Source organism: Aliihoeflea aestuarii, assembly GCF_024105665.1.
Classification (GTDB): Bacteria; Pseudomonadota; Alphaproteobacteria; order Rhizobiales; family Rhizobiaceae; genus Aliihoeflea; species Aliihoeflea aestuarii.
In genome coordinates, this window is sequence record NZ_JAAAMK010000006.1 from 167738 (window position 1) to 215306 (window position 47569).

At 63.1% G+C, this 47569-nt stretch carries 48 protein-coding genes (1 of these 48 only partly in view); 28 read left to right on the forward strand and 20 right to left on the reverse strand.

The genetic code is table 11. The features are described from left to right. Positions 1 to 541 carry the end of a class I SAM-dependent RNA methyltransferase gene (locus GTW25_RS13820; protein WP_252912722.1) on the forward strand. 704 nt of this gene lie to the left of the window's left edge, so only the last 541 of its 1245 coding nucleotides appear in the window; the start codon falls outside the window, past its left edge; it ends in the stop codon at positions 539 to 541. 218 nt (positions 542 to 759) lie between these two features. Here GTW25_RS13820 and GTW25_RS13825 read toward each other — a convergent pair whose 3' ends face one another. Next, positions 760 to 1467: an NAD-dependent deacylase gene (locus GTW25_RS13825; RefSeq protein ID WP_252912723.1), complete on the reverse strand. Its 708-nt coding sequence runs from the start codon at positions 1465 to 1467 to the stop codon at positions 760 to 762. A gap of 74 nt (positions 1468 to 1541) precedes the next feature. Between GTW25_RS13825 and GTW25_RS13830 the strand changes: the two genes are divergently transcribed. Then, positions 1542 to 1907: an antitoxin Xre/MbcA/ParS toxin-binding domain-containing protein gene (locus GTW25_RS13830; RefSeq protein WP_252912724.1), complete on the forward strand. Its 366-nt coding sequence runs from the start codon at positions 1542 to 1544 to the stop codon at positions 1905 to 1907. Continuing rightward, positions 1900 to 2406, forward strand: coding sequence for an RES family NAD+ phosphorylase (locus GTW25_RS13835; protein WP_252912725.1), 507 nt, complete (start codon positions 1900 to 1902; stop codon positions 2404 to 2406). Before GTW25_RS13830 ends, GTW25_RS13835 begins: the two co-directional genes overlap by 8 nt. Before the next feature lies 1 nt (position 2407). Here GTW25_RS13835 and tldD read toward each other — a convergent pair whose 3' ends face one another. Continuing rightward, positions 2408 to 3823 carry a metalloprotease TldD gene (gene tldD / locus GTW25_RS13840; protein WP_252912726.1) on the reverse strand — a complete coding sequence of 472 codons (1416 nt, stop codon included), beginning with the start codon at positions 3821 to 3823 and terminating at the stop codon, positions 2408 to 2410. A 62-nt stretch (positions 3824 to 3885) separates the two neighbouring features. Next, positions 3886 to 4254: a winged helix-turn-helix transcriptional regulator gene (locus tag GTW25_RS13845; RefSeq protein ID WP_252912727.1), complete on the reverse strand. Its 369-nt coding sequence runs from the start codon at positions 4252 to 4254 to the stop codon at positions 3886 to 3888. Between the two features lie 104 nt (positions 4255 to 4358). Between GTW25_RS13845 and GTW25_RS13850 the strand changes: the two genes are divergently transcribed. Then, complete coding sequence (locus GTW25_RS13850; protein ID WP_252912728.1) at positions 4359 to 5201, forward strand: SDR family oxidoreductase; 843 nt, start codon at positions 4359 to 4361, stop codon at positions 5199 to 5201. A gap of 50 nt (positions 5202 to 5251) precedes the next feature. Here the strand turns inward: GTW25_RS13850 and GTW25_RS13855 are convergent, their stop codons facing one another. Beyond that, positions 5252 to 5719 (reverse strand): invasion associated locus B family protein, encoded by a 468-nt coding sequence (locus tag GTW25_RS13855; RefSeq protein ID WP_252912771.1) that lies wholly within the window; start codon positions 5717 to 5719, stop codon positions 5252 to 5254. Positions 5720 to 6093: 374 nt separating this feature from the next. On the opposite strand from GTW25_RS13855, the gene coxB reads away from it, so the two are divergent. The 11 genes from coxB (at position 6094) to rnhA (ending at position 15199) form a co-directional block, all read left to right on the forward strand. Continuing rightward, positions 6094 to 6972 carry a cytochrome c oxidase subunit II gene (coxB, locus tag GTW25_RS13860; RefSeq protein WP_252912729.1) on the forward strand — a complete coding sequence of 293 codons (879 nt, stop codon included), beginning with the start codon at positions 6094 to 6096 and terminating at the stop codon, positions 6970 to 6972. Positions 6973 to 7010: 38 nt separating this feature from the next. Continuing rightward, the gene (ctaD, locus tag GTW25_RS13865) at positions 7011 to 8660 is read left to right on the forward strand and encodes a cytochrome c oxidase subunit I (protein ID WP_252912730.1); all 1650 of its coding nucleotides are present in this window, start codon (positions 7011 to 7013) and stop codon (positions 8658 to 8660) included. Positions 8661 to 8738: 78 nt separating this feature from the next. Then, a complete protein-coding gene (locus tag GTW25_RS13870; protein ID WP_252912731.1) occupies positions 8739 to 9677 on the forward strand; it encodes a heme o synthase in 939 nt (312 codons plus the stop codon). Between the two features lie 2 nt (positions 9678 to 9679). Next, positions 9680 to 9835: a cytochrome c oxidase system small membrane protein gene (locus tag GTW25_RS13875; RefSeq protein ID WP_252912732.1), complete on the forward strand. Its 156-nt coding sequence runs from the start codon at positions 9680 to 9682 to the stop codon at positions 9833 to 9835. Between the two features lie 10 nt (positions 9836 to 9845). Beyond that, positions 9846 to 10475 (forward strand): cytochrome c oxidase assembly protein, encoded by a 630-nt coding sequence (locus GTW25_RS13880; RefSeq protein ID WP_252912733.1) that lies wholly within the window; start codon positions 9846 to 9848, stop codon positions 10473 to 10475. Position 10476: 1 nt separating this feature from the next. Beyond that, on the forward strand, positions 10477 to 11355 hold the full coding sequence (locus tag GTW25_RS13885) for a cytochrome c oxidase subunit 3 (protein ID WP_252912734.1): 879 nt from the start codon (positions 10477 to 10479) through the stop codon (positions 11353 to 11355). A gap of 155 nt (positions 11356 to 11510) precedes the next feature. Continuing rightward, complete coding sequence (locus tag GTW25_RS13890; RefSeq protein WP_252912735.1) at positions 11511 to 11897, forward strand: DUF983 domain-containing protein; 387 nt, start codon at positions 11511 to 11513, stop codon at positions 11895 to 11897. After that, positions 11894 to 12646 carry an SURF1 family protein gene (locus GTW25_RS13895; RefSeq protein ID WP_290128039.1) on the forward strand — a complete coding sequence of 251 codons (753 nt, stop codon included), beginning with the start codon at positions 11894 to 11896 and terminating at the stop codon, positions 12644 to 12646. Before GTW25_RS13890 ends, GTW25_RS13895 begins: the two co-directional genes overlap by 4 nt. Positions 12647 to 12714: 68 nt before the next feature. Beyond that, a complete protein-coding gene (ispH, locus tag GTW25_RS13900; protein WP_252912736.1) occupies positions 12715 to 13719 on the forward strand; it encodes a 4-hydroxy-3-methylbut-2-enyl diphosphate reductase in 1005 nt (334 codons plus the stop codon). After that, positions 13719 to 14681, forward strand: coding sequence for a homoserine kinase (locus GTW25_RS13905; RefSeq protein WP_252912737.1), 963 nt, complete (start codon positions 13719 to 13721; stop codon positions 14679 to 14681). Before ispH ends, GTW25_RS13905 begins: the two co-directional genes overlap by 1 nt. Beyond that, complete coding sequence (gene rnhA / locus GTW25_RS13910) at positions 14678 to 15199, forward strand: ribonuclease HI (RefSeq protein WP_252912738.1); 522 nt, start codon at positions 14678 to 14680, stop codon at positions 15197 to 15199. The genes GTW25_RS13905 and rnhA overlap by 4 nt, the downstream gene beginning before the upstream one ends. A gap of 12 nt (positions 15200 to 15211) precedes the next feature. On the opposite strand, the gene GTW25_RS13915 is transcribed toward rnhA, so the two are convergent. After that, positions 15212 to 15697 carry a peroxiredoxin gene (locus tag GTW25_RS13915; protein ID WP_252912739.1) on the reverse strand — a complete coding sequence of 162 codons (486 nt, stop codon included), beginning with the start codon at positions 15695 to 15697 and terminating at the stop codon, positions 15212 to 15214. A 59-nt stretch (positions 15698 to 15756) separates the two neighbouring features. Further along, positions 15757 to 16539, reverse strand: coding sequence for a protein-disulfide reductase DsbD domain-containing protein (locus tag GTW25_RS13920; RefSeq protein ID WP_252912740.1), 783 nt, complete (start codon positions 16537 to 16539; stop codon positions 15757 to 15759). Between the two features lie 135 nt (positions 16540 to 16674). Between GTW25_RS13920 and GTW25_RS13925 the strand changes: the two genes are divergently transcribed. Then, positions 16675 to 17283, forward strand: coding sequence for a YqgE/AlgH family protein (locus GTW25_RS13925; protein WP_252912741.1), 609 nt, complete (start codon positions 16675 to 16677; stop codon positions 17281 to 17283). Between the two features lie 244 nt (positions 17284 to 17527). Here the strand turns inward: GTW25_RS13925 and GTW25_RS13930 are convergent, their stop codons facing one another. The 4 genes from GTW25_RS13930 to thrC all read right to left on the reverse strand — a co-directional run bounded on the left by GTW25_RS13930 (position 17528) and on the right by thrC (position 23815). Next, positions 17528 to 20407 carry an EAL domain-containing protein gene (locus tag GTW25_RS13930; protein ID WP_372493174.1) on the reverse strand — a complete coding sequence of 960 codons (2880 nt, stop codon included), beginning with the start codon at positions 20405 to 20407 and terminating at the stop codon, positions 17528 to 17530. Continuing rightward, a complete protein-coding gene (locus GTW25_RS13935) occupies positions 20395 to 21006 on the reverse strand; it encodes a GNAT family N-acetyltransferase (protein ID WP_252912742.1) in 612 nt (203 codons plus the stop codon). Before GTW25_RS13935 ends, GTW25_RS13930 begins: the two co-directional genes overlap by 13 nt. 7 nt (positions 21007 to 21013) lie before the next feature. Continuing rightward, a complete protein-coding gene (locus GTW25_RS13940; RefSeq protein WP_252912743.1) occupies positions 21014 to 22306 on the reverse strand; it encodes a M16 family metallopeptidase in 1293 nt (430 codons plus the stop codon). 93 nt (positions 22307 to 22399) lie between these two features. Further along, positions 22400 to 23815 (reverse strand): threonine synthase, encoded by a 1416-nt coding sequence (thrC, locus tag GTW25_RS13945; RefSeq protein WP_252912744.1) that lies wholly within the window; start codon positions 23813 to 23815, stop codon positions 22400 to 22402. Between the two features lie 216 nt (positions 23816 to 24031). Between thrC and GTW25_RS13950 the strand changes: the two genes are divergently transcribed. After that, on the forward strand, positions 24032 to 24577 hold the full coding sequence (locus tag GTW25_RS13950; RefSeq protein WP_252912745.1) for a hypothetical protein: 546 nt from the start codon (positions 24032 to 24034) through the stop codon (positions 24575 to 24577). Between the two features lie 91 nt (positions 24578 to 24668). Here GTW25_RS13950 and GTW25_RS13955 read toward each other — a convergent pair whose 3' ends face one another. After that, a complete protein-coding gene (locus GTW25_RS13955; RefSeq protein ID WP_252912746.1) occupies positions 24669 to 24959 on the reverse strand; it encodes a GIY-YIG nuclease family protein in 291 nt (96 codons plus the stop codon). A gap of 177 nt (positions 24960 to 25136) precedes the next feature. Continuing rightward, positions 25137 to 25823 carry an HAD family hydrolase gene (locus GTW25_RS13960; RefSeq protein ID WP_252912747.1) on the reverse strand — a complete coding sequence of 229 codons (687 nt, stop codon included), beginning with the start codon at positions 25821 to 25823 and terminating at the stop codon, positions 25137 to 25139. A 147-nt stretch (positions 25824 to 25970) separates the two neighbouring features. Between GTW25_RS13960 and GTW25_RS13965 the strand changes: the two genes are divergently transcribed. Further along, positions 25971 to 27104 carry a site-specific DNA-methyltransferase gene (locus tag GTW25_RS13965; RefSeq protein ID WP_252912748.1) on the forward strand — a complete coding sequence of 378 codons (1134 nt, stop codon included), beginning with the start codon at positions 25971 to 25973 and terminating at the stop codon, positions 27102 to 27104. A 197-nt stretch (positions 27105 to 27301) separates the two neighbouring features. On the opposite strand, the gene GTW25_RS13970 is transcribed toward GTW25_RS13965, so the two are convergent. Beyond that, positions 27302 to 27910 carry an HAD family hydrolase gene (locus GTW25_RS13970; protein ID WP_252912749.1) on the reverse strand — a complete coding sequence of 203 codons (609 nt, stop codon included), beginning with the start codon at positions 27908 to 27910 and terminating at the stop codon, positions 27302 to 27304. Beyond that, complete coding sequence (mutY, locus tag GTW25_RS13975) at positions 27907 to 29034, reverse strand: A/G-specific adenine glycosylase (RefSeq protein WP_252912750.1); 1128 nt, start codon at positions 29032 to 29034, stop codon at positions 27907 to 27909. The genes GTW25_RS13970 and mutY overlap by 4 nt, the downstream gene beginning before the upstream one ends. A 50-nt stretch (positions 29035 to 29084) precedes the next feature. Between mutY and GTW25_RS13980 the strand changes: the two genes are divergently transcribed. The 4 genes from GTW25_RS13980 to GTW25_RS13995 all read left to right on the forward strand — a co-directional run bounded on the left by GTW25_RS13980 (position 29085) and on the right by GTW25_RS13995 (position 34373). Next, on the forward strand, positions 29085 to 29597 hold the full coding sequence (locus GTW25_RS13980) for a DUF721 domain-containing protein (RefSeq protein ID WP_252912751.1): 513 nt from the start codon (positions 29085 to 29087) through the stop codon (positions 29595 to 29597). 135 nt (positions 29598 to 29732) lie between these two features. Then, the gene (locus GTW25_RS13985; RefSeq protein ID WP_252912752.1) at positions 29733 to 30437 is read left to right on the forward strand and encodes a DsbA family protein; all 705 of its coding nucleotides are present in this window, start codon (positions 29733 to 29735) and stop codon (positions 30435 to 30437) included. A gap of 76 nt (positions 30438 to 30513) precedes the next feature. Beyond that, positions 30514 to 33975, forward strand: coding sequence for a chromosome segregation SMC family protein (locus tag GTW25_RS13990; protein WP_252912753.1), 3462 nt, complete (start codon positions 30514 to 30516; stop codon positions 33973 to 33975). After that, on the forward strand, positions 33972 to 34373 hold the full coding sequence (locus GTW25_RS13995) for a hypothetical protein (RefSeq protein WP_252912754.1): 402 nt from the start codon (positions 33972 to 33974) through the stop codon (positions 34371 to 34373). Before GTW25_RS13990 ends, GTW25_RS13995 begins: the two co-directional genes overlap by 4 nt. On the opposite strand, the gene GTW25_RS14000 is transcribed toward GTW25_RS13995, so the two are convergent. After that, positions 34367 to 34711: a GFA family protein gene (locus tag GTW25_RS14000; RefSeq protein WP_252912755.1), complete on the reverse strand. Its 345-nt coding sequence runs from the start codon at positions 34709 to 34711 to the stop codon at positions 34367 to 34369. The two genes, GTW25_RS13995 and GTW25_RS14000, sit on opposite strands and share 7 nt — an antisense overlap. A gap of 12 nt (positions 34712 to 34723) precedes the next feature. Next, positions 34724 to 35065 (reverse strand): VOC family protein, encoded by a 342-nt coding sequence (locus GTW25_RS14005; protein WP_252912756.1) that lies wholly within the window; start codon positions 35063 to 35065, stop codon positions 34724 to 34726. Between the two features lie 181 nt (positions 35066 to 35246). Between GTW25_RS14005 and ppdK the strand changes: the two genes are divergently transcribed. The 3 genes from ppdK to GTW25_RS14020 are packed head-to-tail and all read left to right on the forward strand — an operon-like array spanning position 35247 to position 38840. Further along, complete coding sequence (ppdK, locus tag GTW25_RS14010) at positions 35247 to 37910, forward strand: pyruvate, phosphate dikinase (protein ID WP_252912757.1); 2664 nt, start codon at positions 35247 to 35249, stop codon at positions 37908 to 37910. Between the two features lie 58 nt (positions 37911 to 37968). Continuing rightward, complete coding sequence (locus tag GTW25_RS14015; RefSeq protein ID WP_252912758.1) at positions 37969 to 38409, forward strand: DUF1801 domain-containing protein; 441 nt, start codon at positions 37969 to 37971, stop codon at positions 38407 to 38409. 14 nt (positions 38410 to 38423) lie between these two features. After that, positions 38424 to 38840, forward strand: coding sequence for a DUF1801 domain-containing protein (locus GTW25_RS14020; protein WP_252912759.1), 417 nt, complete (start codon positions 38424 to 38426; stop codon positions 38838 to 38840). A gap of 60 nt (positions 38841 to 38900) precedes the next feature. Here GTW25_RS14020 and GTW25_RS14025 read toward each other — a convergent pair whose 3' ends face one another. After that, positions 38901 to 40481 (reverse strand): alkaline phosphatase, encoded by a 1581-nt coding sequence (locus GTW25_RS14025; protein ID WP_252912760.1) that lies wholly within the window; start codon positions 40479 to 40481, stop codon positions 38901 to 38903. Positions 40482 to 40601: 120 nt separating this feature from the next. Here GTW25_RS14025 and GTW25_RS14030 point away from each other — a divergent pair, with 120 nt between their 5' ends. Further along, the gene (locus tag GTW25_RS14030; protein WP_252912761.1) at positions 40602 to 40994 is read left to right on the forward strand and encodes a GFA family protein; all 393 of its coding nucleotides are present in this window, start codon (positions 40602 to 40604) and stop codon (positions 40992 to 40994) included. On the opposite strand, the gene GTW25_RS14035 is transcribed toward GTW25_RS14030, so the two are convergent. The 3 genes from GTW25_RS14035 to GTW25_RS14045 form a co-directional block, all read right to left on the reverse strand. Next, positions 40991 to 42613 carry an ABC-F family ATP-binding cassette domain-containing protein gene (locus GTW25_RS14035; protein WP_252912762.1) on the reverse strand — a complete coding sequence of 541 codons (1623 nt, stop codon included), beginning with the start codon at positions 42611 to 42613 and terminating at the stop codon, positions 40991 to 40993. The two genes, GTW25_RS14030 and GTW25_RS14035, sit on opposite strands and share 4 nt — an antisense overlap. Before the next feature lie 269 nt (positions 42614 to 42882). After that, complete coding sequence (locus GTW25_RS14040) at positions 42883 to 44280, reverse strand: aminotransferase (protein WP_252912763.1); 1398 nt, start codon at positions 44278 to 44280, stop codon at positions 42883 to 42885. A 99-nt stretch (positions 44281 to 44379) separates the two neighbouring features. After that, entirely contained in the window at positions 44380 to 44742 is a 363-nt protein-coding gene (locus tag GTW25_RS14045) for a hypothetical protein (protein ID WP_252912764.1), read from the reverse strand. A gap of 171 nt (positions 44743 to 44913) precedes the next feature. Here GTW25_RS14045 and GTW25_RS14050 point away from each other — a divergent pair, with 171 nt between their 5' ends. Both GTW25_RS14050 and GTW25_RS14055 read left to right on the forward strand, forming a co-directional pair. After that, entirely contained in the window at positions 44914 to 46542 is a 1629-nt protein-coding gene (locus GTW25_RS14050; RefSeq protein WP_252912765.1) for a fatty-acid--CoA ligase, read from the forward strand. Between the two features lie 80 nt (positions 46543 to 46622). Beyond that, positions 46623 to 47411, forward strand: coding sequence for a DUF1499 domain-containing protein (locus GTW25_RS14055; RefSeq protein ID WP_252912766.1), 789 nt, complete (start codon positions 46623 to 46625; stop codon positions 47409 to 47411). The last annotated feature ends 158 nt before the right edge of the window (positions 47412 to 47569 follow it).

A 47569-nucleotide genomic window follows, 5' to 3' on the forward strand; every position in this document is an offset into this window, starting at 1 on the left:
GGTCGATCTTCCACCCGGCGCTTTCGTTCAGGCCGTTGCCTCCGCCGAAGAGGCGATGGCCGATCTCGTCGCCGGCCATCTGCGCCGCGCGAAAAACGTTACCGATCTTTTCTGCGGCTGGGGCACCTTCGCGCTGCGACTGGCCAAGCGCAGTCAGGTCCACGCGGTGGAGGCCCACCAGCCCGCGCTCGACGCGCTCGACCGCGCGTTTCGCTTTGGCGAGGGGCTGAAGCGCGTGACGACGGAACGGCGCGATCTGTTCCGCCGTCCCGTGACGTTCAAGGAACTCGACGCCAGATTCGACGGGCTCGTCTTCGACCCGCCCCGCGCCGGGGCCGAGGATCAGGCAACGCAGATCGCCCGCTCGAACGTGCCCTATGTGGCGGCCGTCTCCTGCAATCCGGTCACGCTCGCGCGCGACCTCGAAATCCTGATTGCAGGCGGCTACACGCTCAAATCCGTCACGCCGGTCGACCAGTTTCTCTGGTCGGCGCATGTCGAAGCCGTCGCGCTCCTGGAAAAGCCGAGGAAGCGGCGCTGAACGGGCCGTTTGCGCCGGCCCATTCCTTGCCGAGCAGACGACTGGAAGTTTAGTGGCATGGACCCCTGTGACGAGCACAGGGGTGACGGGATAGATGGTTTTTGCCAATCGGCGACGCTGGCGACTTCCATCAACCGTTCCGCCGTCACCCCTGTGCTCGTCACAGGGGTCCATGCCTCGCAATCGCCGTCACGCCGATGGTGCAATGCTGCCCGGCGTCAGCCACCCAGTATCCGCTCGACAAACACCGGCACGATCTCCGTCGCTTTTCCGTAATGCGCTTCGGCGAAATGGCTGCGCCCTTCGGACGGTTCGAGGTTAAGCTCCACCGTATGCGCGCCGGCGAACTTCGCTTCCTCCACGAAACCGGCGGCCGGATAGACATTGCCGCTGGTGCCGATCGAGACGAACAGGTCGCACAGCGCGATCGCGGCCGAAATGCGCTCCATCTGGTAGGGCATCTCGCCGAACCAGACCACGTCGGGGCGCAGATGGCCGGTGCTGCCGCACGCCCCGCAGATGGAGAACGCGTCCATGTCTTCCCTCCAGCCATGGCGCGTGCCGCAGCGGACGCACAACGCGCGCGCGAGTTCGCCGTGCATATGGACAAGTCGCTGCGATCCGGCGCGCTCGTGCAAATCGTCGATGTTCTGGGTGACGAACAGGACATTGCCTGAAAATTCCCGCTCCAGCTTTGCAAGCGCGATATGCGCCGCATTCGGCTGGATTCCTTTCAGCCCCTGCCGGCGCTGATTGTAAAAATCATGGACAAGGCTTGGATTGCGCGCGAAGCCTTCTGGCGTCGCAACATCCCGATAATCCACCTTCGCCCAGATGCCGCCTTCGTCCCGGAACGTGTCCACGCCCGATTCGGCGGAAATTCCGGCGCCGGTCAAGATCACGATTCGGGACGGCTTGTCGGTCATTGGCTTGAAACGATCCTCAAGTGAGCTTAAATTGAGCGTACAATGATCATATCATGCGCAATTGGAGTTATTTCATGGTTACGCTCGATGCATTCGCTGCGCACTACGGAAGCGACGACACGCCGTTTCTATCCGCCCGCCGCGTTTCCGAAAAGCTCGGCGTGACGATGAGCGAGCTTGCCGGTCTCATCGGGGTCGCGCGCAACACGCTCGCCGCCTCGAAGGGCGCGCGCAAGGTTGATGCGGCACTCAGCCCGCTTGTGCGCATTCTCGCCATGGCGGCCGAGATGTCGGGCAGCGAGGCACGGGCCGCGGTCTGGTTCAAGCACCAGCCTATTCCCGGCTGGTCGGGCAAGACGGCCTACGATCTCGTTCATGACGGCAAGGCCGACAAGGTGCTTGCCTATCTGGAATCGGTGCGCGCCGGCATCTATGCCTGACGGCACGATAGAGCTCTGGCGCGCCTTCGTGCCGCGCTGGTCGTATCTGCCGCTGTCGGGCGAGGGGGCGGCGCGCTTCGGCGGGCGCTGGAATCCGGTCGGCACGCCGGCCATCTACGCGGCACGCGAACTGTCGACCGCATGGGCCGAGTACAATCAGGGTTTCGTCCAGCATCCCGCGCTGATCGCACGGCTGGAGCTTTCCGGGGCGGATCTCGTCGACCTGACGGATGAGGCGACGCTCGAAGCCCTCGGTCTCGATCGATCGATCCACGAGTGCGAATGGCGCTCCATGCTCGATGCCGGTGAAGAACCGGCGACCCACCGCCTTCAGCGAAAACTGGCGCGACAAAAGAAGCACGGCATCATCTATCCGTCCTTCATGTCACCCGGCGGCACCTGCGTGGCGCTATGGGCGTGGAACAGAAAAAACGCGCCAAAGCTGGAAATCACCGACCCGGAAGGCCGGTTGCCGAAATCGCCTGCGTCGTGGCTCTAGATTACGCCTTCGTGCCGCCGACCGTCATCCGGTCCATCCGCAGATGCGGCTGGCCGACGCCGACGGGCACGCCCTGACCCGCCTTGCCGCACATGCCGATGCCGGTGTCGAGCTTCATGTCGTTACCGATCATGGAAACGCGGTGCATGGCGTCCGGCCCGTTGCCGATCAGCATTGCGCCCTTGATCGGTCGCGTCACCTTGCCGTTCTCGATCCGATAGGCCTCGGTACAGCCGAACACGAATTTGCCGCTCGTGATGTCCACCTGACCGCCGCCGAATGAGACAGCGTAGATACCGTCCTTCACCGAGGCGATGATCTCTTCGGGCGTGTGGTCACCCCCGGTCATGTAGGTATTCGTCATGCGCGGCATCGGCTGGTGAGCATAGCTTTCGCGCCGCCCGTTGCCGGTGGGTGCCATGCCCATCAGGCGCGCATTCTGCCGGTCCTGCATATAGCCGACGAGCTTGCCGTCCTCGATGAGTACGGTGCGATTGGTCGCCGTGCCCTCGTCGTCGATGGTCAGTGAGCCGCGCCGCTCGGAAATCGTGCCGTCATCCACGACGGTCACGCCCTTCGCGGCCACCTGTTGTCCCATCAGCCCCGCGAAAGCGGAGGTCTTCTTGCGGTTGAAATCGCCTTCGAGGCCGTGCCCGACGGCTTCGTGCAGCATCACACCCGGCCAGCCATTCGCCAGCACGATGTCGAACGTGCCAGCCGGCGCGTCCTCGGCCTCGAGGTTCACCAGCGCCTGCCGCAGGGCTTCCGAAGCGGCGAATCGCCAGTTGTCCTCAGCGATGAACTCGCCGAATTCCTTGCGTCCGCCCATCCCGTAGGAGCCGGTTTCCTGCCGGTCGCCATCGCCGACGACGACGGACACGTTGAAACGCACGAGCGGTCGGATGTCACTCGCGATGCGCCCGTCGGCGCGTACGATCTCGACATGCTGCCAGGACGCCGCGAGCGATGCCGTCACCTGCCGCACACGCGGATCGCGCCCGCGCAGCCATGAATCGATCTCCTGCAAGAGCTTCGCCTTGGCCTCGAAGCCCGGCTCGGCAATCGGATTGGCGTCGCCGTAGAGCTTCGCGTTCGTTCCCTGCGGCGCGGCGGCCAGCGTGCCGGCATAGCCGGCCTTCACCGCGCCGACCGCGTCTGCGGCGCGCAGCAATGCGGATTGCGACAATTCATTGGCATGGGCATAACCGACGGCTTCGCCGGCGACCGCCCGCAGGCCGAACCCTTTGTCGGTGTTGAAACTCGCAGTCTTCAACCGCCCATTGTCGAACACCAGCGCCTCGCCCTCGCGATATTCGAGGAAAAGTTCGCCATCGTCCGAACCGTTGACCGTGTCGGAGACGATCCGGCGCACGGTCTCTTCGGAAATATCGAACTGTTCGATCAGGCGCTGGGTCACTTCGGTCTCCATCGATGGACTTGGTCTGGCCTATATAGGCAGGTGTCGCGCCCGGCGCGACCTTACGAGCCGGCTTTGCGGTGATCGGCAATGACGGGCAGGCTCGTTTCGATCCAGTCGGCGAGCGCGGCGACGTGTTCGGCCGCTTCCTGCCCAAGCAAGGTCAGGCTGTAGTCGACATGCGGCGGCACCACTTCATGCGCGACGCGCTTTACCAGCCCGTCGGCTTCGAGCCATTGCAGTGTCTGCGCCAGCATACGTTCGCTGACGCCGCCGATTCGCCGCCTCAACTGACTGAAACGCAGCGTCTCGCCACGCAACGCCATCAGCACCAGCACGCCCCAGCGACTCGTGACATGTTTCAGTACTTCGCGCGAAGGGCACGCTGCGGCCATCAGGTCGCCGCGCTCCATCTTGGCGGTCAGGGTCATCGAACGCTCCGTCTCCACAAAAGTTGATGCTTACATAAATGTGTGTACTTACGAAAAATAAGCAATACCCATACATTCGTTCGGCCAACGAATGGAGACGTAAAATGACAATCGCAGTGACAGGTGCGACCGGACAATTCGGCCGCCTCGTGATCGAAACCCTGAAGACGCGGACGAAAGACGACATCGTCGCGCTCGCTCGCTCACCGCAAAAGGCCGCCGATCTCGGTGTCGAGACACGCCGCGCGGACTATGATGACGCCGCTTCGCTCGAGGCTGCGCTGAAGGGCGTCGACACCTTGCTTCTCATCTCGTCGAGCGAAGTGGGCAAGCGCGCTGCCCAGCATCATCATGTCATCGAGGCAGCGAAGAAGAACGCCGTGAAATGGATCGTCTATACGAGCCTGCTGCGCGCCGATTCCTCGACTCTCAGTCTTGCCGCCGAACATGCCGAGACCGAAAGGGAACTGAAGGCATCCGGCATTCCCTACACGATCCTTCGCAACGGTTGGTATACGGAAAACTACACCGGATCGCTTGAAGGCGCCGTAGCCGCCGGCGCCATCATCGGCTCTGCTGGCAAAGCCCGCATCTCTGGGGCATCGCGCAAGGACTATGCCGAGGCGGCCGTCGCCGTCCTCACGACACCGGGACATGAAGGCAAGGTTTACGAACTTGCCGGCGACGAATCCTTCTCACTTGAAGAATTGGCGGCGGAAGTCTCGAAGCAGACCGGCAAGGCGGTCACATACAAGGACCTTCCCGAAGCCGATTACGCCAAAACGCTTGAAGGCTTCGGTCTGCCAGCGGGCCTTGCGGCTGCGATAGCGGGCTGGGATGTGGCCGCAGGCGAGGGCGCTCTCTATGATGACGGCCGCGCGCTCTCAAAGTTGATCGGGCGTCCGACGACGCCGTTCACGCAGACCGTGAAAGCGACATTCGCCTGATAGAGCGCTTGGAGGGAACAGCGGAGCAATCCGCCGTTCCCTCGATAAGATTACGGCAGCGCGTCGAAGCCTTCGCCGAACCCGTCGAGTTCGACGGGAATGCCGATGCCTTCTTCCGGCGTCTGGAAGACAATGAAGGTTGCGGTCTCGCCGTTGCGCAAGGTCGCCTTGAGCGGCTCTTCCAGAATCACCTCGGCGTAGCAGCCGTCCTGGAAGCAACGCACGAAATAGGCGCGGCCGATATCCTCGCCATCGACATTGAGCCCGAGCCCGTTCGGCAAAAGCACGCCGAGCGGCGCGAGAATCCGCAGGATTTCAGCCTGATTGTCGGCGGTTCGCAGGATGACGACGGACAGCCCCACCTCGGGACGGTCCTCGGCGACCACGTTCTGGATCAGCGCGCATTGTTCGGATGTGGAGCCTGCCGGCGTGTCGCAGATCAGCGACCATGCGCCATGGGTGGAGCGCACGGCGCCCTGAGGGGCCTGCTGTGCCATTGCCGTCGTCGAGCCAAGCATCGTGCCGAGCGCGAGAACCGTCAGGGCCGGGCGGAAACTGGAGAGGATCGTCATCTTTATCCTGCGAATCGCGGGCTGGAATTGTGCCAAGGTGTAGCGCAAAGCGCGCGCCGTCGACCATATCTTGTTTGAACGGGGCCGCACGCCGCATGAATTGCCGTATCCGACTTCGGCTTTTTCCACAAATCGAGCGAATTGAGGGCGGTTTGCAGTCCTTTGTGTCCGTTACGCGCAAAAATGCCGCACACCTCATGTGATGGCTTTCTTGCGGACGAACCCGGAGTATGATTTGAACGCGCGACGAAAGCCATGCTTCCTCGTGGCTGCCGCCGCATTGGCGCGACACGACGGACGATCCGGGAGACGAGAGGGTGATGAAGAAGTTCCTTTTTGGCGCGAGCACGGCGGCAGCCGCGATGGCCGCCACAGTGGCGCTCGCCGACCAGCCGGTTAATTGGCAGCTCGGTTTCCAAGAGGCCGCGACGCCGATCATGGAGCAGATCCGCTGGTTCGAGCAGTACACGCTCTGGTTCATCGTGCCGATCACGCTGTTCGTTTCGGCGCTTCTGGTCTGGGTCATCATCCGGTACCGCGCAAGCGCGAATCCGGTGCCCTCGCGCACCAGCCACAACACGCTGATCGAGGTCATCTGGACCGTCGGTCCGGTCGTCATCCTGCTGGCTCTGGCGGTTCCCTCGTTCCAGCTTCTGACGGCGCAGTACAATCCGGACGAAGAGCCGACGATGACCATCAAGGCCACCGGCATGCAGTGGTATTGGGACTATGAGTATCAGGCCGATACCGAAGAAGAGGGAACTGTAAATTTCTCCTCCATCATGCTTCGCGAGGGTGATCGCGCCGGCCTCGGCCGTGAGAATCTGGCGGAGTATCCGCGTCTTCTGGCCGTCGATAACGACATCGTCGTGCCGGTCGACACCACGGTCCGTCTTCTCGTCACCTCGGGCGACGTGATCCACGCCTTCGCGATGCCATCCTTCGGCGTCAAGGTCGACGCGGTTCCGGGCCGCCTGAACGAAACATGGTTCCGCGCAACGCGCGAAGGTCTCTTCTACGGGCAGTGCTCGGAGCTTTGCGGCAAGGATCACGCCTTCATGCCGATCGCCATTCGCGTCGTGAGCCAGGAACTATACGATAGCTGGCGCGCGGCTGCTGCCGAAAATCTCGGCAACGCCAACCGCGAGCTTATGGCCGCGCTCGAAGGCAACCAGGAAGTAGCTGACGCCGGCAACTGAGCCGACGCCTGACAAGAACAAGGATACGGAGCGGGAAAATGGCTGGCGCTGCAGCTCACGATACCCACGACCACAAACCGTCCGGCTGGACGCGTTGGGTATATTCGACCAACCACAAGGATATCGGCACCCTCTACCTGATCTTCGCGATCATGGCGGGCGTCGTCGGCGGCTTCCTGTCCGTCATGATGCGCTGGGAGCTTCAGGAGCCGGGTATCCAGATTTTCCACGGCCTCGCGGCCATGGTCTACGGCTTCGAGGGTGATGCCGCCATCGACGGCGGCAACCACATGTACAACGTGTTCACGACCGCGCACGGTCTGATCATGATCTTCTTCATGGTGATGCCGGCCCTCATCGGCGGCTTCGCCAACTGGATGATCCCGATCATGATCGGCGCGCCGGACATGGCATTTCCGCGCCTGAACAACATTTCGTTCTGGCTGCTCCCGCCGGCCTTCATCCTGCTGCTGATCTCGATGTTCGTCCCCGGCGCGCCCGGCGGCTTCGGCGTCGGCACGGGCTGGACGATCTATCCGCCATTATCGACCATGGGCTCGCCCGGACCGGCGATGGATCTGGCGATTCTTTCGCTGCATATCGCGGGTGCGTCGTCGATCCTCGGTGCGATCAACTTCATCACCACGATCTTCAACATGCGCGCTCCGGGCATGACGCTGCACAAGATGCCGCTCTTCGCCTGGTCGGTGCTGATCACCGCCTTCCTGCTGCTGCTCTCGCTGCCGGTTCTGGCAGGCGGCATCACCATGCTCCTGACCGACCGAAACTTCGGCACGGCATTCTTCGCGCCCGAAGGCGGCGGCGATCCGATCCTGTTCCAGCATCTGTTCTGGTTCTTCGGTCACCCGGAAGTGTACATCCTGATCCTGCCGGGCTTCGGCATTGTCAGCCACATCATCGCAACCTTCTCGCGCAAGCCCGTCTTCGGCTATCTCGGCATGGCCTATGCCATGGTCGCGATCGGCGCGGTCGGCTTCGTGGTGTGGGCGCACCACATGTACACGACGGGCATCTCGCTCAACACGCAGCGCTACTTCGTGTTCGCGACGATGGTCATCGCCATTCCCACCGGCATCAAGATCTTCTCGTGGATCGCGACGATGTGGGGCGGCTCGATCTCGTTCCGCACGCCGATGCTGTGGGCGATCGCGTTCATCTTCCTCTTCACCGTCGGCGGCGTCACGGGCGTCCAGCTCGCCAATGCCGGCCTGGATCGCGCCTATCACGACACCTACTACGTCGTGGCGCACTTCCACTACGTGCTCTCGATGGGTGCCGTGTTCGCGATCTTCGCGGCCTGGTACTACTGGTTCCCGAAGATGAGCGGGTACATGTACAACTCGATGATCGCCCGGATTCACTTCTGGCTGACCTTCATCGGCGTGAACCTGATCTTCTTCCCGCAGCACTTCCTGGGTCTGGCCGGCATGCCGCGCCGCTACATCGACTATCCGGATGCCTATGCGGGCTGGAACCTCGTCTCGTCCTACGGTTCCTACCTGTCGGCAATCGGCGTGCTGGTTTTCCTCTACGGCGTCTTCGAAGCCTTCGCCAAGAAGCGCGAGGCAGGAGCCAACCCTTGGGGCGAGGGTGCGACCACGCTCGAATGGCAGCTCTCTTCGCCGCCGCCGTTCCACCAGTGGGAACAGTTGCCCAAGGTCAAGTGACCGGTAACGCGTGCATGACTTACGAAGCCGCCGGTTCGCCGGCGGTTTCGGCCTAAAGCAAGAATGGATTCCAGCCAAATGGCCCTGGTCGAAAAGCACAGCCTGACGGACGCTTCCGAGTTTCGCGTGTCCGAAGCCATGCCCGGCGACTTTCTGGCGCTTCTGAAGCCAAGGGTCATGTCGCTGGTCGTGTTCACCGCATTCGTTGGTCTGGCGACCGCGCCGGGCGCCATCGACCCGTTCATCGCGCTCATCGCCATTCTGGCGATCGCAGTAGGGGCAGGGGCCTCGGGTGCGCTCAACATGTGGTACGATGCCGACATCGACGCCGTCATGACGCGCACCGCGCGCCGTCCGATCCCGTCCGGCATGATCACGCCCGATCAGGCGCTGACCTTCGGTCTGATCCTGGCGGTTCTCTCGGTGATGACGCTCGGCCTACTGACCAATCTGGTCGCCGGCGGCCTGCTGGCCTTCACCATCTTCTTCTACGCCGTCATTTACACGATGTGGCTGAAGCGCTCGACGCCGCAGAACATCGTCATCGGTGGCGCTGCCGGCGCGTTCCCGCCCATGATCGGCTGGGCGGCGGTGACCGGCTCGGTCTCGCTCGAGTGCGTCGTTCTCTTCCTGATCATCTTCCTGTGGACGCCGCCGCATTTCTGGGCGCTCGCTCTCTTCAAGTCCGACGATTACGGCCGCGCCGGTATCCCGATGATGCCGAACGTCGCCGGCGAAGCGTCGACCAAGCGCCAGATCCTTGCCTATTCGGTGCTCGTCGCCGCCGTCGGCGTCGCGCCTTGGGCAATCGGCCAGACCTCGGCCGTGTATGGCGTTGTCTCGATCGCACTTGGCACCGCCTTCGTCTGGTATGCCTGGAAAGTCTTCCGCATGCCGGAGGCTGACCGCACGATGGGGGCGGCCAAGGCGCTGTTCGGCTATTCGTTGGTCTACCTCTTCGCGATCTTCGCCGTGCTGCTTGGCGACGTTGCAATAGCTCGCCTGATCGGGGGTTGAGCATGGAACCGGAAACCATCGAACTCACCGAAAAGCAGAAGAAGGCCCGCAAGCGCCGCAACATCGCGATCGCGCTCGGGCTCGTCGCTCTCGTCGTCATCTTTTATGTCGCCACGCTCACCAAGCTGGGGCCGGCGGTCTTCGACCGGCCGATGTAGGGAGAACACCATGGCCGAAGAACAAACCGACCTCGAACGCCAGAACCAGCGTCGCAACCGCAAGGTCGCGATTGCGTGCACGGTGTTCTTTTCCTCGATGATCGGCGTGTCCTTCGCGGCCGTGCCTCTCTACGATTTGTTCTGCCGGGTTACGGGCTACGGCGGCACCACGCAGCGCGTCGAGCAATATTCGCAGACGGTTCTCGATCGTGATGTCACGATCCGCTTCGACGCCAATATCTCCGGCGGTCTGCCCTGGCAGTTCAGGCCGGTTCAGCCGTCGACGACGATCAAGATCGGCGAGACGACGCAGGTCGCCTATCAGGCGACCAATGTCGCCAACCGTCCGGCGTCCGGCCGCGCGTCGTTCAACGTCACGCCGCAGATCGCCGGCGCCTATTTCATGAAGGTGGAATGCTTCTGTTTCACCGATACCGAATTGCAACCTGGCGAATCCATGGATATGCCGGTTGTCTTCTATGTCGACCCTGAGATCGTGAACGTTCCCGAACTCAAGGACGTCAAGACCATTACCTTGTCCTACACGTTCTTCCCGCTGGCTTCACCCAGCCCGGTTGCGGCGAACAAGGCCGAGGGGGATGACAAGAACGCAGCAGCCGCTACCGAACTCGGGGGTTGAAATGGCAGACGCACACGTAAAGAACCACGATTATCACATCATAGACCCGAGCCCGTGGCCGTTCATCGCGTCGATCGGCGCGTTCATCATGATGCTGGGCGGCGTCGGCTGGATGCAGTATCTGCAGGGCGGACAGTTCCGTCTGCTGGGCGTCAATCTGGCGACCCCGTGGCTGTTCTTCGTCGGTCTGGCGATCATTCTCTACGTCATGTTCGCCTGGTGGTCGGACACGATCAAGGAAGGCCGCGAGGGGCATCACACACGCGTGGTGTCGTTGCACCTGCGCTACGGGATGATCATGTTCATCGCCTCCGAGGTGATGTTCTTCGTCGCCTGGTTCTGGGCCTTCTTCGACGTCAGCCTCTTCTATGACGAGGCCGCGCAGGTCGCTCGCACCACCTATACGGGCGGTCAGTGGCCGCCGGCAGGCATCGAGGTTCTCGATCCCTTCCATCTGCCGCTCTACAACACCGTCATCCTGCTCCTGTCGGGCACGACCGTCACCTGGGCGCACCACGCGTTGCTGCATGACGACCGCAAGGGCCTGATCTGGGGCCTCGGCCTCACGGTTGCGCTGGGCCTCCTGTTCTCCTGCGTGCAGGCTTACGAGTACATGGTCGCGCCGTTCGCCTTCGCGAACTCGATCTACGGCGCCACCTTCTTCATGGCCACGGGCTTCCACGGCTTCCACGTCATCATCGGCACCATCTTCCTTCTGGTCTGCCTGGTCCGTGCAATGAACAACGGCTTCACCAAGGAGAAGCATTTCGGCTTCGAATCGGCAGCCTGGTACTGGCACTTCGTCGACGTCGTGTGGCTGTTCCTCTTCGTCGCGATCTATGTCTGGGGCTCGGCAGGCGCGCCGATCTACCATCACTGATCGATCCGGCATCGAAACGAAAGACGGCCGCGCTCAGCGCGGCCGTTTTTTTGTTGGGAGTTCTGGCGCATCGGCGCGCTTCGACCTCTCCACTTGCAGTCCCTGCGTCGCCATGACATTGGCATCCATTCCGCCAATCCGGTAAGAACCCCCTCATGAGCGAAGACCGAGCGCATTACCCGCCCGTCGATCCGGTGAAGGCCGGCATCGGGGGGCGTTGCCCGCGTTGCGGCGAAGGACATCTCTTTTCCGGTTTCCTGTCGATGCGCCAGAATTGCCGCGTCTGCGGGCTCGACTACGGTTTCGCCGATGCAGGCGACGGGCCGGCCGCTTTCGTCATCCTGATCGTCGGCTTCATCGTCGTCGGGCTGGCATTGTGGATGGAGGTCAATTATGGCCCGCCATTGTGGGTGCATTTCCTGTTATGGATTCCGCTCGCCATCGGCCTCTCCCTGTGGGCGATGCGCCTTGCCAAGGGAGTCCTCATCACGCTGCAATACTCCAACAAGGCTGCCGAAGGCAGGCTCGACCGTCCCGAATGAGTGAATCCCGAACCACCGCGCCGATGCGCCGTTCCTGGGTCGTCGCACTCGTCATCTCCAGCATCTTCATGCTCGCGGCGCTGATCGCGCTCGGAACGTGGCAGGTGCAGCGCCTGCACTGGAAGGACGGCCTTCTGGAGACGATCGACGCGCGCACGCATAGCGAACCGCGCCCGCTCGCCGAGATCGAGCGTATTCTCAGCGACACCGGAGATGTCGAATATTGGCCGATGCGCGTCGAAGGCCGCTTCCTGCATGAAGGGGAGCGCCACTTCTTCGCCACCCATCAGGGCGGATCGGGCTATTACGTCTATACGCCGCTTCAGCTCGACGACGGCCGCATCCTCTTCGTCAATCGCGGCTTCGTTCCCTTCGACCGCAAGGACCCGGCCCGGCGCGGCGACGGGCAGGTCGACGGCGAAGTCACAGTAGAGGGGTTGGCCCGCAGCCGGCTTGACGAAAAGCCGTCCTTTATCGTTCCCGACAACGACCCTTCCGCCAATATCTTCTTCTGGAAGGACCTCGAAATCATGGCCGCAACGGCCGGTCTGCCGGACGGCGCCGAAGTCCTGCCCTTCTTCCTCGATGCGAATGCTGCACCCAATCCCGGCGGATTCCCGATGGGCGGGGTGACAATCATCGATCTGCCGAACAACCACCTCCAATATGCAGTCACCTGGTACGGATTGGCCGCCGCGCTCGTCGGCGTACTCGCTGTCTGGGGCTGGCGGTCGCGGCGCAAGGCTTGACAGGTCGGCCATGAGACCGCATCTGCCCGGACAGACCGGCCCGGATTGCAATGCCCGAAAGAGAGTTCATGACCGTCCAAATGCGCCCCCTGACCATCCGGCTTTGCGAGCCGCGCGGCTTTTGCGCCGGCGTCGACCGCGCGATCCAGATCGTGGTGCTGGCGATCAAGAAATACGGGCCGCCGGTCTATGTCCGCCACGAGATCGTGCACAACAAATATGTGGTCGAGGGTCTGAAGGAGCGTGGCGCGGTCTTCATCGAGGAACTGGCGGAAATCCCGGTCGATCATGCCGACAAGCCGGTGGTCTTTTCGGCCCATGGCGTGCCGAAGTCGGTTCCGGCCGATGCGCAGTCGCGCAACCTTTTCTATCTCGACGCCACATGCCCGCTCGTCTCGAAGGTTCACAAGCAGGCGATGCGCCATGCCCGGCTCGGCCGCCATGTCGTCCTGATCGGCCATGCGGGCCATCCCGAGGTCATCGGCACCATGGGTCAGTTGCCCGAGGGCGATGTGACGCTGGTCGAGACCGAGGCGGATGTGGAGCGGCTTGCGATCCCCGATGACGTCGAACTCGGCTTCGTCACGCAGACGACCTTGTCGGTCGAGGACACGGCCGGCGTCATCCGGGCGCTGCAAATTCGCTTTCCGCACATCCAGGCGCCTGCCGCCGAATCGATCTGCTATGCGACGACCAACCGTCAGGATGCGGTGAAGGAAACCGCGCCCGGCTCCGACCTGTTCCTCGTCGTCGGCGCACCGAATTCGTCGAACTCGCGGCGGCTGGTCGAGGTTGCTGAAAAATCGGGAGCGAAGCGCGCGCTGCTCGTTCAGCGGGCTTCGGAAATTCCGTGGGATGAAGTCGGCGACATTTCCATCCTCGGCCTCTCGGCCGGCGCATCCGCTCCGGAAATCATCGTCGACGAGATCATAGAGGCGTTCCGCGCGCGCTTCGACGTGAAGCTCGACATCGTCATCACCGTCGAAGAACGCGAGAACTTTCCTGTCATGCAGGTTCTGCGCGATGTCGAGCTGACCAGCGCCGACATGGCCTTCGTCAACGGTTCTGCGTGATGGCGGTCTATACCGACATCAGCGAGGTCGAACTCGCCGACTTCCTCGCGCGCTATGACATCGGAACGCTGACCTCCTACAAGGGCATCGCCGAGGGCGTCGAGAACTCGAATTACATGGTCCACACGACCAAGGGCACTTTCTTCCTGACGCTCTATGAAAAGCGCGTGAACAAGGCCGATCTGCCGTTCTTCCTCGGCCTGATGAGGCATCTTGCAGCACGCGGCGTGCGCTGCCCCGTGCCGATCGAGCCGCGCGAAGGCGGCATGATCGGCGAACTCGCCGGCCGACCCGCCGCCATTATCTCCTTCATCGAGGGCATGTGGCCGCGCCGCCCGAGCGTCGAGCAGTGCCGCGCGGCGGGCGAGGCGCTGGCGCGCATGCACCTTGCCGGTGCGGACTTTGACATGACGCGCCCCAATGCGCTGTCCGTCGAGGGCTGGCGCGCGCTCTGGGAAAAGGCGCGGGAAAGCGCGGATGCGGTCGAGCCGGGGCTGGAGAGGGAAACCGAGGCCGATCTGTCGCGTCTCGAAGCGGCATGGCCGCAAGATTTGCCGGCGGGCACGATCCATGCCGATCTTTTCGCCGACAATGTCCTTTTTCTCGGCACCGATCCGGGCATCATCGACTTCTACTTCGCCTGCACGGATTATCTCGCCTACGACGTTGCGATCTGCCTCAACGCGTGGTGTTTCGAGCGGGACCATTCCTTCAACCTGACGAAGGGCGCCGCCTTTTTGAAGGGCTACATCTCGCTGCGCCCACTTTCCGACGCGGAAGCCGACGCCTTGCCGACGCTCGCTCATGGCGCTGCGCTACGTTTCATGCTCACCCGGCTTTATGACTGGGTGAACACGCCCGCCGGCAGCCTCGTGGTCAAGAAGGACCCGCTCGAATATCTGCGCAAGATGCGCTTCCACCGGCGCATCTCTTCCGCCGCAGAATACGGACTTGCCCGATGAAGAACGTGGAGATTTTCACCGACGGTGCATGCTCGGGCAATCCCGGCCCCGGCGGCTGGGGTGCGATCCTGCGTTTCGGCGCAAAGGAAAAGGAACTGTCCGGCGGCGAGGCCGACACGACCAACAACCGCATGGAACTGATGGCTGCCATCAAGGCGCTGGAGGCGTTGAAGGAACCGGTCAAGGCCGATCTCTACACCGACTCCAACTATGTCCGCGACGGCCTGACGAAATGGATCCACGGCTGGAAGAAGAACGGCTGGAAAACCGCCGACAAGAAGCCGGTCAAGAACGCCGAGCTCTGGCAGGCGTTGGATGCGGCGCGCGGCCGGCACGACGTGACGCTGCACTGGATCAAGGGCCATGCCGGCCACCCGGAAAACGAGCGTGCGGACGAACTCGCCCGCCTCGCCATGGCGCCTTTCAAGCCGGCAAAGCCGAAGCTTCCCGAAAGCGCCGCGCCTGCAACGCCGCCGCGCAAGCCCCGCCTGATGGGGAACGCCACGCGCAAGGCGTGACGTTCCGTTCGATCAAAGAAGTTCGAGGATCTTCGCAGCGCCGGATTCGGTCGCCTGGCCCGGCTTGTCGCCGCTGTTGAGCGCCGTCACGGTACCGTCCTCGACGATCATCGAAAAGCGCGTTGCGCGAAGGCCCATGCCCGCGCCGGACAGGTCGATGTCGAGGCCGCAAGCCTTGGCGAAGTCGCCGCTGCCGTCGGCGAGGAAGACCAGCTTGTTTTCACCGCCGGTAAACCGTGCCCACGCGGTCATCACGAAGATGTCGTTGACGGCGACGACGGCGATCGTGTCGACGCCCTTGTCCTTGATGGCGTCGAAATTTTCGAGGAAGCCGGGCAGGTGGTTGTTGGAGCAGGTCGGCGTGAACGCGCCCGGCACGCCGAACAGAACGACCTTCTTGCCCGCCGTCAGCTCGGCCGTGGTGATGGTCGCCGGCCCGTCCGCGCCGATCGTCTTGAAACTTGCATCCGGCAGTTTGTCGCCGACCGAAATCGTCATGTTCTCTCTCCGATAAATGGGATCATGTTGCGATAGCCGCATGTCCGGCTCTTTGCAAATCAGTCCGGCTCGATTAGACCCGAAACCGCCGCGCCGCCGCTCACCAGCGTATAATCGGCCTGCAACGCCGCGCCCTTGCCGCGGTGGACGATGCGTGCCGTGAAGGTCCCGCCATCGGCCGCCGGCTCGAATTTCGGAGCCGCAAGCGACAGCCCGTCGCGCCCGGCGAGGAATATGTCTGGCGCACCGCCCCCCTTAGGGGTTTCTACCTCGATCGTCAGCACATCGTCGCCGGCGCTGGCGCCGGTCACGTCGAAACCTTCATGCGGCGCGCCGGGCAGGGCGGCGAAGGCGGCGTCGATCTGCGCCTCGTCGATCGGGCCGCTATCCGCGCCCGGCGTTACGTCAAGGCTCGCCTGAACGGGAACGCAGATCGTCTCGCAAACGCCGAGAAACACATCGAGCGTCAGTGGCGATGACAAATCCTCCAGCCCCGAGAACGCGACCGGCAGGCGCACATGGCCTTGATAGCCGGCCCATTGCGAGACGCCGTCGTCGAACCGTTCGGGCGCTGGAAAATGAAGGGCGACGCCCCTGACGTCACTTGCGCCTTCAAGGGAAACCTGTGGTGCGACGCCGGTTTCTCCAGGTTCCTTCCAGTAAGTTTTCCAGCCCTCGTCGAGGCGGATTTCGAGCATCCCGCGCAGCGCGCCTTGCGCATCCGCCGCGCCCTTGGTGACGAGCCTGAGCTTGCCCCCCGTCGTCTCGTGCCACGCGCCGGTGCCGGCGAAAGCGGCGGGCGTGACGATCAGGGCGGCTGCGAGTGCGACGATGATTCTCATGGTTTTGTCTTGGCGAAGCCGGACGGAATTGGCAACGCCTGCGTGGTGCCGCACGGATCATTTCGCGGTGATGTGGTTTAACAAAGCAGGACGACGCGGCTTTCACGTTTCAGGGAAACGCGTTACGCTTCGACGATGGATATTCTGGGCCACAAGAAAAGCGGTGTCGGCAACGGGTTTCTGGAAAACCAGTTCCTGATTGCGATGCCCGGCATGCAGGACGAGCGCTTCGAACGCTCTGTCGTCTATCTGTGCGCCCACTCCGAGGAAGGCGCGATGGGGCTGGTCATCAACCAGCCGCAGCAGCTTCTGTTTCCAGATCTTCTCGTCCAGCTCGAGGTGCTGAAGGAGGAGGAGGCGATCCGCCTGCCCGAGCCTGCCCGGTCGATCGTCATTCGAAATGGCGGGCCAGTCGAGCGCAGCCGGGGCTTCGTTCTTCATTCCGACGATTATGTCGTGGAATCCTCGCTCCCGGTCGCCGATGCTGTCTGCCTGACGGCGACGATCGACATTCTGCGCGCCATCTCCGTCGGCCGTGGCCCGCGCAGCGCCCTGATGGCGTTGGGATATTCGGGGTGGGGCGCCGGTCAGCTCGAACAGGAAATTGCCGAAAACGGCTGGCTGACCTGCCCGGCCGATCCCGGCCTGCTGTTCGACCGCGATCTGGGCAGCCAGTATGACCGCGTCCTTGCCTCGATCGGCATCGACCTGACGCGGCTGAGCACGCAGGCCGGCCACGCCTGAACAAAAGCAACGCGCATTGGTCTGGCCTTGATCGTCGCATGGCCTGCGAGGGCGAGGCATGGTTTCCTGTAACGAGCACAGGAATGACGATTGCATTTATGTCGATGCAAATCGCAGGCGTTCAAAGCTGGCGTTGTGCTTGACGCCGTCATTTCTGTGCTCGTTACAGGAAACCATGCCTCGACGGTTCATCGTCGGATGCGTGTCGACAAGTATCGCGTCGGCATACGCCCGCGGCGGGTCATTACGCCGCCGCCGGGGCGGGCTTCTCCTTCAGCATCCGCACGATTTCGCTCGCCACCATCGGCTGGCCGAAGGCGAAGCTCTGGACGTATTCGCAGCCGGCGTCGCGCAACTCATCCGCATCGGTGTCCTGCGTGACGCCCTCGGCGACCACCGACAGGCCGAGATCGTGCGCCATCGATACCATGGATCGCAACAGGACCAGCCTCTTGGGGCTCGCATCCTCGACGAAGCTTCGGTCGATCTTGATCGTGTCGAAGGGAAAGCGTGTCAAATAGGCGAGCGAGGAATATCCGGTTCCGAAATCGTCCAGTGAAAGGCCGATGCCGATCTGGCGCAGTTTGCCGAGCACATGCGCGGCCTGTTCGGGATTGTCCATCACGAGCGATTCGGTCAGTTCCAGCCGGAAATGACGCGGTTTGATGCTGGCGCGCGCGATGACGGAGCGCACGTCCGACACCAGATCGCGCCGCAGGAGCTGGCGGCTCGACAGGTTCACGGATACGAAAAGCGGCAGTTCGGCTGCGAGCTTTTGCCATTCGTGCAAATCGTCCGCCGCCTTTTGCATGGCGAACTGGCCGAGCTGGACGATCTGCCCGCAGCTTTCGGCGATCGGGATGAACTCGGACGGCGGGATCGCGGCGCGGCGCGGATGGTCCCAGCGCATCAGCGCTTCGAAGCCGGCGATCGTGCGGTCTTCGAGGCGGATGATGGGCTGATAGGCAAGCTGCATTTCACCGCGCTCGACGGCGCGCCGCAGATCGGATTCGATCTGCAGCCGGTCGCTGCCGCCCGAGCGGAAGGCCGGGCGGAACGGTTCGATCCGGTCGCCGCCGAAGCGCTTGGCCTGATGCATGGCAAGCTCGGCATCCTTGATCATGTCGGCCGCGCTGGTCGTGTTGACGGTCCACGAGACGAGCCCGATCGAGGCGGTCAGGACGATTTCGCGCTTGGCGAAGGTGATCGGCGCGCTGATCGCATCCCGGATTGCCTCCGCGACCGCCGCGATCCGTGCCGGTTCCTGTTCGGAGACAAGCATTAGCGCGAACTGGTCGCCCGCGATCCGCGAAAGGCTGTCCTTCGGCTTCAGGATGCGGTGCAGGCGGCGGGCGATCGTCAGCAATATCGTGTCGCCGGCCGAGATGCCGAGCCCGTCATTGACCTGCTTGAACCGGTCGATGTCGATGACGAAGACCGACGGCCGGATCGCGTCCTCCGACTGCGCGACCGAAAGCAGCGCTTCGAGCCGGTTGAGGAACATCTGCCGGTTGGGCAGGCCGGTCAGATTGTCGTGGACGGCGTCGTGAAGCAGGCGCTCCTCGGCCTTCTTCTGTTCGGTCGTGTCGACCAGCGTACCGACGCAGCGGATGATCTCGCCATCCGACCCGATCACGGGCCGCGCCTTGAGCGTGAACCAGTGATAGTGACCGTCCGCGCCGCGCAGCCGGAACGCCTGCGAAATGCGTCCGCGACGATGTTCGAGGATCACGTCGAGCAGTGTTCGGAACGTGTCGCGGTCGTCGGCGTGAAGGGCGGGCAGCCAGTTGCGCGCATGTCCGTTGAGTTCGTTTGGCTCCAGTCCGAGCTGGCGAGCGAGATCGGGCCGCGTGACGATCCTGTCGCGGGTCACGTCCCAGTCCCAGACCGTATCGCCCGCGCCCGTGACGGCGAGCGCCTGCCGCTCCATGTCGCTGAAAAGCCCCTGTTGCAGCGCGCCGCCTGCGAAGGCGTGCTGCATGACGGTAAAGCCGATCAGGAGAACGACGAGCACGAGGCCGCCGCCGAGCGCGGGCTGGATGATGTCGTTGTCGATCCGGCCCGATACGGCCATGTAGGCGGCAGCGACCCAGGCGAGGATCATCAGCCAGCTCGGGATCAGCATGACACCCCGGTCATAGCCCTGAAACGCGAAGTATCCGATCAATCCGAGACCGGCGACAGCCGTGACGGCGAAGGAAAGCCGCGCGATGCCCGCGGCTATCGCCGGGTCGAACGTGGCGACGCCAGCCATCCCCATGAGGCCGATGATCCAGGCGATCGCTGCATAGCTGAAATGCCAGTGCCATCGGTTGAGATTGAGATAGGCGAAGAGAAAAACGACGATCGTCGTCGCCAGCGCCACTTCCGCGCCCGCGCGCCAGATCTGTTCGTTTCCGGGCGTGATCTCGATGACGCGGGTGAGAAAGCCGAAATCGATCGAGATATAGGCCAGCACCGACCAGGCAAGGGCGGCCGTGGCGGGAAAGAGCGAGGTTCCCTTGACCACAAACAGGATCGTCAGGAAGAGCGCGAGCAGACCCGCAATGCCGATCACGATACCGCGAAACAGCGTATAGGCGTTGACGTTGTCCTTGTACGCTTCGGGCTCCCAGAGCCTCAGTTGCGGCAGGTCGGGCGAGGCGAGTTCGGTCACGAAGGTGACGATCGAACCGGGGTTGAGCGTCACGAGGAAGACATCCGCCTCAGGTGCGGCCTGCCGGTCGAGCGCGAAACCTTCCGAAGGCGTGATGGATGCGATCCGGCTGGAGCCGAGATTCGGCCAGATCAGCCCAGAATCGACCAGCCGGAAGTGCGGCGCGACGATCAGCCGGTCGATCTGGCGATCGGTCGGATTGGAGATCGCGAACACGGCCCAGTCTCCGGACGAGCGCTCGTCATTGGCCTCCACCTCGATGCGCCGGACGATGCCGTCGGTTCCAGGTGCCGTCTGCACCTGAAAACTGGACCCCTGGTCGCGATAGATCTGGATTCGGCTCGTGAGGTCGACGGCCGCTTCGTTGCCCGTGATGGCGACCGGATCGAGCGCCCTGGCGGGTGAGCCGAGCGCCACGAAAAGCGCCGCCAGAAACAAGATGACCGCGTTTGCCTTCAAGCGCCCCAAACCTTGGCCTCTTTCGTGTTTGCCCGATGCTCGCCGGCGATCAGGGCATAGAGAAGATGATCCCGCCACACGCCGTTGATGCGCAGGTAGGATCGCAGCAGTCCTTCGCGCCGAAATCCGGCATTTTCAAGCACGCGGATGGAGCGCGCATTGTCGGGAATACAGGCCGCTTCCAGCCTGTGCAGTTTGAGCGTGTCGAAACCATGCGCAAGCGTCAGCTTCATTGCCGCCTGCATCAGCCCGCGGCCCGCATATCGTTCACCCATCCAATAGCCGATCTGCGCGCTCTGGGCGACGCCGTGGCGTATGTTTCCAATGGAAATGCCGCCGACGAGCCGGCCGCTTGCGCTTTCGAGGATCATGAAGGCATGGCCCGTGCCGGCGGCGGCCTCGCGATTGTAGCGTTTGAGCCGCTGTTTCCAGGCGGCGTAGTCGAGGTCGTCGCTCGGCCAGCGCGGCTCCCATGGTTCGAGAAAGGCGCGGCTTTCCTCGCGCAGTTGCGCCCATTCGGCATAGTCGCGCCGATGCGCAGGCCGTATGGTGACGCCGCCCCCAGAGAGCGCCGGTGCGGCACTTTTGGCGAAAGGCGCGAACGGCATTTTCGTATCAGACGGCCAGCTTGTGCGGCATGACCGACGGGCCCGAAAGCATGTCGCGGACTGCGTCGAATGCCGGCAGCGATCCGACCGGACCGACGGCGGCGACGGTCGGATGGGCCGAAAACAGCCGGCCCGACAGATCAGCCAGCCGATCCGTCGTCAGCTTCGACAGCCGGTCCATCAGCTCGTCCGTCGGGATGGGGCGCCCGTAAAGCAGCATCTGCCGTGCGATCTGCGACGCGCGGCTCGACGGACTTTCCTGCGACATCAAAAGGCCGGCGCGATATTGCGCGCGCGCACGGTCGAGTTCCTCGGGCAGGATGCCTTCTCCCGCCTTCTTCAATTCCGCCAGCAGGACCGTGACCAGTTCGGCGATATCCTCCTTGCCGGTCGCGGCATGGATGCCGAAGATGCCGGTATCGGAAAAACCCCAGTGAAACGCGTAGACCGAGTAGCACAGGCCGCGCTGCTCGCGCACTTCCTGGAAGAGCCGCGAGGACATGCCGCCGCCCAGGATCATCGACAGGACCTGGCTCGCGTAGAAGTCGCGCACATGATAGGCGCGGCCCTCGAAGCCGAGAACGATCTGCGCATCCATCAGGTCGCGGCTTTCGCGAAAATCGCCGCCCTCATAATGCGCCGGCTGCGGCGGCGTCGCCTTGCAATGCTGCTGTAAGCCGCCGAGGCGCTTTTCGACCTCACGCACGAAAGTATCGTGGTCTACGGCGCCGGCCGCCACCACGACCATCCGCTCGGCCGCGTATTGCCGTTCGAGGAAACCGCGCAGTTGCGGCGCGGTGAACGCGCGCACCGTCTCCGGTGTGCCGAGGATGGATCGCCCGAGCGTCTGGTTGCGGAACGCGGTTTCCGTGAAGCGATCGAACACGATGTCGTCGGGCGTATCGTGCGCCGCGCCGATCTCCTGCAAGATGACGTTCTTCTCGCGTTCGAGCTCGTCTGCGTCGAATCTCGACTCCGTCAGGATATCGGACAGGATGTCGATGGCGAGCGGCATGTCGTCCTTGAGCACGCGCGCGAAAAACGCGGTGGTCTCGACGCTGGTCGCCGCGTTGATCTCGCCGCCGACATTTTCGATATCGGTGGCGATCTGCCGTGCGGTGCGCTTGGACGTCCCCTTGAACGCCATGTGTTCGAGCAGATGCGCGATGCCGTGCTCGCCGTCATGCTCGTCGCGCGACCCGGATTTGACCCAGACGCCGAGAGAAACGGATTCGATATGCGCGAGCGTTTCGGTGGCAATCGTCAGGCCGTTGGACAAACGGCTTACCTCAACCCCCATGCGGGTCGTACTCCCTGGAACGGTGCGCTGATCGGCTTTTGAAGACTGTCCGGCTGATGCCGTGGCCGATGCGCCTCAGTGATTATCGGCCGCTCAGATGCGGCTGTGATTGTTAGCCGCTCTCGTGCGGCGCTCGATATGATCTTCCACCATTTTAAGGTCGGAGGAAAGGATGTCGAATTTTTCCGGGCGATCCATCAGGTCGCCAAGCCAGACGGGAAGGGCAGGCTCGATGCCGCAAGCCGTTTTCACAGCCTGCGGAAACTTGGCCGGGTGCGCGGTCGCCAGAACCACCATTGGCACCGAGGCGTCATGCTTGCCGTCGCGCGCGACCTTGATGGCGATCGCGCTGTGCGGATCGGCCAGATAGCCGGAATTGTCGAGAAGATCGCGGATTGTGGCCGCCGTCTCCTCGACGCTCGACCTGCCGGCCGAAAATTCCGCCCGGATCGCCCCGAGCGCCGCTGCGTCGATCGTAAACGCGCCGGACTGCTTCAGGCTGTCCATATAGCGCTTGACCGTGCCCGCATCGCGCCCGGCCACCTCGAACAGGAGCCGCTCGAAATTGGACGAGATCTGGATGTCCATGGAGGGCGAGGTCGTTTCGACCACGCCGCGCGTCTCGTAGCGGCCCGTTTCCAGCGTGCGCGCCAGAATGTCGTTGTCGTTGGTGGCGATCACGAGCTGCTCGACCGGCAGGCCCATACGCTTTGCCGCGTAACCGGCGAAGATGTCGCCGAAATTCCCCGTGGGCACGGTGAACGAGACGGACCGGTCCGGCGCGCCGAGCGCGATCGCGGACGAGAAATAGTAGACGATCTGCGCCATGATCCGCGCCCAGTTGATCGAGTTGACGCCTGACAGCATCACCCGGTCGCGGAAGGCGTGGTCGTTGAACATGCCCTTCACCAGCGCCTGGCAGTCGTCGAAATTGCCTTCGATGGCGAGCGCGTGGACATTCGCAGCCGTGGACGTGGTCATCTGGCGTTGCTGCACGGGTGAGACGCGTCCATGCGGAAACAGAATGAAGATGTCAGTGCGGTCGCGGCCGGCGAAGGCGTCGATCGCGGCCCCGCCCGTATCGCCAGACGTCGCCCCACAGATCGTCGCACGCTGGCCGCGTTCGCTGAGAACGTGGTCCATCAGCCGCGCGAGCAATTGCATCGCTACGTCCTTGAAGGCGAGCGTCGGTCCATGGAAAAGTTCGAGCGTGAATTCGTTCGCGCCAGTTTGTACCAGTGGGCATACCGCATCATGGCGAAACGTCGCGTAGGCCTCCTCCACGATCCGGCGGAAATCGTCCACTGCGATGTCTTCTTCCACGAACGGTGTCAAAAGCCGGATCGCAAGATCGGGATAGGAAAGGCCGCGCATGGTGCGAATGTCGTCGGTGGAAAATTGTGGCCATTGGTCGGGCAGGTAAAGCCCGCCATCGCGTGCGAGCCCGGCAAGAAGCACATCCGCAAAGCCCAGTCGCGGCGCGTCGCCGCGCGTACTTGAATAGAGCATCGAATCCCAATCCATCGGCATGCCGGGGCGTTGGAAAACGCAGTTGGTCCCGGTCGCCTTTTGTTTGCGGCGTTGGTATAGAGCAATTCCAGCAAAAGTGCGAAGCGGTTTTGCGCGGACGATTGTGTTGAAAACAGAAAGATGGAGCATTGGAGGCGAGCCTCTTTTCGCCGGAAATGCTCCAGACAAGAGATTTGCTTGAGGGAAGGGCCGTCCATGTCGTTTTGTCGTTCGTCGTTTCGCCGCATGGCGGTTTGCGCCGTCATCGGTTCGGCCGCCGCGTTGTCGGCCTGCCAGTCGGGTGACGGCGCTGCTGTCGCTGCATCGGACACGCAAACGGTCAATATAGAAGAGCTGCGCGCCTTTTGCCCGCGCGTCGTCCTGCAAAGCGACGGTGCGGTGTGGTCGCAGTTCGAGCGTGGCGGCGAAGGGGATGCGAGCCGTCTCGTCCATCGCACGACGATCGCCGAAACCACTCGCGCCTGCTCCTACGCGCCCGGCCAGATCACGCTGAACGTGGCGGCGGCGGGGCGCGTCGTTCCCGGTCCCGCCGGACGCGCCGGACAGGTCTCGGTCCCGATCCTCGTCGAGGCACGCCGCGGCAGCGAAGTGATCTATTCGAACCGCGTGAACTACGCCGTCCAGGTCGGCGATACGGTCGGCGCGACCCAGTTCGTCTTCAACGACCCGTCCGTTATCATCCCCCAGGAAGGCGCGCAGCAAACACAGATCATCGTGCGAATCGACACGCCCGGTTCGTAAGGGCAAGCTTTCGCTTTATGATCGCGGGTTGAGGCCTGGATTCCTGTGCTCGTCACAGGAATCCAGGCCTCGACGCCCCCGTCGCTCGACCTCACAAAAGATGCGCACTGATGTCGTGCCAGTGCGGGTTGCGGGCTTCGATCGCGTTGATCTTCCACCGACGCGGCCACTTCTTCATCGTCTTCTCGGTCGTGATCGCCTGACTTATCAGTTCGTACTCGTCGAACCAGACCAGCCGCATAACACCGTATCGCGCGGTGAATTCCGACCCCGTCCCATTTTGGTGTTCAAGCAATCGACCAGCCAGATCGCTCGTCACGCCGATATAAAGCGTGCCGTTCTTTTGTGACGCAAGGATATAGACATAACCCCGCCGAGCCATGCGATCGAGTGTAGAGGCCTGGATTCCTGTGACAAGCACAGGAATGACGGATTGCGCTAGCGGAACCGCAACTCCTCGACGGCGGTGATTGGCAGCCCCCTCAATGCCGTCATTCCTGTGCTCGTCAAAGGAATGACGGCATCACCATCTCGACAGCCATGCCGCTTCCGACCCGGATCAACTCTCCGACCAGGCGCTGAGCGCGGCGATCGTGGCGGGCAGGTCGGCATGGCGGCGGATGACGGTTTCCGCGCCTGCTTCGGTCAGCATGTCGGCATGGCCGGGATGCGTGTGGGATGCGCCGGTGAAGCCGATGACGCGCATCCCGGCAAGCTTCGCGCCGTGAATGCCATGAACCGAATCCTCGATCACGAACGTATTGGACGGGCACGTCTTCATCGCCTCGGCCGCGAAGAGGAACACGTCCGGCGCGGGCTTCGGCTTTTGCGACGGCGTGTCGCGCGAGGAAAAGATATGGCCCTCGAAAAACGGCTTCAGCCGGGTCTTGGTCAGCATCATGTCCAGCCGCTCGGCGGATGAATTCGAGCAGATCGCGCGCTTGCCCGTCACCGAGGCGACCGCCTCGTGAACGCCTTCGATGGCCTTCACTTCCGCCTTCAGCTTGCTGTCAACGCGCTTTTCGACATCGTCGAGCATCGAAGCCTGGAACGGGATGGCGGCCTCGCGCTCGATGCGCAGCATGATCTCTCGAAATGTCAGGCCCGCATAGGTCTCGGCCAGTTCTTCGGGACTGATCTCGTAGCCTGCCGCCGAGAGGATTTCCGCCTCGACGCGCGCTGCGATAATCTCGGAATCGACGAGCACGCCGTCGCAATCGAAGATGACGAGTTCGGGTAGGGACATGGTGGTATTGCCGTGTTCAGGAGGAGTTGGCGCGGTCCTACACGAGCCGGAGGCGGACCGCAAATTCACCGCCATTCACGCGATGTTAACGCCGATCGGTAACCATAACGGAGTGTAAAAGAGTTCATTCGAGTACCGGGTATCTTCATGTCTGCCGTGCGCGCTCTCGCCGACCTCGTTCCTTCCGCCGAACCGAGCCAGTGGCTCGACACCATCCTCAAGGGCGACTGCGTCGCCGCGCTGAACAAGTTGCCGGATCATTCCGTCGACGTGATCTTCGCCGATCCGCCCTATAATCTTCAACTCGATGGTGATCTGCATCGCCCCGACCAGTCGAAGGTCGATGCGGTCGATGACGAATGGGACCAGTTTGAGAGCTTTCAGGCCTATGACGCCTTCACGCGCGCCTGGCTGCTCGCGGCGCGCCGGGTGCTGAAGCCGAACGGCACGATCTGGGTGATCGGTTCCTATCACAACATTTTCCGCGTCGGCGCGACCATGCAGGATCTCGGCTTCTGGATCCTGAACGACGTCGTGTGGCGCAAGACGAACCCGATGCCGAACTTCCGCGGTCGCCGCTTTCAGAACGCGCATGAGACCATGATCTGGGCCTCGCGCGATCCGAAAGCCAAGGGCTACACCTTCAACTACGATGCGATGAAGGCGGCCAACGACGACGTGCAGATGCGCTCGGACTGGCTGTTCCCGATCTGCACCGGCCATGAGCGCCTCAAGGACGAGAACGGCAACAAGGTCCACCCGACGCAAAAACCCGAAGCGCTGCTCGCCCGAATCATGCTGTCGTCGACGAAACCCGGCGACGTGATCCTCGACCCGTTCTTCGGCTCCGGCACCACCGGTGCGGTCGCCAAGCGTCTTGGTCGCCACTTTGTCGGCATCGAGCGCGACCAGACCTATGTCGACGCCGCTCAGGAGCGGATCGACAACGTGAAGCCACTGGCTGCGGTAGACCTGTCGGTGATGACCGGCAAGCGCGCCGAGCCCCGCGTCGCCTTCGTCAGCCTGATCGATTCCGGCCTGATCAAGCCCGGCGCCGTGCTGCACGATGCACGCCGCCGCCATCAGGCCCGCGTGCGTGCCGACGGCACCATCGCTGTCGGCGACGTGTCGGGTTCGATCCACAAAGTCGGTGCGACCGTGCAGGGCCTCGACGCCTGCAACGGCTGGACCTTCTGGCACTACGAGCGCTCGGGCGGCCTCAACCAGATCGACGAACTGCGCCGCATCGCCCGCCTCGGCATGGACCGCGCCGGGGCGTAAGCCGGCTCCGCCTTCAGGGGAGATCGGCTTACGGCTGACACGGCGAGGCATGGATTCCTGTGACGAGCACAGGAATGACGGCATCAAGGGGATATGCCAATCGCCAACGCTGGAGATTGGTGTCAAACATCTCCACCGTCATTCCTGTGCTCGTCACAGGAATCCATGCCTCACCCGTCCATCGCAAAGCGCGACGGCTAAAGTATCCCTAACCCCTTCAAATCCCGCTCCAGCCTTTCGGCATTGGTAAACTGCACCGCCTGCCAACCCGCACCCTTCGCGCCTTCGACATTCTTCGCGCTGTCGTCGATAAACAGCGTCGCCGCCGGATCGAGGCCGAACGTGCAGGCGTGAAGCTCGTAGATTGCAACATCGGGTTTCAACAGTCGATGATGCCCTGAAACGGTCACACCGCGCGGCTTCTTCAGGAAGGCGAACCGCTCCTGCGCCTCGGAGAAGGTGTCCGCCGCGAAATTGGTCAGCATCGTCACGTCGCGACCCTCCTCGATCAGTCCTTCGAAAATGGCGACGCTGTCGTCATAGGCATGAGGCACCATCTTGTGCCAGTGCTGTCGAAACGCCCGGATGTTTTCCGCATGATCGGGATGATCGGCGATCAGAAGCGTCTCGGCTTCTTCCCAGCTTCGGCCGCGATCCTGTTCGATGTTCCAGTCACCGGTCGTCACATTGTCGAGGAACCATCGGCGCTCGGTCGCGTCGGGGATGAGGTCGCGATACGGCAGTTCCGGGTCGTAATGGATGAGCACCTTGCCGATGTCGAAAACGATGTGGTCGATCTGGGTCAACTCAGTTTCGCCTTGCGTTGGAGTTTCGTCGCACCGGGTATGGCAGCTTCGATTGCCTTCTTCATGACAGTCGGCAGCGCTTCCGTGTGGATAAATTCGAGCGGTGCCCACCATCCGTCCGAAACGTCCGGTTTTTTTGCAAGTTCGGCTCGGAAAATTACAAGTTCAAGCTGGAAATGGGTGAACACATGCCGGATTTCGCCCGTTTTGGACCAGTTCGCGGCAAAGGGCGCGGCAGCGGGGATAAGTTCGCCATCAGCGCGCGACGACCAGTTCGTCGAGGGAACTTCCGCCATGCCGCCGAGCAATCCCTTTGCCGTGCGCTTGCGCAGGAATATCGCATCGCCATGGATAGCGACGAAGGCCGCACCGCGCCGAAGCGGCTTTTCCGCCTTTGCCGGCTTGACCGGATAATGCTCCGGGTCGCCCTGCCGCAGCGCAAGGCACTCGTTATTGACCGGGCACATCAGGCATTTCGGGCGGCGCGGCGTGCAGATCGTGGCGCCGAGGTCCATCGTCGCCTGGGCGAAGTCTCCCGGCCGATTCAAATTCACAGCTTTTGCCACCAACGCCTTGATTTCACTCTTGGCTTTGGGAAGCGGGGTAGCGATGGCGCCGAGGCGGGAGAAGACGCGCTCGACATTCCCGTCGACCACGGCGGCGGGCCGGTCGAAGGCGATCGCGGCGATGGCGGCTGCCGTATAAGGGCCTATGCCGGGCAGCGCGAGCAAGCCTGATTCCGTGTCGGGGAAGCGTCCGCCGTATTCCTTTTCAACAACTTCCGCGCATATCTTCAGATTTCGCGCCCGCGAATAATAGCCGAGCCCGGCCCACGCCTTCATGATGTCGTCGCTATCCGACGCCGCCAAATCCGAAACGGTCGGCCATTTCATCACGAACCTGCCGAAATAGGGCTTCACCGCCTCGACAGTCGTCTGCTGCAGCATGATCTCCGACAGCCAGACGCGATAGGGATCGGAGCGCAGGCCGGACGCCTGGTCGCGCGGCGGCACGCGCCACGGCAGGTCGCGATGATGGCGGTCGTACCAGTCGACGAGCAACGACGAGACACGCTGCGCGCGCGCGTCGTCGAACCAGTCATGTGTCGCGATTGGCGTTGCCATCGTGTTCCTGTTAGAAAGCTTCGAACCAAAGCGCATAGAGGATTTTCGCCGTGGCAGGCAAACCAAAAGGGCGATCGTTCGGCGCTCAGCCGGTTGCCGATCTGGCGTCGAAGATCCTCGATCCGGTGCTGCGCAAGCGGGCCGGCATTTCGGTCGCTCTGGTTCAGTCGTGGGAAGAGATCGTGGGCGAGCGCATCGCGCGCTCGTCGCTCCCCGAGAAGATCGTTTGGCCGCGCCGCATGAGCGAGGGCGATCCGTTCGAGCCGGCAATGCTGATCGTCGCCTGCGAAGGTATGGCGGCACTCGCGCTCCAGCACGAGACGGGCGAAGTCATTTCCCGGGTGAACGCTTTTCTCGGATTTGCGGCCGTCGGCCGCATCCGCATCCTGCAAAAGCCGGTCGCCGTCGATGCGCCGCGCAGGCCGAGGGGACCGGCACGGCTGGACGAGAACGATGCCGCCTATGTGAAAAGCCTGACGCGCGAAATCGAGAGCGACGATTTGCGCGATGCGCTGGAACGACTGGGTGCCGAAGTGATCGGCGCGAAACGCCGCACCGCTTGATGCGCTGTTCCCAAGTTCGCACCTTTGTGAACACAGTGTCGCGCTTTCGCGGTAGGAATGGGACGATCCTTGCCGTATTCGCGTTTTAGACGATCGCAATACAGGCGATACTCAACTTCAACATAGGTGATTCGAATGGCCTCTTTGTCGCGCAGACATGTCCTGACCTCGCTGGTGGCGCTCCCGGCCATCGGACTGGCCCTCTCGGCGTGCAGCGATAGCGGAAACTCCGCCAATGCGAGCGCGCAGGGCACCGACCCCGTCACGACGTCGTCCACGGCGCCGCGCGCGCAGGGCACGGTCGACATGGCCGCGCTGCTGGAACCCGGCCCGCTGGAAGACAAGGTCATGGGCGATGCCGACGCACCGGTGACGATCGTTGAATACGCCTCGATGACGTGCGGCCATTGCGGCAACTTCCACAACAACACGCTGCCGACGATCAAGGAACGCTATATCGATACGGGCCAGGCCAAGCTGATCATGCGCGAATTCCCGTTCGACCCGCGCGCCGAGGCCGGCGCGATGCTCGCCCGCTGCGCCGATACCAATTTCTTCGCGATGTCGGATGTCCTGTTCAAGCAGCAGAATAGCTGGGTGCCGGTCGACAATGCGCGTGAAGCCTTGCTTCGCCTTGCTCGTCTGGGCGGTTTTACACAGGAGTCCTTCGAGGCTTGCTTGACCGATCAGGCGCTTCTCGATGATGTGAGGTCGGTGCGTGCGCGCGCGCAGAACGACTTTGGAGTGAATTCGACGCCGACCTTCTTCATCAACGGCAACAAATATGCGGGGGCTCTGTCGGTTGACGAAATGTCGGCCATCATCGACTCGATGCTCTGATTTCCCGATCTCTTCGGCCGGGCGCGGGACAACCGTGCCCGGATTTCGTTCGTCGAGCCGGGCAGGGCTCTGAACGATGCGCTTCAACAAACTCCGTCTTCTTGGCTTCAAATCTTTCGTCGATCCCGGCGAATTCGTCATCGAGCGCGGCCTGACCGGCATTGTCGGGCCGAACGGCTGCGGCAAGTCGAATCTGGTGGAGGCGCTGCGCTGGGTGATGGGCGAAAGCTCGTACAAGAACATGCGCGCGTCCGGTATGGACGACGTGATCTTCTCGGGCTCCGGCACGCGGCCCTCCCGCAACACGGCCGAAGTCACGCTCTTCCTCGACAATTCCGACCGAACCGCGCCGGCCGCGTTCAACGCATCGGACGAGTTGCAGGTTTCGCGCCGCATCGCGCGCGAATCCGGTTCCGTCTACCGCATCAACGGCAAGGAGGCGCGCGCGAAGGACGTGCAGCTTCTGTTCGCGGACCAGTCCACCGGCGCGCGCTCGCCTTCCATGGTCGGGCAGGGCCGGATCGGCGAACTGATCCAGGCCAAGCCGCAGGCAAGGCGCGCGCTTCTGGAGGAGGCGGCCGGAATTTCCGGCCTGCACTCGCGCCGTCACGAAGCGGAATTGCGCTTGCGCGCTGCCGAACAGAACCTCGAACGTCTGGACGACGTGACGGGTGAATTGCGCACGCAGATCGACAGCCTGAAGCGGCAGGCGCGGCAGGCACAGCGCTTCAAGGCGCTGTCGGCCGATGTCCGCAAGGCCGAGGCGACGCTGCTTCATTTACGCTGGGTGCACGAAAAGACGCAGGAAGGTGAGACGAAGTCGGTGCTTGCGCGGGCGACTTCGCTGGTTGCCGAGCGCGCGCAGGCGCAGATCGAGGCGGCAAAGGCGCAAGCCGTCGGCGCGCACGGATTGCCCGGTTTGCGCGAGGTCGAGGCGGCCGCGGCAGCCGTGCTGCAGCGCCTGACGATCGCGCGCACCCAGCTTGAGGAGGAGACCAAACGCGTTGCCGCGCGCAGGCAAGAGCTTGAGCGCCGGCTGCACCAGGCGGAAGCCGACATCGAACGCGAGCGCCAGCTTCTGGCCGACAATGCGGGCGTTCTCGACCGATTGGCGACCGAGGAGACCGAACTGCTCGCAGCAGGCGAAGGCCATGACGAGCGCTCGGCGAAAGCGGGCGAAATGCTGCGCAGGGCCGCCGAGGCGCTGGCGGGTATGGAAACGGCGTTGACCGCGCTGACTGCGAAGCGTGCGGAAAGCGCTGCGCTTCGCGCACAGGCCATCAGAACGCTGCGCGAACTGGACGAGCGTCAGGCAAGGGCCGAGCGCCAGCTTGGCGAGGCCCGCAGGGAAATCGAGGCGCTGGATGCACGCGCGGCGGCGCTTCCCGACATGGGTGAGCGTCGCGCGGCCTTTGACGAAGCCGAGAGAAATTTCGCGGAGGCCGAGCGCGCCGCTGCAATGGCGGAAGCTTCGGTCGCGTCGGCGCGCGCCGCAGAGACCGCCGGGCGCGAGCCGGTCCACAAAGCGCGGGGCGTGCTTTCGCAGGTCGAAACCGAGGCGCGCACGCTGGAAAAGGTGCTCGCCGCCGGACAGACGGGCGCCGGGCAGACGCCCGTTCTCGACCGCATCAAGGTTGCGCGCGGCTTCGAGACGGCCCTTGGCGCGGCGCTCGGCGACGATCTGGAATTGCCCCTCGGCGCCGATGCGCCCGCCTACTGGGCGCTGACGGGCGGGAGCGGCAATGACCCGGCGCTGCCAGATGGGGCTGAGCCCCTGCTCGCCTACGTCGACGCACCGCCGGAACTTGCGCGGCGGCTGGGGCAGGTCGGCCTCGTGTCGAGGGCCGACGGGGCGGATTTGCAGCGGCGTCTCGCCACCGGACAAGTCGCCGTCTCGCGCGAGGGAGATCTGTGGCGGTGGGACGGCGTCGTGGCAAGCGCGGATGCGCCGACGGCGGCAGCGCAGAGGCTTGCGCAACGCAACCGGCTTACGGAACTGAAAGGCGAGATTGAGGCTGCACAGGCGTGTCTTGCCGAGGCCGAAGCGGGGCTCGCGGCGCGCGAGCGCGCGGTCAAGGAGGCGGTTGAAAAGGACACGATCACTCGCCAGGCCGTCCGCGCGGCTCAAAACGCTGTCGGCGAAAAGCGCGATGACCTCGCCCGCGCCGAGCGCGCGCGCGGCGAGATCGACACCCGGCGTGCGGGACTGGCCGAGACGGAGGCGCGCTTCGTCGAAACGCTTGGCGAATTTGCCAGCCAGCGAGCTGAGGCGGAAACCGGACTGGCCGCAGCGCCCGATCCCGAAATGCTCGATGCTGAGCTTGGTGCATTGCGCGAACGCACGGGTGAGGCGCGGGAGGACGAAGCGCAGGCGCGCGCCGCATGCGATGACCTGAAAAGGGACGCGCAGGGGCGGGTCAACCGGCTGGCGGCGATCGTTTCCGAGCGCGAAGGCTGGCTGAAGCGCGCCGGCAATGCGCAGGCGCAAATGGAGGCGTTGGAGGCACGCCGGGCGGAAGCGATGACGGAGGCCGCCACGCTGGCCGATGCGCCGGATGAATTCGAAATAAAGCGCAGGGCGCTAGCCGGCGAACTGGACAAGGCGGAGGCCGCGCGCCGGCAAGCCGCCGACACGCTTGCGCAGGCCGAAACCGGCCAGGTTCTGCTCGACCGCGCCGCGACCGACGCGATCGAGGCGCTGAGCAAGGCACGCGAGGAGCGTGGCCGCGCCGAGGAACGCCTTTCGGCAGCGGAAGACCGGCGCAAGCAGATCGAAGCGCGAATGCGCGAGGTGGTTGGCGTCGAACCGCATCTCGTCGCGCGGCAGGCCGAGCTTCTGGCCGATCAGGCCGCGCCCGAAATTGCGGATGTGGAGCGACGGCTCGACAGGCTGAAGGCAGAGCGCGAGCGGCTGGGCGCGGTCAATCTTCGCGCCGAGCAGGAGGCGCGCGAACTGTCCGATCGGTTCGACCTCATCACGCGGGAGCGGGACGACGTGGTCGAGGCGATCGCGCGGCTGCGCGAGGCGATCCAGAACCTGAACCGCGAGGGGCGCGAGCGGCTGCTTGGCGCATTCGGGCGTGTCGATGCCGAATTTCGCCGGCTGTTCACGCATCTTTTCGGCGGCGGCACGGCCGAACTGCAACTGATCGAGAGCGACGATCCGCTGGAAGCGGGGCTCGAAATCCTTGCCCGTCCACCAGGCAAGAAGCCGCAGACGATGACGCTGCTTTCGGGCGGCGAACAGGCGCTGACCGCGATGGCGCTGATCTTCGCCGTTTTCCTGACCAACCCCGCGCCGATCTGTGTTCTGGACGAGGTCGATGCGCCGCTTGACGATCACAATGTCGAGCGCTTCTGCAATCTCATGGATGAAATGGCGGCGACGACGGAAACGCGGTTCGTCATCATCACGCACAATCCGATCACCATGTCGCGGATGGACAGGCTGTTCGGCGTGACGATGGCCGAACAGGGCGTCAGCCAGCTCGTTTCGGTCGATCTCGAAACGGCGGAACAGATGCGGGAAGCGGTATGACGGACGAGCTGAAGACGCGCGCGGATGATCTTGCAAGGGCGCTGCGCGATCTCCACAAGGCGTTGATCCACGCGGAGGCGGGCGACGATCCGGCCTTTGAGAACCCCTACACGCTACTCTTCGCCGTTATCGGTAATCCGCGGTTTTCATGGCTGGAAGGTCTGTCGCAACTGATAGTGCTCATAGACGAGGCGCGCGCGGACAAGGAGGGCGTTTTGACGGAGGCCGTGCTTGCCGATGCGGTGGCCAGCGCAAAGCGCCTGATCGGCGAGGGAGAGGACCACGACCCGCAATTTCGCCTGCGCCACCTGATGGCCGTTCAGAACGCGCCCGACGTGGCGATCACGACCGGAAAGCTGCGCAACGTTCTGGCCGAGCTGGGCAGCCCGGTTCAATAGGACCGGCCGTCCACCGGCACGCGCTTCACATCCGCAAGCTCGAAGCCTTCGAGGCAGCGCACATTGATCGCGGCCGTTTTCTTGCCGTCCTTCGAGGTGCCGAGACCGAACGGCGCGCAGCCGCAGTCGGGGCAGAAGTGATGGTCGATCGCATGCTTGTTGAAGTGATAGATCGACAGGTTTTTCATGGGCGTTTCGAGTTTGAGTTGCTCGCGCGGAACGAACCAGAGCAGATAGCCCTTGCGGCTGCAATGCGAGCAGTTGCACTCCATGGCCTCGGTGAATTCGCCGTCGACTTCGAAGGATGTTTTTCCGCAGTGGCAGCTTCCCTTGTGCATGGCGCGGTGCTCCTATTCGGCCCAGACGGCCAGTTCGTTGCCGGCTGGATCGGCGAAATGGAACCGCCGGCCGCCGGGGAACTCGAAGATCGGCTTCACGACCCGGCCGCCGGCTTGCAGAACCTGCTCCAGCGTACGCTCCAGATCGGTCGAAAACAGCACCGGCAGCGGCTTCGCATCCACCGTTTCCGATGCGTCGAAGCCGCCGTCGAGCCCCTCGGAGAAGGCCGAATAGCGTGGACCGTAATCCGTGAAAGTCCAGCCGAAAGCGGCACTGTAGAACGCCTTGACGCTGTCGATCGCGCCGCCTGCCGCCTGCATTTCGATGTAGTCGAGCTTGCCGTCTTCGCGCATGTCGCATCCTCCATGTTCGCGTTATGTTCTATATTGTGTTTCGGAACGCCGCAAGTTGCGGCGAACCAAAATGATGCGCTGTTCCACCTCAATCGATTGAGTTCGGAGCCGGCCGTTGCCGCGCCTTGCCATTTGCTGCGCTGCACTCTATCGCTCGAAACCCGCAAGCATGGAGGACGGCATGGCGAAGTGGGTTTACGCATTCGGCGACGGCAAGGCCGAGGGCCGGGCGGGCGACAAGAACCTTCTGGGTGGCAAAGGCGCAAATCTTGCCGAGATGTGCAATCTGGGCCTTCCGGTCCCTCCAGGCTTCACCGTCACGACCGACGCTTGCGTCCACTATTACGCCAATGAACGGGCCTATCCGCCCGAGCTGGAGGCCGAAGTCGACGCGGCGCTGGCCGAGGTCGGCCGCATCACGGGCAAGAGCTTCGGCGATCCCGAAAAGCTGCTCCTCGTCTCCGTACGTTCCGGCGCGCGCGCATCGATGCCGGGCATGATGGACACGGTCCTCAATCTGGGCCTCAACGACGAGACGGTGGAAGCGCTGGCGCGCGAGGCGGGCGACGAGCGCTTCGCTTTCGACAGCTACCGCCGCTTCATCACCATGTATTGCGATGTCGTGCTCGGCCTCGATCATGAAGTCTTCGAGGAAATTCTGGAGGACGAAAAGGCGCAGCGCGGTGTCGAACTGGATACGGAATTGTCCGCCTCCGACTGGCGTAAGATCGTCGAGCTCTACAAGGAGAAAGTGGTCGAGGAACTCGGCCACCCGTTCCCGCAGGACCCGCGCGAGCAGCTTTGGGGGGCGGTCGGCGCGGTCTTTTCAAGTTGGATGAACCACCGCGCGATCACCTATCGCCGCCTGCACGACATCCCCGAAAGTTGGGGCACGGCGGTCAACATCCAGTCGATGGTGTTCGGCAATATGGGCGACACGTCGGCGACCGGCGTCGCTTTCACACGCAATCCCTCGACCGGCGAAAAGGCGCTTTACGGCGAATTCCTCGTCAATGCGCAGGGCGAGGACGTGGTTGCCGGCATCCGCACACCGCAGAATCTGACGGAGACGGCGCGCATCGCGGCCGGCTCGGACAAGCCGTCGCTCGAAAAGGTGATGCCGGAAGCCTATGCGAATTTCGTCGACATCGCGAACCGGCTCGAAGCGCATTACCGCGACATGCAGGACCTCGAATTCACCATCGAGCGCGGCAAATTGTGGATGCTCCAGACGCGTTCGGGCAAGCGCACGGCGAAGGCCGCGCTGAAGATCGCAGTCGATATGGCGGGCGAGAAGCTGATCAGCCGCGAGGAAGCGGTCAAGCGCATCGATCCGGCATCGCTCGACCAGCTTTTGCACCCCACCATCGACCCAAAGGCCGAGCGCAACATCATCGGGTCGGGCCTGCCCGCCTCGCCGGGTGCGGCGACGGGCGAGATCGTCTTCACCTCCGACGAGGCGGAAGAATTGAAGGGGCAGGGCCGCAAGGTCATTCTCGTGCGTGTCGAGACGAGCCCGGAAGACATCCACGGCATGCATGCGGCCGAAGGCATCCTGACGACGCGCGGCGGCATGACCAGCCACGCCGCGGTCGTCGCGCGCGGCATGGGCAAACCCTGCGTGTCTGGCGCGGGTGGATTGCGCGTTGACACGCGCGCGGGCACGCTGATCGCCATGGGCGTCAGCCTGAAAAAGGGCGATATCATTACCATCGACGGCGCGAGCGGGCAGGTGCTCAAGGGGGCGGTGCCGATGCTGCAACCCGAATTGTCGGGCGATTTCGCCGCGATCATGGAATGGGCGGACGGCACGCGGCGCATGAAGGTGCGCGCCAATGCCGAAACGCCGGCCGACGCGCGCATGGCGCGGTCCTTCGGAGCCGAAGGCATCGGCCTTTGCCGCACCGAGCATATGTTCTTCGACGAGGAACGCATCATCTCCATGCGCGAGATGATCCTGGCCGATACCGAGGCGGGGCGGCGCGCCGCGCTCGACAAGCTGTTGCCGATGCAACGCTCCGACTTCGTCGAACTGTTCGAGATCATGGCCGGCCTGCCGGTCACGATCCGGCTGCTCGACCCGCCTTTGCACGAATTCCTGCCGAAGACGGAACAGGAAATCGGCGAGGTCGCGAAGGCGCTGGGCGTCGATCCGGTTAGACTGGTCGAGCGCACGGAGGCATTGCACGAAACAAATCCGATGCTCGGCCATCGCGGCTGCCGTCTGGCCGTGTCCTATCCGGAAATTGCCGAAATGCAGGCACGCGCGATCTTCGAGGCAGCGCTGGAAGCGGGCGAAAAGACCGGGAGCCCTGTCGTGCCGGAGATCATGGTACCGCTCGTCGGCATCATGAAGGAACTCGATTTCGTCAAGGCGCGGATCGAGGCGGTCGGAAAAGAGGTCATGCAGGAACGTGGCCGCGAGATTGACTATCTCGTCGGCACGATGATCGAACTGCCGCGCGCGGCCATCCGCGCGCATGTGATCGCGGAAGCGGCCGAATTCTTCTCCTTCGGCACCAACGATCTGACGCAGACGACGTTCGGCATCAGCCGCGACGACGCTTCGTCCTTCCTCGAAACCTACCGCCAGAAGGGCATCATCGAGCGCGATCCGTTCGTCTCGCTCGATCAGGAGGGCGTGGGCGAACTCGTTCGCATGGCGGCGGAGAAGGGACGAGCGACGCGCCCCGATATCAAGCTCGGCATCTGCGGCGAGCATGGCGGCGACCCGTCCTCGATCCATTTTTGCGAGGAAGTCGGGCTCGACTACGTCTCGTGCTCGCCTTTCCGCGTGCCGATCGCGCGGCTGGCGGCGGCGCAGGCGGCGGTGAAGACACCTTAGCGTTTTCAAAAAAGGGCCCGGCGGCTATGATCCTTTCTCCCGCGAAACGGAGGAGATCATGGCGGCTGGAGCATCTGCAAAAGCAAAGACGTCCGAAAAACCGGTGCTTCTTTCGGGCGGCAATCCGCAAATACCTAAGGGCTACGGCGATGGGCCGGTGCAGGCTTACATCGATGCGATGCCCGGCTGGAAAAGCGATGTCGGCCGCAAGCTCGACGCGCTGATCGTCGAGGCCCTGCCGGATGTGAAGAAGGCGGTGAAGTGGAACTCGCCCTTTTACGGTGTCGAAGATGACGTCTATTTCCTCTCTTTCCATTGCTTCGACAAATATTTGAAGGTCGCGTTCTTCAAGGGTGCGTCGATCGATCCGATGCCGCCGGTCGGATCGAAGCAGAAAGACGTGCGCTATTTCCATGTCCATGAAGGCGCCGAGATCAACGAGGCGCAATTTACCGGTTGGGTAAAGCAGGCGAGCCGCTTGCCCGGCGAGAAAATGTAGGGCGGAGCGAACTTATGACCGATGACACCGGAAAAGACCCGTCGAAACTCATCGATGCGCGGATTGCGGAGCTTGATGACTGGCGCGGCGAAGCGCTGGCACGCATGCGCAAGCTGATTCACGAATCCGATCCGGATATCGTCGAGGAATGGAAATGGCGCGGCGTACCGGTCTGGTCGCATGACGGTATCGTTTGCACCGGCGAGACCTACAAGAAGGTCGTGAAACTGACTTTCGCCAAGGGCGCGGCGCTGGACGATCCCGCGAAACTTTTCAATTCCAGCCTCGAAGGCAATACGCGCCGCGCGATCGACATTGGCGAGGATGACAAGATCGATGCCGATGCGTTCAAGACGCTCATCCGCGCGGCCATTACGTTGAATGCTTCGACGCGTGCCGCCAAGGGCGCGCGCAAGATCCCGAACGCCTGATCGAGCATACGCGAAAACGCCCGGCGCGAGGCCGGGCGTTCCGATACATGCGTCCGTGCGTCAGAGGCCGGCGCGGCTTTCGAGATGATCGGTTGAAAGCACCCGGTTCATGACGTCGAACACCGAGGTGTTGTCGATGAACGACCCATCCCAATCATAGGCCGCATCGTTGCCCCAGAGCTTTGCTGCCCTGACATCGACGCGGCGAGCCTCGTCGAAAAGCTGGCTGCCGGAGCCGATGGCCCAGAGCGGAACGAGTTCGTTCGTGTGGTTGCCGGATGAGAACTGATAGCCCGGCATGCTGCCTGCGCCGCGATCCTGCACCGCCAGATAGTCGTTGAAGCGGTCCTGCGTCGGGTCGAAGCGAGCGGCCTCGATGGCTTCCTTGTCGGAAGGATCGGCGACGGCCGGACCTGAACCGTTGGCGTAGGTGCCTTCGCCCCAGATGCCACCGGTCTCGTGATCGGAGGTCACGATCAGCAGCGTTTCCTCCCAGTTCGAATTCTCCTCGATCCACTCGATCGCCGCATCGACGGCGAGGTTGAAATCGATCTGCTCTTCGATGTAGCGCGGCATATCGTTGGCATGGCCCATCCAGTCGACGGCGCCGCCCTCGATCATAACGAAGAAGCCGGTTTCGTTCTGGTTCAGAACATTTAGCGAGGCCTGCGTCATCGTGGCGAGCGAGGGAACGTTTTCGACGAAGGCCATGCCCGACGGGTTGGCCTCGTCGGCATCGAGATCGCTGCGGTCGGACTGGGCTGTGCTGATCGACTGCATGACGCCGACGACCTTTCGCGGCAGGTTCTCGCCGGCGGCCAGTGCCTCGAAGTCGCTCTTTTCCTCGATGAAGGCGAAGTCGTTATGGCCTTCCTCGCTGGTCAGGGCCGTCCAGGTTTCCTCACCGCCGACGAATTTGTAGTCGCGCTCGGCACCGTCTTCAAGACGGCGGCCGCTCCTGTCGAAATCGGGGTGGCCGGCGCCCATGATAACGTCGAGCCCGCTTCCGACCATGTCGTTGAAGATGTCGGCATAGGAATTGCGCGAAGCGGCATGCGACCAGACGGCGCCCGGCGTTGCGTGCGAGACCTGGACGGTGGAGACGGCGCCGGTCGCGCGGCCCTGTGCATTGGCGATCTGAGCGATCGTGACGAAGTCGATCTCGCCCTTCCAGTCCTTATTGATGCGTCCGTTGACGGTCTTGCGGCCGGTATAGAGCGCGGTCGCGGCCGACGACGAGTCCGTATAGGACGTGTAGCTCTGGCCGACCGGCGCGAAATCGTTGAGGAACGTGTTCTCGAAGCGGTTCCAGCGGGTCGTGGGATCGTAATATTGCTCGACAACGCCAGCGGCCTGGTCAGCCTCATCGTCGCTTACAAGATTGCCGTTTTCATCGACCGGATTGACCGACCAGTGCGTCTGGCCGTAAAGGCGCGGCTCGGTGCCGTCCGGGCGGGCGATCTGGTAGGACTGGCTACCGGCCTTGCCCTGATAGTAATCGGCCGCGAGCCAGCCGTTGAAGCCGATGCCGTCCGAAATCATCAGGATGACGTTCTTGGCTGCGGGTTCGTCGGCGAATGCCGGCATCACGAAGGCGCAGGTCAGGCCGAGTGAAATCGTGAAGCGAGAAAGATGCCGCATGTGAAATCCCCTTACATGTGATGACAACGATGGTGCGAGGCACGCATAGATCGGCCATGTTACAGGGATGCGAAAGCAGCGGCAAAAACCGGGCACTCGCGCACCGTGCGGAGGAAAACGATGGATCGATTCACAGGTGGATGCCGGTGCGGCAGTGTGCGGGTCGTGGCCTTCGGTCGTCCGTACCGTGTGGGCATCTGCCACTGTCTCGACTGCCGCAAGCATCATGGCGCGCTTTTTCATGCTTCGGCAATATTTCCCGAAAGCGCGGTGACGGTCGAGGGCGAGGCGCGAAATTATGCCGGACGGTTCTTCTGCCCACGCTGCGGTTCGCCCGTCTTTGGCCGATCGGGCGACGAGGTGGAGATCAATCTCGGTTCGCTCGACGCGCCCAACCAACTGACGCCGACCTACGAATTGTGGACCGTTCGCCGCGAGGCATGGCTGCCGCCGTTTCCGGTGAAGCGACGATATGAGCGCGATCGCGACGAAGCGAGCCGCTTCGAAGACTAGCTGCGCAGCCCCGGCGCTTCCTGCCCCGTGCGCTCGACATACTCGGTATAGCCGCCGCCATAGGCGTGGATGCCATCGGGTGTGAGTTCCAGCACGCGGTTCGACAGGGCCGCGAGGAAGTGCCGATCGTGGCTGACGAACAGCATCGCGCCCTCATAGCGCGAAAGCGCGTCGATCAGCATTTCCTTGGTCGCGATGTCGAGATGGTTCGTCGGCTCGTCGAGGACGAGGAAGTTCGGCGGGTCGAACAGCATGATCGCCATGACCAGCCGCGCCTTTTCGCCGCCGGACAGAACGCGGCACTTCTTCTCGACATCGTCGCCGGTAAACCCGAAGCAGCCGGCAAGGGCGCGCAGCGGTGCTTGCCCTGCCTGCGGAAATTCGTGTTCGAGTGCTTGGAGGACCGTATGCTCGCCGTCGATCACTTCCATGGCGTGCTGCGCGAAATAACCCATCCGGACGCTGGGGCCGCGCGCGACCGTGCCGTCGTCCGGCTCCGACGCGCCGGCGATCAGCTTGAGCAGCGTCGATTTGCCCGCGCCGTTGACGCCCATCACGCACCAGCGCTCGCGCCGGCGAACCTGAAAGTCGAGCCCCTCATAGATGGTGCGCGCGCCGTAGCTCTTGTGGACGTTCTTCAAGGTCGCGACATCCTCGCCGGACCGCGGCGCGGGCTTGAATTCGAAGCGCACCGTCTGCTGGCGCTTGGGTGGCTCGACCTTGTCGATCTTGTCGAGTTTCTTGACGCGGCTTTGGACTTGCGCGGCGTGGCTGGCGCGCGCCTTGAAGCGCTCGATGAAGGCGATTTCCTTGGCGAGCATGGCCTGCTGGCGCTCGAACTGCGCCTGCTGCTGGACTTCTGCGAGCTTTCGCTGCTCCTGATAGAAGGTGTAGCCGCCCGAATAGGAGGTGAGCGAGCCCGCATCGATCTCGATGATCTTGCCGACGATGCGGTTCATGAATTCGCGGTCGTGCGAGGTCATGAGGATCGTACCGTCATATCCCTTGAGAAAGTTTTCGAGCCAGATCAGGCTTTCGAGGTCGAGATGATTGCTCGGCTCGTCGAGCAGCATCGCGTCGGGGCGCATCAGCAGGATCTTGGCAAGCGCGACGCGCATCTTCCAGCCGCCAGAAAGCTTGCCGACATCGCCGTCCATCATCTCCTGGGAAAAGCCGAGGCCGTCGAGCACTTCGCGCGCGCGCCCATCGAGCGCGTAGCCGTCGAGTTCGTCGAACCGGCCCTGCACCTCGCCATAGCGGGTGATGATCTCGTCCATCTCATCGGCGCGGTCGGGATCGGCCATGGCGGCTTCGAGTTCGGCCATTTCAGCGGCGAGTACGCTGACGGGACCGGCGCCGTCCATGACCTCGGTGACCGCGCTGCGGCCTTCCATGTCGCCGACATCCTGGCTGAAATAGCCGATGGTCACGCCGCGATCGACGGCGACCTGACCCTCGTCCGGCATTTCCTGCCCGGTGATCATGCGAAAGAGCGTCGTCTTGCCGGCGCCGTTCGGGCCGACGAGGCCGATCTTCTCGCCGCGCTGGAGCGCTGCCGACGCCTCGATGAAGACGATCTGCTGACCGTTCTGCTTGGAGATGCTTTCGAGACGAATCATGGAAAAGTGGCCCTGCGGGAGAGTTTTGCGAAGGCCGTTTACGCGATGTGCGGGATCGGGGGAAGAGGCCGCAGAGTCGCGGGTTTGCTCGAGTCGGCAAGCTCGGCGGCACTTGACCGGTGAGGCATGGATTCCTGTGACGAGCACAGGAATGACGGTGGAGAAGTCTGATGCCAATCTCCAGCGTTGACGATTGGCATATCCCCTTGATGCCGTCATTCCTGTGCTCGTCACAGGAATCCATGCCTCTCCCCCAAAGCGGCGTACCGCTAAGCGGCCTTCTGCAGACCTTCCTTAGCCACCCACCCAGCGGCATCGGCCAGCGCCTTTTCGAAGCGGTCGAACAATTCGTTCAGCTCGGCCTCGTTGATGACCATGGGCGGGCAGAACGCGATGGTGTCGCCGATGGCGCGCAGGATCACGCCGTTGGCTTCGCAGAACCTTGCCGTCTGCGCGCCGACGCCGCTCTTCGGGTCGAAGGAACGCTTGGTCGCCTTGTCGGCCACGAGTTCGACGCCGCCCATAAGCCCGGAAAAGCGGACTTCGCCGACCAGCGGATGGTCCGCGACCTTCTTCAACCGTGCCTCGAACAGCGGTGAAATCTTGCGGACATGGCCGAGAATGTCGTTCTTCTGGTAGATCTCGATGGCCTTGACGCCGAGCGCGCAGCCGAGCGGATGGCCGCCATAGGTGAAGCCGTGGCCGAACGTGCCGATCTTCTCCGAATGGCTGACATAGGCGTCGTAGACGTCGTCCGGCACCAGAACGGCACCGAGCGGTGCATAGGCCGAGGTAAGCTGCTTGGCGGCCGAGATGGTCTTCGGCGTCATGCCCGTCGTCTGGCAGCCCCACCAATTGCCGGTGCGCCCGAAGCCATTGATGACCTCGTCGGAAATCATCATGATGTCGTGCTCGTCGAGCACTTTCTGGATTTCGGCGAAATAGGTCGCGGGCGGGACGAGGACGCCGCCTGCACCCATGATGGGTTCGGCGATCATCGCGGCGATCGTGTCCGGACCTTCGCGCTCGATCAAATCGCGCAGCGACTGGACGAGCCGGGCGACGAACTCGCTTTCGCTCTCGCCGTCTTTCCCGAAGCGATAATAATGCGGGCAATCGGTGTGCAGGACGCGGTCGACCGGCAGGTCCCAGCCGATGTGGTTATAGGGCAGGCCAGTCAGCGACGCGGCCATGATGGTCACGCCGTGATAGGCTTTCTGGCGCGAAATGATCTTCTTCTTGTTGGGCCGCCCGAGCGCGTTGTTCATGTACCAGGCAAGCTTGACCTGCGTGTCGTTGGCTTCCGAGCCGGACGAGGTGAAGAACACCTTGGAAATCGGCATCGGCGCGATTTCTTTCAGCTTCTCGGCAAGTTCGATGGCCGGCTCCATGCCCTTGGCGCCGAAGAGGTGATAATAGGGCAGGGTGCGAAGCTGCTCGGTCGCTGCCTCGACCATTTCCTCGTTCCCGAAACCAAGGCCGGCGCACCAGAGGCCAGACATGCCTTCGATATAGTCGCGGCCCTGCGTGTCGTAGACGAAGACCCCTTCGCCGCGCTCGATCACGAGCGGCCCCTGCGTCTTCAGCTTGTGCAACGGCGTATAGGGATGCAGCACCGCCTCGATGTCGCGGGTCTGAAGATTGGTGAGCGGTGGCTGGTCGAGCATGATGTTCTCCTGAATTGGCAGGAGACTAGCCAAGATCGTCAGGTCACAGAACCCCCGCACGCGCGTCTTCGATTGGTCCAGTGCCGCTGTGCCACTAGATCATGCGGCAACGGGCAGGGTGGCGGCCAGTCCTGCATAGGCGGGAATGAGCGTCGCGATGGGAAGGTCGGACTGGGACGCAGGTTCGATCGCGATCTCTTCGCCCCCGCTCTGGCGGACGATCAGGAAGTCGGCGGCTTCCCTGTCGGTCGTCACGACCGCCGCGACGTCGAGCACGGGGTCGAGGTCGATGCGCATGTGAAAAAGAAACTGCGCGGGCAGATCGTCTAGCGCGGCACGCACCCGCTCTTCGAAGGAAACGGCATCGCCCTTCTTGACGGCGTCGAGAATGGCGGCAGGCAGATCAAGCTCGGCTGACGCGGGCAGGGCTTTGGGCTTGGCGGACTTTTTCGCCTTCTTCATCGTTGAGATTCCATTTGTCGATGTGTCCCGCCTATGGCCACGCTCGTCGTCAATCGCGGCTCGAATAAGGCTGTGCCGATAGAGAATTTTTTCAATCTGTGAACGGGCTTAGCTCTGGACACGCACGCCTATCCGTCCAAGATTGCCGCTTGTTCGAACAGGGAGGTTCATATGCTCGGGCTGATGCAGGACTGGCCGCTTCTTTGCCACAAGATCATCGATCACGCGGCGATCCAGCACCCGAACCGGGAAATCGTATCGCGCTCCGTCGAAGGGCCGATCGTGCGCACGACCTACGGCCAAGTTCGCCAGCGCGCGCTGAAGGTCGCAAAGCGTCTCGACCGGGAAGGCTATCGCGAAGGCGACCGCATCGCGACGCTTGCCTGGAACACCGCGCGCCACCTTGAGGCCTGGTACGGAATCATGGGCATGGGCGGCGTCTATCACACGCTTAATCCGAGGCTGTTTCCGCAGCAGATCGTCTGGATCATGAACCACGCCGAGGACAAGGCGCTGTTCGTCGATCTCACCTTCCTTCCGCTTGCCGAAAAGATCGCACCGCTCGTGCCGTCGCTGAAACAGGTGATCGTGCTGACGGATGCGGCGAACCTTCCGCAAACGAGCCTGCCCAACGTCGTCGCTTATGAGGACTGGATCGGCGAGACCGACGATGATTATCGCTGGAAGGCGCTGGACGAAAAGGCGGCTGCCGGCATGTGCTACACCTCCGGCACGACGGGCGATCCGAAGGGCGTGGTCTATTCGCATCGCTCCAACGTGCTTCACGCCATGATCGCGTCCATGCCGGATGCGATGGGTCTGTCGTCGCGCGACACGATCCTTCCCGTCGTCCCGATGTTCCACGCCAATTCGTGGGGCCTTGCGCAATCCGGCCCGATGATCGGCTCCAAGCTCGTCATGCCGGGCGGACGAATGGACGGCGAGGCGATCTACGAGCTTCTGGATACCGAAAAGGTGACCTTCACGGCCGCCGTGCCGACCGTCTGGCTGCTTCTTCTCCAGCATATGGAAAAGAACGACCTGAAACTGCCGCACCTGAAAAAGGTGGTGATCGGCGGATCGGCCTGCCCGCGAGCGATGACGGAGAAATTCGAGAAGAACTACGATGTCGAGGTGATCCACGCCTGGGGCATGACGGAGATGTCGCCGCTCGGTTCGCTCTGCACGATGAAGCCCGAATACAGCGATACGACCGGCGACGCGCTCTTCGATGTCAAGCAGACGCAGGGATACGCGCCCTTCGGCGTCGAGATGAAGGTGACGGATGACGAGAACACGGAGCATCCCTGGGACGGCAAGACCTTCGGCCGGCTGAAGGTGCGCGGCCCGGCCGTGGCGGCCGCCTATTACGGAGGTGCGGGTAAGGAGCAGTTCGACGAGGACGGCTGGTTCGACACGGGCGATGTCGCCCATATCAATGCCAACGGCTATATGCAGATCACCGATCGCGCCAAGGACGTGATCAAATCCGGCGGCGAATGGATTTCGACGATTGATCTGGAGAACCTCGCCGTCGGCCATCCCGACGTGGCGGAAGCGGCGGTCATCGGCGTCGCGCATCCAAAATGGGACGAGCGTCCGCTGCTCGTCGTGGTCAAGAAGGAAGGCAAGGATCCGTCGAAAGAAGAATTGCTGGCCTTTCTGGACGGCAAGGTCGCCAAATGGTGGATGCCGGACGACGTGGCGTTCGTGGAGGAGATTCCGCACACGGCGACGGGCAAAATCCAGAAGACGACCTTGCGCGAGCAGTTCAGGGATTATCGCCTGCCGGCTGCGTGAAAATGGTGCGCGCGCCTCACGTCTTCGGCGCGGATCGGCTAGAAGCCTCGGGATGAGGATTCGCAAACGGGGCGGGTGAGATGGTGCAGTATGATCGACGCGGATATGCGCCGCAGGCAGCGCCTGCGCGCGGCGTTGCGTTCTTCGCCGGCGTGCTGTTCGTCCTGTCCACGCTCGCGCATCGTTTCGGCGCGATCGGCACGCCAGAGTTCCTTTGGGTGCTTGCCATCACCGCCGCGCTGGCGATTTTGTCGCTCCTGCTGGCAGGGCTGGCGCTGCGCCGCGTGTGGATCGAGGACGATGCGGGCGCCGGCGTTGCGTTCGCAGGGGTTCTTCTCGCCCTGCTTGTTCTCGCGCCTTTTGGCGTAGGGCTTTACGGAGCGGCAACCAATCCGCATCTGTCGGACGTTGCGACCGACCCGCTCGATCCGCCGCTCCTGACAGAGGCAGCCGCCCGGCGCGAAGGCGCGATGAACCGCGTGACGCCCATCACAGCCGACCAGGCAGCGTCGATCAGAACGGCCTATCCCGATCTCGTATCGCGCATCTACGACCTGTCGCTCGCAGACACTATACAAGCTGTCCTGCGCGTCGCCGCGGAGCGTGGCTTCGAGCCTGTCGCACGCGAAGATGCGGGCGCGACCGGGACGACGCTGGAGTTCACCGGCTATTCGCTGGTGGTCGGCTTTGCATCCGATATCGCGATCAGGTTGCGGCCGGATGGCATGCGCACGCGCGTCGACATGCGCTCTGCCTCGCGCTACGGCAGTCACGATCAGGGCGAGAATGCGCGCCGGATCGGAAACTTTCTTGACGCGCTCGATTACGATGTCGGCGTCATGCAGGGTGTGATCGTCGAGGAGGAGTGAAGGTGGCCATGTTTGCGCGGTGGATGTGGTGAGGCATGGCAACTGTGTTTTCAGGCGTATTGTTTTTGTTCGCGTTGCATTGCGTTGAGGACGGTGAGGAGTTTCCTTGCGACGGCGATGATGGCGAGTTTCTTGGAGCCGGATCTCGCGGCGATTGC

Bases quoted from the DNA above. Each gene is read 5' to 3' on its own strand.
- GTW25_RS13825 (WP_252912723.1), bottom strand. From the start codon at position 1,467: ATGACCGACAAGCCGTCCCGAATCGTGATCTTGACCGGCGCCGGAATT.
- GTW25_RS13830 (WP_252912724.1), top strand. From the start codon at position 1,542: ATGGTTACGCTCGATGCATTCGCTGCGCACTACGGAAGCGACGACACG.
- GTW25_RS13835 (WP_252912725.1), top strand. From the start codon at position 1,900: ATGCCTGACGGCACGATAGAGCTCTGGCGCGCCTTCGTGCCGCGCTGG.
- GTW25_RS13845 (WP_252912727.1), bottom strand. From the start codon at position 4,254: ATGACCCTGACCGCCAAGATGGAGCGCGGCGACCTGATGGCCGCAGCG.
- GTW25_RS13850 (WP_252912728.1), top strand. From the start codon at position 4,359: ATGACAATCGCAGTGACAGGTGCGACCGGACAATTCGGCCGCCTCGTG.
- GTW25_RS13855 (WP_252912771.1), bottom strand. From the start codon at position 5,719: ATGCTTGGCTCGACGACGGCAATGGCACAGCAGGCCCCTCAGGGCGCC.
- coxB (WP_252912729.1), top strand. From the start codon at position 6,094: ATGAAGAAGTTCCTTTTTGGCGCGAGCACGGCGGCAGCCGCGATGGCC.
- ctaD (WP_252912730.1), top strand. From the start codon at position 7,011: ATGGCTGGCGCTGCAGCTCACGATACCCACGACCACAAACCGTCCGGC.
- GTW25_RS13870 (WP_252912731.1), top strand. From the start codon at position 8,739: ATGGCCCTGGTCGAAAAGCACAGCCTGACGGACGCTTCCGAGTTTCGC.
- GTW25_RS13875 (WP_252912732.1), top strand. From the start codon at position 9,680: ATGGAACCGGAAACCATCGAACTCACCGAAAAGCAGAAGAAGGCCCGC.
- GTW25_RS13880 (WP_252912733.1), top strand. From the start codon at position 9,846: ATGGCCGAAGAACAAACCGACCTCGAACGCCAGAACCAGCGTCGCAAC.
- GTW25_RS13885 (WP_252912734.1), top strand. From the start codon at position 10,477: ATGGCAGACGCACACGTAAAGAACCACGATTATCACATCATAGACCCG.
- GTW25_RS13890 (WP_252912735.1), top strand. From the start codon at position 11,511: ATGAGCGAAGACCGAGCGCATTACCCGCCCGTCGATCCGGTGAAGGCC.
- GTW25_RS13895 (WP_290128039.1), top strand. From the start codon at position 11,894: ATGAGTGAATCCCGAACCACCGCGCCGATGCGCCGTTCCTGGGTCGTC.
- ispH (WP_252912736.1), top strand. From the start codon at position 12,715: ATGACCGTCCAAATGCGCCCCCTGACCATCCGGCTTTGCGAGCCGCGC.
- GTW25_RS13905 (WP_252912737.1), top strand. From the start codon at position 13,719: ATGGCGGTCTATACCGACATCAGCGAGGTCGAACTCGCCGACTTCCTC.
- rnhA (WP_252912738.1), top strand. From the start codon at position 14,678: ATGAAGAACGTGGAGATTTTCACCGACGGTGCATGCTCGGGCAATCCC.
- GTW25_RS13915 (WP_252912739.1), bottom strand. From the start codon at position 15,697: ATGACGATTTCGGTCGGCGACAAACTGCCGGATGCAAGTTTCAAGACG.
- GTW25_RS13920 (WP_252912740.1), bottom strand. From the start codon at position 16,539: ATGAGAATCATCGTCGCACTCGCAGCCGCCCTGATCGTCACGCCCGCC.
- GTW25_RS13925 (WP_252912741.1), top strand. From the start codon at position 16,675: ATGGATATTCTGGGCCACAAGAAAAGCGGTGTCGGCAACGGGTTTCTG.
- GTW25_RS13935 (WP_252912742.1), bottom strand. From the start codon at position 21,006: ATGCCGTTCGCGCCTTTCGCCAAAAGTGCCGCACCGGCGCTCTCTGGG.
- GTW25_RS13940 (WP_252912743.1), bottom strand. From the start codon at position 22,306: ATGGGGGTTGAGGTAAGCCGTTTGTCCAACGGCCTGACGATTGCCACC.
- thrC (WP_252912744.1), bottom strand. From the start codon at position 23,815: ATGCTCTATTCAAGTACGCGCGGCGACGCGCCGCGACTGGGCTTTGCG.
- GTW25_RS13950 (WP_252912745.1), top strand. From the start codon at position 24,032: ATGTCGTTTTGTCGTTCGTCGTTTCGCCGCATGGCGGTTTGCGCCGTC.
- GTW25_RS13955 (WP_252912746.1), bottom strand. From the start codon at position 24,959: ATGGCTCGGCGGGGTTATGTCTATATCCTTGCGTCACAAAAGAACGGC.
- GTW25_RS13960 (WP_252912747.1), bottom strand. From the start codon at position 25,823: ATGTCCCTACCCGAACTCGTCATCTTCGATTGCGACGGCGTGCTCGTC.
- GTW25_RS13965 (WP_252912748.1), top strand. From the start codon at position 25,971: ATGTCTGCCGTGCGCGCTCTCGCCGACCTCGTTCCTTCCGCCGAACCG.
- mutY (WP_252912750.1), bottom strand. From the start codon at position 29,034: ATGGCAACGCCAATCGCGACACATGACTGGTTCGACGACGCGCGCGCG.
- GTW25_RS13985 (WP_252912752.1), top strand. From the start codon at position 29,733: ATGGCCTCTTTGTCGCGCAGACATGTCCTGACCTCGCTGGTGGCGCTC.
- GTW25_RS13990 (WP_252912753.1), top strand. From the start codon at position 30,514: ATGCGCTTCAACAAACTCCGTCTTCTTGGCTTCAAATCTTTCGTCGAT.
- GTW25_RS13995 (WP_252912754.1), top strand. From the start codon at position 33,972: ATGACGGACGAGCTGAAGACGCGCGCGGATGATCTTGCAAGGGCGCTG.
- GTW25_RS14000 (WP_252912755.1), bottom strand. From the start codon at position 34,711: ATGCACAAGGGAAGCTGCCACTGCGGAAAAACATCCTTCGAAGTCGAC.
- GTW25_RS14005 (WP_252912756.1), bottom strand. From the start codon at position 35,065: ATGCGCGAAGACGGCAAGCTCGACTACATCGAAATGCAGGCGGCAGGC.
- ppdK (WP_252912757.1), top strand. From the start codon at position 35,247: ATGGCGAAGTGGGTTTACGCATTCGGCGACGGCAAGGCCGAGGGCCGG.
- GTW25_RS14015 (WP_252912758.1), top strand. From the start codon at position 37,969: ATGGCGGCTGGAGCATCTGCAAAAGCAAAGACGTCCGAAAAACCGGTG.
- GTW25_RS14020 (WP_252912759.1), top strand. From the start codon at position 38,424: ATGACCGATGACACCGGAAAAGACCCGTCGAAACTCATCGATGCGCGG.
- GTW25_RS14025 (WP_252912760.1), bottom strand. From the start codon at position 40,481: ATGCGGCATCTTTCTCGCTTCACGATTTCACTCGGCCTGACCTGCGCC.
- GTW25_RS14030 (WP_252912761.1), top strand. From the start codon at position 40,602: ATGGATCGATTCACAGGTGGATGCCGGTGCGGCAGTGTGCGGGTCGTG.
- GTW25_RS14035 (WP_252912762.1), bottom strand. From the start codon at position 42,613: ATGATTCGTCTCGAAAGCATCTCCAAGCAGAACGGTCAGCAGATCGTC.
- GTW25_RS14040 (WP_252912763.1), bottom strand. From the start codon at position 44,280: ATGCTCGACCAGCCACCGCTCACCAATCTTCAGACCCGCGACATCGAG.
- GTW25_RS14045 (WP_252912764.1), bottom strand. From the start codon at position 44,742: ATGAAGAAGGCGAAAAAGTCCGCCAAGCCCAAAGCCCTGCCCGCGTCA.
- GTW25_RS14050 (WP_252912765.1), top strand. From the start codon at position 44,914: ATGCTCGGGCTGATGCAGGACTGGCCGCTTCTTTGCCACAAGATCATC.
- GTW25_RS14055 (WP_252912766.1), top strand. From the start codon at position 46,623: ATGGTGCAGTATGATCGACGCGGATATGCGCCGCAGGCAGCGCCTGCG.